This window comes from Haloparvum alkalitolerans (genome assembly GCF_055381565.1).
In genome coordinates this window covers 1,385,551-1,438,857 of sequence record NZ_AP043938.1, presented here as the reverse complement: position 1 = coordinate 1,438,857, position 53,307 = coordinate 1,385,551, and the positions used below count along the sequence as shown (strand labels likewise).

The following is a 53,307-nucleotide window of genomic DNA, read 5'->3' as shown; positions in this document are numbered from 1 at the left end:
CGGCCAGCCACGCGACGAGGTCGTCGTAGGCGCCGGTGTAGGTGAACGAGACCGGCGTCGGGGTCCCCTCGCCGACGCGCACGTCGTGGGTGCCGGCCAGTCGCTCGAGCGAGTCCTCAACGCGGCCCTCGGTCCGTTCCCCCGCCCGCGGACCTGCCCCCGAGACCGCCACGCGAACGCGCTTGCCGGCGCGCTCGAGCAGGTCGTCGACGCGTTCGACGGTCGCCAACCGTCCGTTCCTGACGATCCCCACGCGGTCACAGAGGGTCTGCACCTCGCTCAGGACGTGCGAGGAGAGGAACGCGGTCGCGCCGTCCGCGACCGCCTCCTCGACGAGCGCGTTGAACTCCTCCTGCAGGAGGGGGTCGAGCCCCGCGGTCGGCTCGTCGAGTACCAACAGCTCCGGGTCGTGCATGAACGCGGAGACGAGCGCGACCTTCTGTCGGTTGCCCCGGGAGAGGTCGCCGATGCGGCGCTCCGCCGGAAGGCCGAACCGGTCCACGAGCTCTCGCCGCCGCGTTTCCCCCTTCAGGTCCGCCTGCAAGTCGAGGTACGCGGCGCCGGTCCGGTCCGGATCGAGGCCCGGATCGCTCGGCAGGTAGCCGATCCGCCGACGCGCCTCCAGGAACTCCGCCTCGTCCGTCGGGTCGCGACCCAGCACGCGGACCGACCCGCCGGTCGGGGAGAGAAAGCCCATGCACGTCCGGATCGTCGTCGTCTTGCCGGCGCCGTTCGGGCCGAGGAACCCGAACACCTCCCCCTCCTCGACGGTGAGGGAGACGTTCTCTATCCCCCGCACGTCGCCGTAGTACTTCGTCAGCGCCTCCAGTTCGAGGGCGGCCATGGCTCGGACTCCGCGTGGGGAGGAGTAAAAGGTACTGCGGAGCGGGACGGAGCTGACCGACGGAAGGGGGTCCGCGCGGCGGCCGTCGGCTCAGTCGATGAAGCCCAGCGTGTCGTCGATGCGGCCGAGCTCCGGGCCGGTGGTGTCCTGCCCGACGACGTACCCGTCGTCGTTGGCGATCAGCCCCGATCCGACGAGCGGGCCGCCGTAGTTGATCGTACCGAGGTCGGCGTACACGTCGAGGTGCTCCTCGACCGTCTGCAGCTGGTCCTCGGTGGACTTTGGGTGACAGAGCACCCCTTCGTTGTTCGCGACCGCGGCGGTGCCGACGGTGTGGACGTCCGCCAGCGAGCCGCGCTCGACGGGGACGCCGAGCGCGTCGCGGACGGTCGTCACGGCCTCGCGGTCGAGGTCGGGGTGGACGTACGCGCCGTAGTCGTTGGCGAGCACCACGTTCCCCGCGGCGTTGATCTTGCCCGGGAGTTCGTGGACCTCGGCGTCGGCCGCGTCGGCGATGCGGTCGACCTCGCGAGCCGTCGCGCGCTCGGAGACCAGCACGCCGTTCTCGTTGCCGACCGCGAGCGCGCCGACGGTGTTGGAGCCGCCGACGGTCGTGGGGACGACAGTCGCGTCGAGCTCCTCGCCGAGGTCCGCCTGCAGCGACTCGTCGATGTCCGGGCGGACGAGCAGCGTGTCGTCCGCGACGCGCGCGAACACGCCGACGTACGCCGACCCGGCGAAGGACGCCCGTAACACGCTACTCCGCGGTCTCGGCTTCGACGACCGATTCGCCGTCCTCGACGAAGCGGGCCGCGCGGACGCGGAGCTTGCTCGGCGGGTTCGTGCGCCCGTTCGCCCAGACGGTCTCGTTGACCGAGGCGTCCAGCGTGACGGCGTCCTCCTCGACGGAGAAGTGCTGCGCGAGGTGTTCGCGCACGATCTTCATCGCGTAGTCGGCGCGCTCCTGCTTCGGCTTGTCGTTGGCGTCGCGGAGCGGGATCGTGACGACGCGCTCCTCGAAATCGTTCGTGCTCATTTACTCGTCCAGGTCGTTGCGTCGCCAGTTGCGCCGCTTGGGGTTACGGGTGACGTTCATGTCGGTCTTCATCATGACCCACGTGGGGACGCGCGTGTTCTGGCGTTCCTTCTTCGCCAGCCGCTTCTTCTTGGCCTTCGACTTCTTGCCCATAGTGGGGCAATCTTTCGACGGCGCACATAAAACCCCTTCCATACGAGCCGCGGCCGCGGGAGCGTGTCACCGCCTCTCGTGGCGGTTTTCGTCCGGTCGACCGCCTTCGTAAGCCTTCGTGACCGGCCACGATCGACGGTTGGGTTCGCTGCTGCAGGTGGCTGGTAGAGGTCGCTGTCGCGAGTGGCTGTAGCGGTGCTGTGCGGTCGGCGCGCGCGAGCAACGCGCGCGAGGGAGCCCGCAGCCGCGGTCGCGCTGCGGTGTGGTGCGGTCGCGCGACCGCGACTGCGGCGAGGTTGGGGAGGCGTGAGGCTGTGGTGCGGTCGCGGTGCAGAGCGGTGCGGGGCGGGACTGAAAGGGGCAGCCGGCTGGGGCTTTCTGAATGTTGCTGTCCAGATCAGCAGAATCTGCAGCAGAACCACATCAGCAACCGCGTATGGAGGGCCGGTTGGGACGTTCTGGACGCTCCTGTGTCTCGCTCGCGCACCCAGTGCGGCCGGTTCCACGCGAGTTATCCGGACGGACGCCAACGGGGAGGTGAGATGGACCTCGACATCGACCTGCGGTCGGACACGGTCACGAAGCCCTCGGACGCGATGCGGGAGGCCGCCGCGAACGCCGAGGTGGGCGACGACGTCTACCGCGACGACCCCGCCGTCAACGAGCTGGAGCGCCGCGCCGCGGAGGCGGTCGGCATGGAGGACGCGCTGTACGTCCCCTCGGGAACGATGGGCAACCAGATCGCCGTCCGCGTCCACACCGAGCGGGGGAACGAGCTCCTGCTGGACGCGGAGGCGCACATCTACCGGTGGGAGCTCGCGGGCGTCGCGCAGCTCTCCGAACTCCAGACCCGCACCGTCGAGACGGGCGAGCGCGGCGTCCCGACCGCGGAGCAGGTCCGGTCGGGGCTCGTGGACGAGGACCTCCACCGCCCCGGCACGGGCCTCCTCGCGCTGGAGAACACCCACAACTACCGCGGCGGCACGGCGATCCCGAAGGCCCGGATCGACGAGGCGGCCGAAGCGGCCCACGAGGCGGGCGTGCCGGTCCACGTCGACGGCGCGCGGCTGTTCAACGCCGCCGTCGCGCTCGACACCCCCGCGTCCGAACTTGTCGTGGACGTCGACTCCGTCATGTTCTGTCTCTCGAAGGGGCTCGGCGCGCCCGTCGGCTCGATCCTCGCGGGCTCGGAGGCGTTCGTCGAGGAGGCCCGCCGCGTCCGCAAACTGCTGGGCGGCGGGATGCGGCAGGCCGGCATGATCGCCGCGCCCGGACTGCTCGCGCTGGACAACGTCGACCGCCTCGCGGAGGACCACGCCAACGCCGCCCGCCTCGCCGCGGGCCTCGACGCGCTTCCGGGCCTCGCGGCCGACGACCCGGACACGAACATCGTCGTCGTGGACACCAGCGAGGCCGGCGTCCCCGCCGACGAGTTCGTCCCGGCCTGCAAGGAGCGCGGCGTCGGCGCGGTCGCGTTCGACGACTACGTCGTCCGGTTCACCACGAACCTCGGCGTCGACGCCGACGACGTGGACGAGGCGATCGACCGCGTCGCCGAGATCGTGGCGTAGGCCGCTACCCTACTCGTACAGCAGGCTCTCGGCCTGCTCGACGCGCCGCGATACGTCGAAGGCCGCCCGTTCCGGGTCGGCGCCCGCGGCCAGCCGGTCGAGCGCCAGCAGCACGTCGGCGCCGCGCCCCTCGGCGTGGTCGAGTAGCGCCTCGACGCTTCCCCGCTCCAGCGCCAGCGAGCCCAACTTTCCGACCGCGAGCGCGAACGCCGCCCCGGCCTCGCCCGTCGGGAAGCCGTCGGCGACGCGGTCGAACGCGGCGTCGTCCGGCGCCGGCGCGTCATCCGCGTCGACGGCGCGCACGCGGAGGCATCCGGGACAGAGCGCCGCCGCGTCGGCCCCCTCGGGCGCGTGCTCGCGGAGCGCGGGCGGGACGGCGAAGCGGACGCGGTCGGCACCGCAGTCGGGACAGGACATGGCCCGGTGTCGGGGCGGCCGGGAGAAAAACCGGACGGTGGTCGTCACAGAGGACAGAAAATTTGGAGTGACAGAAAACGCGGAGCGACAGAAAACGCGAGACGACGTGCGCGCGTCAGTCGGCCGCTTCGACGTCCGTCTCCGCGGCGGCCTCGGCCGCCTCGGCGGCTGCCTGCTCCTCTTCCTCCTTTTCGGCCTCCTCCTTTTTCGCCTTGATCTTCTTCATGCGGAAGATCTCCTCGCGCTCCTGCTCCTCGAGTTTCTGCTCGATGTACTCCTGGTTCTCGTAGAGGTTGGGCAGGAGGGTGAACTCCAGCGCGTTGACGCGGCGCTTGGTGGTCTCGATCTCCGTCAGCATCTTTTTCATCGCGGTCTCGACCTCGGCCGCGAGGATGATCGTCTCCAGCAGCTCCTCGTAGGCGTCGGCCGCCTCGTCGATGCGGGCCGAGGAGCCGAGCAGACCGTAGCCGCGCTCGTCGAGCGACTTCTTCACCTTCGAGGACTCGATCTGCGGGACCACGACGCCCATGATGTTCTTCGACTGGGTCGTGATCTCGGGGTGCTCCTTCAGCGCCGCGGCCGCGCCGCGGACAGCCACGTCGCCCTCCATCGCGCGGGCCATGTCGATCTTGCGCTGGGCGGTCTCGTAGTCGGACGAGAGGTCGGAGCGGACGTCCTGCGCCTGGTCGAGGATGTCCATGAACTCCATGATGAGGCCGTCGCGCTTCTGTTCGAGGGTGTCGTGCCCCCGCTCGGAGAGCTCGATGCGATCCTCGATCGCCATGAGGTTCTTCCGAGTGGGTTTGACGTCCTTGGCCATCTCTTGTCGAAGCGTTGCCCCCGTAGGAGGTTAATAGTTGTCTGTTCGGTCCGTCCGGCGGCGACCATGCGGGCGACGGTCAGTTACGGCGTCCGTCCTCCGCGACCGCCGATCGCGTCCGCGAGACCGCGGTCGCGACCGTCAGCGCGGCCGTCACGAGCAGACCGACCGCGATGGCGAGCACGAACGCCAGAAGCAGGAACCACCCCTCCGGGCCGAGCACCGGGTACTCGCGGGTCCCGCCGGCCGGTCCCCACAGTTCGAGCACGCGGAACAGGTAGGCCGTCACCGCCACCAGCACACCGACGCCGATGCCGACCGCCGCGTTGCGGCGCACGCGGAACTCCTCGAACAGGGCGATAAGCGGCGGGCGACCGGGTCGATCCTCGCTCACGCGCGACGGTACGGCCGGGGCGCTCAAAACGGCGTCGGGTCCGACCGGTCGCGGCGGCGAAGCGCGGCCGAGAGCGCCTCGGAGCTCGTCGCCGGCGGACGATCAGTAGCGACAGCGCTCAAGTGGAGGGCGGTCGAAGCCCGGGTATGACACGCGTCGTCCTCCCGGACTACCCGATGGTCGATCCGTCGATCCACCGCGAGGTGCTCCGCGACCGCCTCGACGAGCCGGTAACGGTGAGCGTCGCCGACCTCGGCTCCGCGGATCGGCTGGTCGAGGCCGCGGCCGGGAACGGGGACGAGGAGCCCGCGACCGTCGTCGTCACCGACGTGGGGACGCCGGTTCCCGAGAGGGCCCTGGCGGCGATGACCCCGTCGCTGCAGGGGGTCGTCCGTTCCGCGGTCGGCGTGAGCAACGTCGACGTGGCGGCGGCCGCCGAGCGCGGCGTCGCCGTCGCGAACGTCCCCGGCTACGCCGACGACGAGGTCGCGAGTCACGCGGTCTCGCTGCTTCTGTCGGGGGTTCGGAGCTTACAGCCGTACGACGAGGCGGTCGCGGCCGGCTCCTGGGACTGGCGCGACGGCGCCCCCATCGGCCGCCTGTCCGAGGCGACCGTCGGCCTCGTCTCGTTCGGCCCCATCGCGCGCCGGTTCGCAGCCCAGGTCGCCGGGTTCGACGCGGAGCTTTTGGCGTACGACCCGTACGTCGACGCCGAGGAGATGGCGGCTCACGGCGTCGAGAAGGTCGGCTTCGATGCGCTGTTCGACCGCGCCGACCACGTCTCGGTCCACACCCCCCTGACCGAGGAGACGCGGGGGCTCGTCGACGCCGACGCGCTCGCTCGCCTCCACGAGGGGTCGGTCCTCGTCAACACGGGCCGCGGCCCGGTCGTCGACGAGGGGGCCCTGCTGGCGGCGCTGGAGGAGGACGCGATCAAGGCGGCCGGGCTCGACGTGCTGGCCGAGGAACCGCCCGACGACGACCCGCTCGTTGGGCGGCCGGATACGGTCGTCACCCCGCACGCCGCGTGGTACAGCGAGGACGCCCGCGAGGAGGTGAATCGCCGCGCCGCGGCCGACGCGGCTGCGATGATCGCCGGCGGGGAGCCCGAGGGGCGCGTGGATCCGGAGGCCGCGTGGCTGTGAGCGACGACGCGGCGGTTCCGCGGGACGGTAAGGCGACCCGGGGCGGCAAGGCGATCCGAGACGGTGGCGGTCGGCTCGATCCCGACCGCGTCTACGGCGCGCTCGCCGACCGGCTGCGCGGGGACCCCCTCTCGGCGGACGTGGTGGCGTTCCCCGACGGCTCGATCGACTACCGGTGCCGCGCCGAGGTGGGCGCCGGCGGCCGTTCCCCCTCGCGCCGGGAGCTCGGAGAGGGGATCGCCTCGGGCGAGCGGAAGTCGCTCCGGCTCGTGCCCGAGCGGGGCGAGCCCGGGGGACAGGCGGTGAACCTCGCGCGAGGCGCGCACGCGCTCGGCGCGGACGTGGCGCTGTTCGGCCACCTCGACCACGAGGCCATGTCCGCGCTCCCCTTCCGGACGCACTCGATGGGCGAGCCCGCGTCGGTGCGGATCGTGGACTTCGACGACGGGGCGGTGATGCTCGCGGAGGAGTCGGCCGACATCAGGACGTGGGGGTTCGACGACCTGCTCGCGGCGGCCCCCTCCCGGGAGGCCGCGGTCGGCGCGCTGGCCGGCGCCGACGCCGTGGCGTGCTGTAACTGGGTGTCGTTCCCCGACATGCCGGCGGCGCTCCGGACGCTCGCCGAGCGCGTCGGGGAGCGGCGGGCGACCGGCCCGCCTGGCGGGGACGACGACCGGCCCGTCTTCGTTCTCGACCCGGGCGACGTGGTCGGGAGCGACGACGGCGCGATCGCCGAGTTGCTGTCGGTGCTCGGCGCGCTGAGCGACGCCTACGACGTGGTCCTGAACGCGAACCGCCGGGAGGTGCGGGCGGTCGCGGCGGCGGTCGGGATAAACGGCGCCGACGAGGGGGCGCCGCCGGACCCGGAGGCGCCGGCCGACCCCGCGGCCGACGACCGGCGGATCGCGGCGCTCCGGGAGGCGGCCGGGATCGCAGGCGTCGTGATGCACGCGCGGCCGCGAGCGGCGATGGCCACGCCGGATGGCGTGCTCGCGCTGCGGAACCTCGACGTGGGCGAGCCGCGGCGCTGGACGGGCGGCGGCGACCGCTTCGGCGCGGGGCTGGCGACCGCGCTCGGCGCCGGGTGGCGCCCGGAACTCGCGCTGGCGCTCGGCAACGCCGCCGCGTCCAGACACGTCGCGGAGACGGGGATCGGCGGCCCAGAGGCGCTCGCGGCGTTCGTCACGGACCCCGAGTATCGCTCCGATCGAACGCCGGGGGCGGACGGATGAACGACGGAACGGACTGATCGACCGTCGCGGCTCCCCCTTCGTGGTCACTGGTCACGGCACGCCAGTGCTGGTGCTGTCGGCGCGCGCGAGCAACGCGCGCGAGGGAGGCGGCAGCGCGGCCGCACTGCGGGGCGTTGCGGTTCGCGGCCGCGCCGCCGCCGAGGCTGGGGAGGTGCGAGGCTGCTGTGCGGTTGCGGAGCGGTGCGGTGGCGGTGCTGTGTGGGGTGGGACTGAAAGGGGCTGCCGGCTCGATCCGGCCCCGGCGCCTCAAGCACCGCAGCGAGCTGTGCGGAGAGCGAGGAGCGCAGAGCGTGTCGCGGTCGGTCGAGCCGGCTGGGGCTTTCTGGGTGGTACTGTCCAGCACAGCAGGATCGACAACAGACACAGAAAAACCGCCGTATAGAGAGCCGGCTGGGGCTCTCTGGGTGGTACTGTCCGGCACAGCAGGAGCAGCAACGGAACGATTGCTGTCCGAGGGACCCGGCTGGAACTTTCGCTCCGATTCACGTCCGCCCGATCGGTCCGTGCTCGTCGCCGACCACCGGGTACAGACGGCTTCGAAACGCCGCTGGAGCCAACCTCACTCCGCAGCGTGCTCGGCCAGCCACGTCTCGATGGCGTCCGCGTTCGCGCCGCGGCGGTGGACCGTCCCCGACCCGGGGTCGACCACCGTGCTCTCGGCGCCGCCGGTCTCGCCGCCGTCGAGCACGACCGCGGCCCCCTCGCGGATCCTGTCCGAGAGCGACGCGACGCGCCGGACGCTCCCCGTGCCGGAGACGTTCGCGCTGGTGGCGGTGACGGGCGAGTCGGCGCGCTCCAGCAGGCCGAGCGCGACCGGGTGGTCCGGGACGCGGACGCCGACGCGGTCGCGGCCCGCGGTGAGCGCGTCCGGCACCGCGGCGTCGCGCTCCACGACGACGGTGACCGGCCCGGGCAGGAACGCGCGCATAAATGCCTCCTCGCGCTCGGTGGGGCGCGTGTGGTCGAGCGCGGCGTCGACGCTCGGGACGCCCAGCGAGAGGGGGTTGTCGCGGTCCCGGCCCTTCAACTCGAAGACGCGCTCGACGGCCGCGGGATCGAGCGCGTTCGCTCCCAGTCCGTAGACGGTCTCCGTCGGATAAACGACCGCCTCGCCGTCGGCTATCGCCGCGGCGGCGCGGTCGAGGTCCTCGTCGGTGACGCTCATCGAACGAGGGTGAGCCGGCGGCGCGCAAAAGGGTGACGGGGTCGTTTCGCTCCCGGAGCGCACGAACGCCGCACCTACAGGTCGTCCAGCGCGTCCTCGACGGCGTCGTAGTCGGGGAAGTCGGGCTGGGTCTCGGCGACCCACGCGTACTGCACCTCGCGGTCGCCGTCGATCAGGAAGACGGCGGGCCGGGCGTCGACGATCCCGGTCATCCCGTCGAGGTCGTTCTCGATCCCGTACTCGGCGACCACGTCCGCGGCCGGGTCCGAGAACAGGCGGGCGTCGACGCCCCGCTCCGCGAGCAGCGTCTTGTGCTCGTACGGCGAGGAAATGGAGAGGCCGACGACCTGCACCGCGTCGGTCCAGCCGCGGTCGCGGACCTCGTTCCAGACGTACGTCGCCTGGAAGGCGCCGTCCATCGGGTAGGCGACCAGCAGGACCGGCCCCTCGTCGGTCAGCTCGGAGAGCGAACGGTCCTCCCAGAACTCCTCGCCGACGAGCGGGCGCGTGAAGTCCGGGGCCGTCTCGCCCGCGGCGACGTGGTCCGTCTCGGGCAGGTCGACCACCTCGAAGTCGACCATCAGGCACCCCCCTCCCCGTAGGTCGCCTCGAGGTACTCGACGATGTTCGCGCTCTCGGACATCGTGACGCCCGTTCGCTCGTCGACGATGGCGGGGACGCTCCGCTTCCCGGAGACCCGCTTGACGACGTTCCGCTCGGAGTGCATCGGCTCGATGAACCGGGAGTGGTAGTCGAGTCCCAGCTCGTCGAGCGTCCGCACCACGCGCTCGCAGTAGGGACACGCCTGTAGTCGGTACAGGGTGATGTCTGAATCGGCCATATCCCGCTTTGGAACGCCGCAAGGGTAACCGTGTCGGCGGTCGTCCGGGTTGCCGGTGTCGGAAGCCGAACCGACCGGATCGGCTCGCTGACACGCCCGGCCGGTCGTCACGGCGCGAGAGTCGATGCGGGCGTTCAGACCGGCGCGAGAGCCGGCGAAGTCGGGTCGGAGGGGAACCCTTTAATTGCCGCCCGACGCACCTCAAGTGAGAATGGGCTTGTCGCCGACCACGCTTACGTTCACCGTCCTCCAGCTACCGGCGGTCGATCGGACGACGAAGACGGTACTGGGAGCGGTCGCCATCCTCGTCCTGGTGGGGCTGTCCGCGTTCTTCTCCTCCTCGGAGATCGCGCTGTTCTCCCTTCAGAAGCACCGTGTGGAGTCGATGGTCGACGAGGGGATCCCGAACGCGGAGATCATCGACGACCTGAAGTCGAACCCCCACCGCCTGCTGGTGACGATCCTCGTCGGCAACAACATCGTCAACGTGGCGATGTCCTCCATCGCGACCGCGCTGTTCGCGCTGTACCTCTCGCAGGGACAGGCCGTCTTCGCGGCGACGTTCGGCATCACGACGCTCGTGCTGCTGTTCGGCGAGAGCGCGCCGAAGTCGTACGCGGTCGAGAACACCGAGTCGTGGTCGCTGCGCGTGTCGCGGCCGCTGAAGTACGCCGAGTACACGCTGATGCCGCTCGTCGTCCTCTTCGACTACCTCACCCGGCTCGTCAACCGAATCACCGGCGGCGGCACCGCCATCGAGTCCACCTACGTCACCCGCGAGGAGATCCAGAACATCATCGAGACGGGCGAGCAGGAAGGCGTCATCGAGGAGGACGAACGCGAGATGCTCGACCGCATCTTCCGGTTCAACAACACCATCGCCAAGGAGGTGATGACCCCCCGGCTCGACGTGACCGCGGTCCCCAAGACCGCCAGCGTCGAGGAGGCGATCCAGACCTGCGTCCAGTCCGACCACGAGCGCACGCCCGTCTACGACGGCAACCTCGACAACATCGTCGGCGTCGTCAACGTCCGCGACCTCGTGCGCGAACTGCGCTACTCGGAGGGCGAACCCTCGCTCGAACGCGTGGTCAAGCCCACCCTGCACGTCCCGGAGTCGAAGAACGCCGACGAACTGCTCCAGGAGATGCAGGACAACCGGCTCCAGATGGTGATCGTCATCGACGAGTTCGGCACCACCGAGGGGATCATCACGCTCGAGGACATGGTCGAGGAGATCGTCGGCGACATCCTGGAGGGCGACGAGCCCGAGCCGGTGGAGTTCCTCGACGACAACACCGCGGTCGTGCAGGGCGAGGTGAACATCGACGAGGTCAACGAGTTCCTGAACATCGACCTCCCGGAGGGACAGGAGTTCGAGACGCTCGCCGGCTTCGTGTTCAACCGCGCCGGCCGCCTCGTCGAGGAGGGCGAGGAGATCGAGTACGACGGCGTGAAGATCCGTATCGACCAAGTCGACAACACCCGGATCATGCGCGCTCGCGTCACCGTCACGGAGGAGTACGGACGCGAGGAGGAGACCGAGGAGCCCGACGAGGAGAACGAACCGCTCGACACCGAGGAGTGATCGGGACGCGTCGGCTCCGAATCCTCCCTTGACGGCCGATCCGGGAGTCCACCCTTGACGGCCGCCCCGAGGTCGCGGCCCGTCTCAGCCGATCAGCGCCGTCACGCCCCAGTAGACCGAGAAGCCGAGCGCCAGCGCCAGCACCAGCGACCCGATCCACGCGAGCACGGTGTAGAGCATCTTCTTCCGGCTGACGCCCGCGTCGCCCGCCGCGAAGCCGGAGCCGACGATGGCGGAGACGATGATCTCGTTGAACGAGACGGGGATGCCGAACGCGACCGCCGTCTGGGCGATGGCGAAGGAGGGGATCAGCGCGGCGATGGACCGGCGCGGCCCCATCGAGGCGTAGTCCTGCGAGATGGCCTTGATCATCCGGGGCGCGCCGGTCCACGACCCCGCGAGCAGGCCGACGCCGCCGCCGACCAGCACCGCCCACAGCGGGACGGCCGCCCCATCGAGCAGGGGGACGAGGGGGCCGATGGCGAGACCGACCTGCGAGCCGCCGGCCGAGAAGGCGACCAGGCCGCCGAGCGCCAGGAGGAAGCGCCGCTGAGCGCCCGCGCGGTCGCGACCGAGGTCGGCGAACACGGCCGCGGCGACCAGCGCGGCGACCGCCGCCGACACCGCGACCGCACCGACGGTGAACGCCCCGACTACGGGGAGGTCGACGGACCCCGGAGCGAGCCCGTCGCCCAGCGTCCCGGCCAGCGAGCCCGCCTCCCCGTCGGGACCCAGCGCCGCGAACCCGACGTTGGCGACGATGACGCCGACCGCACCGGCCAGCACCGCGGTGAGCTCGCGCTCCGGGAACCGGTCACCGATCAACGCGCGGGCGGTGAGGAACGCGACGCCGCCGCCGAGGAACGGCGTCAGCACCCACAGCGTGAGGATCTCGCCGTACTTCGCCCACGCCGGGTCGCCGCCCATCGCCATTCCGACGCCGACGACGGCGCCGGTGACGGTGAACGCGGTCGCGATCGGATAGCCGGCGAAGACGCCGACCGCGACGAGTGTGGCGGCCGTCACGAGCGCGACGATGGCCGCGCCCGCGGTGAGCGTGACGCCGCCGATGAGTTCGGTTCCGACCGCCTCGGTGACGTTGGCGCCCTGCAGCACCGCGCCGAAGAAGCCGAGGACGCCGACGACGAGGCCGGCCCGCATCACCGAGATGGCGTTGGCGCCGACCGCGGGCGCGAACGGGGTCGACCCCGAGGAGCCGGCGCCGATCGACCACGCCATGAAGAGGCTGGCCGCCCCCGCCACGAGGAAGGTGACCGCGGTTTCGAGCGCCATCTACCGTTTCCCGTCCTCGTAGCCTTCCCGGAGCCCCAGCACCGTCCGCCGGACGAGGAGGTATCCGAAGAGGAAGAATCCGACGAGCACGGCGATCAGGCCGAGGTAGATGGGGTCCTGCAACGGCATACGCCGCGGTAACCGGGGCACCGGGTTAGGCGTTTCGGCGAGCCGCGACGAACGGCGGCGCCGTCCGGTTGCTAAAACGGCCGTTTGTGCTTAGACCACCTATATACTGTCAACCGGTCTAGTGGAGGATGCGGCATCGGTGTCGGCTCGCCCACCGCCGACCCGACCGCGAGACCGTCCGGCCGCTGCCAGCACCGTCACCCACGTTGCGACGCCCCCCACGTCGCGTCCCCACCGCCGGACGGCCTGTTTCGCCCGCTTCGGCCCTCCACTCGCCGACGCCGTGGACAGTCCACCGGTGCCGGTGTCTTCTTCCGACCCCGCGTCAGTCGGAGCGTCGCGGCTCGACCCGGAATCGCTCGAACGTCTCGCCGCCCGGTGTCACGAGCCGCCCGTCGAGCCCGTCGCCGTCGGGGACGAGTTCGGCGTGTGCCGCCCTGTTCCCGCGCGGCTGTGCGTGGCTGCCGGGGTTGAGGAGCGTGACCGCGCCGGTCGCGTCGACGGTGGGTCTGTGGCTGTGCCCGAACACGACCGCGTCCGCGTCGCGCTCGCGCCCGAACAGCGCCAGCGCGGTCGCCCCGCCGCGGCGCGTGTGCGTCACCGCGAACCGGACGCCCGCGTACTCGACGACGCGCTCGGCCGGGAGGCGGTCGCGGACCGCGGCCGTCGCGTTGTTGCCGGTCACCGCACGGAGCGTGTCGGCCGCCTCGTAGAAGGCGTCGAGCGCCGATTCGGTGTAGAAGTCGCCGGCGTGGACCACGAGGTCGGCCTCGCGGACCGCCTCCAGCGTCCGCCCGGTCAGCCGATGGCCCTCCTCGCTGTGGGTGTCCGAGACGACCGTGAGCATGGCACGGGGTTCGCGGCCGCCGACAAAAAGCCCGTCCGTCGCGGGCGGCCTACGCCTCGACCGCCAGCGACGCCAGCAGCGACTCGAGTTGGACCTGCTCGTTGGCGCCCTCCGAGATCCGGTAGTCGGCCTCGCCGACGCGCTCCATCAGTCGCACCGCCTCGCGCTCCGAGAGGTCGAACTCCCAGACGGAGCGGTGGAGCTGGTCGATCACGTCGCCGCCCGCCATCCCCGTCTCGGTCAGGAGGGTGTCCAGCGTCGCGCGCGCCTTCGAGAAGTCGCCGTTCAGCGCGTCCCGCACCATCGACTCGATCTCCTCGGGCCGGGCGGTCGCGGTGATCGCGTACACCGCCTCCTCGTCGACGACCTCGCCCGTGGTCGCGGCCGCCTGCAGGGAGTTGATCGCCCGGCGCATGTCGCCGTTGGCGGCGTACACGAGGGCGTCGACGCCCTCCTCGGTCACCTCGATACCCTCGTTCGCGGCGATCTCGCGGACCTGCGCGGCGACCGCCTCGTCCGACAGCGGCGAGAAGCGGAAGACGGCACACCGCGACTGGATGGGGTCGATGATCTTCGAGGAGTAGTTACACGAGAGGATGAACCGCGTGTTGTCGGAGAACTGCTCCATCGTCCGGCGGAGCGCCGACTGGGCGTCATCGGTGAGAGAGTCGGCTTCATCAAGGAATATTATCCGGTGGTCGTGTCCCCCGAACGACGACCGCGCGAAGCTCTTGATCCGGTCGCGGACCACGTCGATCCCGCGCTGGTCCGAGGCGTTCAGCTCCAGGAAGTTGCCGCGCCAGTCGTCCTCGCCGTACACCTCGCGGGCGATGGCCGTGGCTGCGGTCGTGTTGTGCATCACGGTCGGGACGCGTCCGGCGACGTAGTTCCGGGTGCCGGGCATCGTCAAGTCGTACACGCGCTCGTCGGCTTCGACGCGCTCTACTGACTCGACGCAGTCGTAGTAGAGGTCGTTGTCCGCGAGGCGGTTCGCCTTATCGACCTGCTCGATGGCGTCGAGCGACAACCGTCGGTTCGCGAGCGAACGGAGACGCTCCGCAACGGAGACGAACCGCGTCAGCGACCGAACCTCGGAGTCGTCGGAGCGGAGGAGGTTCGTGAGGTCGGCGGTCGTCAACTCGAGGTCCTCGACGATCTCGGCATAGCTGACCCCGAGCAGGTCGATGGAATCCCGGAGACCCTCCTTGACACGGTCGAGCCGCGCCCCCTCGACCGGCCGTCCGATCCGGTCGAGGATGGTGAGCGCCCTGTCGGCCCGAGGAGTTCGTCGGCCGTCGCTGTACTCGAGGAGTCTGTCGGCTCGCGCGCCGACGGCTTCCGAGACCTCGTGGCGCGTCTCGATGGGCGCCAGTTCGGCGCGGCCGTCGACCCACGCCGCCGGAACGCTCGCGGTCGCTTCGATCTCCGGCTGGATCTCGTCGAGGCGTTCGAGCGCGCGTTGAGCGTCATCCATCCGCTCCAGCGCGGCGCCGACGGCGCTGTCGAGCGCGGCGCAGTACGCCTCTCGACCCGGCGAATCGGGATCGAGCGACTTCGGGAGATGCTCGGTGACCGGAACGTCGAACCGGTTACAGAGGTCACGGAGGACCGTCTGCGTCGGGATCGTGTCGAAGTTCGGGTTCGACTCCTTGGCGGCGTGGCGCGCCAGTTCGTCGGCCTTGTAGTCGACGGAGAACCCGATCTCCTCGCGGAACCTGCTGAGTGCGCTCGCGCCGGAGAGGTAGAGCACGCGGTACGTGCGTTCCGTTTCGCTCCCGTTGGTCGCGGACTTCGTGAGGTCCTTCTGTCGAGACGGAATGCCGAACGTGGAGAGCAGATACGCCAGCAGGGTCACGTGGTCCTCGTTCTTCTGGGTGAGTTCGACGGTTCCCTGTGCCCCGACGTGTGCCTCGGCGTCGAACATCGCGCGAACGAACGCCGCTCGCGACTCCGCGTCCGCTCGGAGGATGGCGGAGCCGATTCCCCCCTTGCGGCTCGCTCCTGCAAACACGTCGAACACGGACTCCAGATAGTGCGTCAGCGTGCGTGACCCGATCCGAACGAAGGGCACGTCCTGCTGAACGCCGCGCGTCGTCTCCACGTCGAAGCAGTCGTGTGCGGCGTCCTCGAACGCGTCGAGGAGCTTCTCGTCGGTGTTGTAGAACTTGATCCTTCCTCCCTCGATCCGAGCCTCGCTCACAGCCAGTCCCACGAAGCGAGCCACCTCCGGCGTGACCGCCGGCGGCGGCGTGATGCTCCGGGACCTGTGGCCGTGGACGTTCACGTACTCGATCCGGGCCACGTCCTCCGGGTCGATCGGTCGGTCGGCCACCGCGAGTCGGGCGAGCGTGACGGGAGCGTCGACCCCGAAGTCGGCGGCCGCGTCGTCGGTCAGCGTCACCTCCGTCCGCTCCGGATCCATCGCCTCCATCCACGGAAGTTCGGCGGGTCCGTCGGGTGTCGGGACGCGGCGGGGCCGCGCGATCCGCTCCCCGTTGGAGAGGTCACGCGCGGGGATCCAGTCGAACCCCTCGCCATCGACTACTCGGAGCTTATGCTCGGGCGTGACGCGGAAGCTCCCGCCGTCGCGCGTCTCGATCTCGACGAGTTCGTCGGCCTCCTTGCCGAAGACGTGCGAGGGGGACCCGTACTCGACGGAGCCGTCGTCGGCCAGCGTCGCGACCGATAGCTCCGGGTCAGCGTCGGCGAACCCCTCGGTCTCGCCGGCCACGTCCTCGATGCGTTCAAGCCCTGCATCGGTAAGAACCGGCGTATCTCCCGTTACACACTTCCCGACCCCGGCCGGCCCCGCGAAGAGCAGGTGCGGGATGTCCTCCTGGTCGATGTAGCTCTGCAGGCGCTCGACGATCTCCTCCTGTCCGTGGATGTCGTCGAGGGTCTGCGGGCGGTACTTCTCGATCCAGATCTCCCGGCCGGTCGCGGCCGCCGCGTCGTCCTCGTCGCCCTCGGCCTCGCTCATGGTCGGTTGAGGGAACGGTGGGGACATAAACGGTCCGAGACGGCGCCCGCGCGGTCGGGGGTGAGCGCGTCCGCGGGGTCCGTCGCGCGAGGACTGGGCCGGCTCACCAGGGTTCGTTCTTGACGCCGATCTTGAACGCGATCACGTTCGTCGTGATGTGGAGCAGCGGGGTGATCAGCAGGACGGCGGCGATCACGCGCGGCGTGAACGTCGCGAGGAACCACGCGGGGTCGGCGACGAGCGCGCAGGCCATCGCGCCGACGACGAAGTCGAGCTGGTCGAGGCCGGGGAACGCGGCGCCGCGCTCGCGGCCGGAGCGGCGCTTGAGGAACGAGGCGCCGATGTCGCCGAGCATGGCGCCGAACGCGAGCGCGAACCCCGCCGCGAGCGAGAACGTCGGGAGCGCTTCGATACCGGTCGCGGCGACGACGGGGTCGCGGACCGCGTTGAGCGCGAGCGCGAGCAGCGTGCCCGCGAGCGTCCCCACGGCGGTGCCGCGCCACGTCTTGCCGTCGCCGAGCAGGCGGGCGCCGTTCCACGTCCGGCCGGCGTCGATGGGACGACCCCCGCCCGCGAGGACGGCGACGTTGTTCGGCACGTAGGCTGGCAGCATCGCCCAGAAGGCGGTGGCGACGAGGGAGACGACCATACCGGGACCGCACGCCCGGCGGCCGTATATAGCGTGTGGAAGGACGGCTACGGGAGGGTGGAAGCGACGGCCGGCCGCGGGAGGGTGCGGACGCCGCTCCGCCGGCGCGGACGGCAACCCTGATTACGCGCCGGCAAAAATTTCGGACCATGATCCCGCCGATCGCGAGCCGGTTCGTCGCGGGCGAGACGCCGGCGGCCGCGCTCGACCACGCGCGCGAGCGCAACGACGAGGGCGTGAAGGTGATCTTGAACCTGCTCGGGGAACACTACGACGACCCGGAGCCGGCCCGCGAGGACGCGGCCGCCTACCGCCATCTGATCGACGACATCGCCGACACGGAGCTGGACGCCTGCGTCTCGGTGAAGCCCTCCCAGATCGGGCTGGACGTCTCCGCGGACCTGTTCGCGGAGCTGTTCCGGGATGTCGTCGGGTACGCCCACGAGCGCGACGTGTTCGTCTGGTGCGACATGGAGGACGCGGACACGACCGACGCGACGCTGGACGCGTTCGTGGACGTGGCGACGGACAACCCGTGGAGCGTCGGGCAGTGCCTCCAGTCGAACCTCAAGCGCACCCGCGAGGACCTCGAGCGCGTCGTCGAGGTGCCGGGGAAGGTTCGGATCGTGAAGGGGGCCTACGACGAGCCCTCGGAGATCGCCTACACGGAAAAGGCGCGCGTCAACGAGGCGTACCGGGGCGACATCGAGTACCTGTTCAAGCACCGCGACCGCGGCGTCGCGGTGGGGAGCCACGACCCGGAGATGGTCTCGCTGGCGCGGCGGCTCGGCGAGGAGCACGGCACCGACTACGAGATACAGATGCTGATGGGCGTCCGCGACGACGCCCAGCGCGACCTCGCGGCGCAGGGCGTCGAGGTGTGGCAGTACGCGCCCTACGGCGACAAGTGGCTCTCCTACTTCTACCGGCGCGTCCGCGAGCGGAAGGAGAACCTGCTGTTCGCGGCGCGGGCGGTGCTGGGGCGGTGAGGGTCGGCCCGTGCGGTCGGCGACGCGCGCAAGACACGTGTAGAAGCGCTGATAAGGGACCGTCGCGCATACCTACCACGTAGATGTCCACGTGGAAACGCGACTTCGCGAGCGGGCTCATCGTCCTCGTGCCGCTCATCGTCCTCCTGTTGCTGGTGCAGTGGATCTACCGGCACATCGTGGCGCTCCCGTTCATCGGTGAACTGGAGCCGGGGTGGCTCCCAACCGGGGTCGAACCCGTCTATCGCGTCGTCATCGCGATCGTGGTGTTCACGACGCTCGTGCTCGCGGTCGGCTACTTCATGCGGACGACCATGGGCCGCGTCGCGGAGACCAAACTCGACGACACGATCAACCGGCTCCCCGCGCTCCGCGTGGTGTACAACGCCTCCAAACTCGCCGTCGAGACCGCCCTCTCGGGCACCGACGAACTGCAGACGCCGGTCCACCTCGAGACGTGGAACGGCATCCGCATGACGGCGTTCAAAACGGGCAAGAAGACGACCGACGGCAAGCTCGTGCTGTTCATGCCGACCGCGCCGAACATCACCTCCGGCTACGTGATCGAGGTCGAACCGGAGCGCGTCACGGAGACCAACGAGAGCGTCGAGGAGGCGATGACCCGAATTCTCTCGGCCGGGTTCGCGGAGTCGGCCCACCAGATCCCCGTCGAGGAGGAAGGCAGAAACACCGCGGACCGGGACTGACGGGAGGCCGCGGAGCGGGTCGCGACGCTTCCGCTACCGGTCGATGCCGCCCTCGCCGCCGATGACGCGCTCGACCTCCGCGGGCGTGACGACGGCCAGGTCGCCGTCGACCGTCCGCTTGAGCGCGGCGGTCGCAGCAGCGTACTCCAGCGCGTCGGCCACGTCGCCGCCGTCGAGCCGGTGGGCGAGGAACCCGGCCACGAAGGCGTCGCCGGTGCCGATGGCGTCGAACGTGTCGGCCTCGAAGACGCCCTGCTCGCGGACCGACCCGTCCGCCAGCGCGAGCGCGCCCTCCGATCCGCGAGTGACGACGACGGTCTCGAAGCCGAAGTCCGTCGCCAGTCCGTGGGCGATGTCGACCGCGTCGCCCTCGCGGTCGAGCACGCGCCGCGCGTCGCGGACGGGGACGAACAGCGTGTCCACGTCGGGGAACAGGGACTCGTAGGCGTTCCGGGCCTCCTCGGGCGTCCAGAGCTTCGCCCGGTAGTTCAGGTCGAACGACCGCGTCACGTCGTGCTCGCCGGCGGCCTCCAGCAGCGACGCTGTCGTCTCGGCCGCCTCGGCCGAGAGCGCGGGCGTGATCCCCGTAGTGTGGAACCGGTCGGCCGACTCGAAGACGCCGGTCGGCAGTTCCGCGGCGGAGACGTCGGTGATCGCGGCGTCCGCGCGGTCGTAGATCACGTTCGTCCCACGCGGCTCGCCGCCGTGTTCGAGGTAGTAGGTCCCGACGCGGGTCCCCTCGGGGTCGGCCCACGAGACGCCCGTGCGGACGCCGTGGCTGCGGAGTTCGCTCACGATCCGGCGGCCGAGCGGCGAGTCGGGGAGCCGCGAGAGCCACGCGGCGTCCGCGCCGAGGCGCGCCGCGCCGACCGCGACGTTGCTCTCGGCGCCGCCCGCCTGCACGCCGAGCTCGCGGGTCGTCTCCAGCCGCTCACCGCGAGGGGGCGACAGCCGCAGCATCGTCTCGCCGAACGTTACGAGGTCGGTCACGCGTACCACTCCATACCGGGCGCTCGGCTGGGGGCTACATAAGCGGGGGCGATCCGAGCGACCGGTCGGGTCGGCTTGTCGACCCGCCACCCGTTCCGCGATGTCCTCTACTCCGCGCGGCGTCCGGCGTGGCCGGGGTAGTCGCGCTCGAAGCGGTCCTCGATGTCCGCGCGGTCGAACGCGATGACGACCGGGCGGCCGTGCGGGCAGGCGTAGGGGTTCTCGCAGCCGTCCAGCGCCGCGAGCAGGTCGACCACGGAGCCCTCGGTCAGCGAGGTGTTGCCCGTCACGGAGGGGTAGCAGGCGAGGTCCGCCAGCAGTTCGTCGACCACGTCCGCGACCGGTTCGTCGCCGTCGGCGGCGTCGCTCACCAGGGAGCCGAGCACGTCGCGCACGAGGCCGGGGTCCAGCGTCGCGTCGAACACCGCCGGGACCGCCGACACCGCCACGGCGCGCTCGCCGTCCCGTTCCGCCTCGAAGCCGATCTCGGCGAGGTCGTCGGCGAACTCCGCGAACAGCGCCGCCTCGCGGGCGGTAAGCTCCACTCGCACCGGCTCCGCGAGCGCCTGCGCGGCCGCGCCGTCCGCGAACTCGCGCTGGAGCCGTTCGTAGTTGACGCGCTCGTCGGCCGCGTGCTGGTCGATCAGCACCAGCCCGTCCGGCGCCTCCGCGACGACGTAGGTGTCGTGGAGTTGGCCGAGCACGCGCAGCGACGGGAGGCGCTCGTACTCGCGCTCCGCGGTCGCCTCGTCGCCCCCGAGCGTGCGCTGGCTCCCGGCGTCGGTCACGCGCCGCGACGGGGCGCCCCGAGAGCCGGACGAGCCGGCGGTTCCGGCGTCCGATCCGGGGCGAGAATCGCCGCCGACAGAAGGACTCCCCGCCTCGTCGCCGACAGAAGGACGCCCGGGGTCTGCGTCCGCCCCGGTGTCCGCCTCGGCGTTCGTCTCGGCGTCCGTCTCGGCGTTCGCCCCGGTGTCCGTCTCGGCGTTCGTCCCGGTGTCCGTCCCGGCATCCGCGTCCGACTGCCACGCCCGCGGCGAGGGCCTGTCGCGGTCCGTCCGGGTCGCGTTGTGATCCGGGAGTCCGCCGCCGCTCCCGTCGTCCGAGGCCGCGTCCTCCGCGGACCCCGCAGCCTCGGAGCCGTCGCCGAGCCCCTCGACGGTCCACGCGTCGGCATCCTCGGGGTCGAGCTCCGTCGCCGCGTCGGCGGTCTCGGCCCCGTTTCTGTCCGCGGTCGTGTCCGCGTTTCCGTCGGCGACCGCGTCCGCGGTCCCGCCCGCACTTCCGTCCTCTGTTCCGTCCGCATTTCCCTCTCCGGTCGCGTCGCCGCTCCGCTCCCCCACGCCGGCCGCGCGCTCGTGGTCGGTGCCGGCGCCGCCGACCGCCTCCGCGTCGGCGGACTCGGGGGAGACGCGCGCCTCGTCGGGGGCCGAGCGCCCGCGGGGCGCGGTCGAGCGGATCAGGCCGTGGTCCAGCAGGGCGTCCTCGACCGCCTCCTCGACCGCCGCGACGACGGCGGCCTCCTCGTCGAAGCGCACCTCCATCTTCCGCGGGTGGACGTTCACGTCGACCGCGTCGGTCGGCACCTCCACGAAGAGGACCGCGAAGGGATAGCGGTCGGGCGCGAGCTGGCCGCCGTAGGCCGCCACGACCGCGTTTCTGAGCCCCCCGGCGGTGACGTAGCGGTCGTTGACGAACGTCGCGAGGTACTCCCGACCCGCGCGGGTCGTCTCGGGATGGGAGACGAGGCCGTGGACGCGCTCGACGGGGGCGTCGGCCTCGTCCCGCTCTCCCTCGGCGTCGGCTCCCGCTCCGTCCCCCTCCCCCGGCGTCCACTCGACGTCGACCATCGCCTCCGCGACCTCGCGGCCGTAGACCGCGAGGACGGCCGAGCGGAGGTCGCCGTTCCCCTCGGTCGCGAACACCTCGCGGCCGTCGTGCTCCAGCGAGACCGCCACGTCGGGGTTCGCGAGCGCGTACTGCGTGACCACGGTGTTGACGTGGTCGAACTCGGTCGCGGTCGTCTTCAGGAACTTCCGGCGGGCGGGCGTGTTGTAGAAGGGGTCCGCGACCTCGACCGTCGTCCCCGTCGGACAGCCCGCCGGTTTGACCTCGCCCACGTCGCCGCCCTCGACGGTGATCTCCGCGCCCGCGCCGGCCGCGTCCCGGGGGCGCGAGCGGAGGGTAAGTCGGGAGACCGCGCCGACGGTGTACAGCGCCTCGCCGCGGAAGCCGAGGGTGCCGACGCCGGCGTCGAGGTCCGCGGCGCCGTCGATCTTCGAGGTGGCGTGCTCCGCGACCGCGGCCGCCAACTGGTCGCGGGGGATGCCGACGCCGTCGTCGCGCACGCGGATCGACTCCGTGCCGCCCGCCTCGACGGCGACCGAGACGCGGTCCGCGTCCGCGTCGAGGCTGTTCTCGACCAGCTCCTTCACCACCGAGGCGGGGCGCTCCACGACCTCGCCGGCCGCGATGCGCTGGACCGCCCGCTCGTCGAGGTGGCGGATCGTCGGGGTGGGGTCGGCGGTCGCGTCCGCCGCGCCGGCGTCCGCCGTCTCGCCGTCCCGCGTCGGGTCCCCGCCGTCCCCGTCCTCGCCCGTGTCGCTCATTACCCCGTGGTGGGCGCGTGCGGTACTTGAAGCCGTTGTCCGGGGCGGCCTCGCCGGCTCCCGCCGATTTATGTCCTCGCGCGTCCCACCGCCGGACGTGACGGAACTCGCCGACCTGACCGCCGAACTGGTGTCGATCCCCTCCCACGAGGACGAGACCGACGCGGGCGACGCCATCGAGGCGTGGCTCCGCGCGGAGACCGACGCCGCCGTGGAGCGCGACGAGACGGGCAACGTCGTCGCCCGCCGCGGCGCGACCGACGACCCCGACGCCACGACGCTCGCGCTCGTGGGGCACCACGACGTGGTCCCGCCCGCCCCCCGCCAGACGACCGACGACGGGGGGTACGTCGTCGAGGAGCGCGACGGACGGCTCTACGGCCGCGGGACGGCCGACATGAAGGGGGCGGTCGCGGCCTGCATGCTGGCGTTCCGCGACGCCGCGGTGCCCGCCGGCGTCGAACTCGTCGCCGCCTCCTTCGTGGGCGAGGAGGTCGGAGGGACGGGCGCCCGCGCCGCCATCGACGCCGGGTTCGCGCCGGACTACGCGCTCGTCGCAGAGGGGTCGACGAACTACTCGAAGGAGGGCGTGACGGACGTGGTCGTCGCGCACAAGGGCCGGCGGGGGTCGACGGTCCGCGCGACGGGCGCGGCCGCCCACGCCTCCGAACCGGAGTCGGGCGTCAACGCGGTGTACCGCGCCTGCGACGCGGTCGACGTGATCCGCGACATCCAGTTCCCCGAGGCCGAGGTCTTCGGCGAGACCCTATCGGGGTCGGTCGCGGTGACGAAGATGGACGGCGGGGACGCGTGGAACGTGATCCCGGACGCCTGCGAGGTGACCGTCGACGAGCGCACCGTGCCGGGCGAGCGCGCCGACCTCGGGCGCGTGGAGGCCCTGCCGGGCGTCGAGTGGGAGATCGATCAGGACCTCCCGCCGATGGCCTGTGGGGACGACGCCTTCGCCGAGGCGGCGCTCGCGGCCGCGGAGACCGCTCAGGCGGGCGACCCCGAACTCGTGACGAAGCCGCACGCCACCGACGCCGGATGGCTCGCCGAGGCCGGCGTCGAGTGCGTGGTCTGTGGCGCCTCCGAACCGGGCGAGGCCCACACCGAGACCGAGAGCGTCTCGCTGGACGTGCTGGACCGCTGTTACCGGATCTATCGCGAGCTGGCCGAGAACCCCCCGCGGAGCGACTGAGCGCTGCGGTCGCCCGGGTCGGGCGGGGAACCGCGCGCGTTATCAACAGCGATACGCGGACGGACGGGCTTTTCCCTCCCCTCGTGAAACGGGTGCGCGAGCGACGGCGACGCCGGGTCGTCTCGGTCGGTGGCAGATTATTTCTCTATTTCTACTAATAGATTATCGCCGACACCTGAGTAGGCATACATAATCATTTCCTTTCAAACCAGTATTTCTGAAAGCATGGAAGCCATCAGCGCTTACCTGTCCGACAACCCGAAGATGACCGGCGTCCTGTTCATGACCCTGCTCCTGCTTTCGCAGGCCGCCCCGGCCGCGGCCAACGTCGGGTCCTCAATGCCCGGTCCGTAACTCCGTTGGCCTACAAAGGCAGTAGTTCGTCGCTCCACTGCAGTTCCCCGTCAGCGAACACCGGAAAAACCTCCAACTCCAGCAGTCGTTCGACCTGATCAGCGGTCAGTTCGCGGACCGTGACCTTGCCGGGAACGAGACAGTGCTGTTCGAGTGCGTCCGTCGTCAGGGTGAATAGCGTTCCCGCCCCGAACCCGCCGATCGGATACGTTCTGACTCCGAGGTCGTACGTTCCCCCCGTCTCCGCGAGTTCGAAGACCGCTGCCGCACCGCTCCGGCTCTGACACAGCGTCACGTCCCCGTCGCCGAGCACGCTGTACTGGTGGCCGGTGATGAGGGCGCGCTGGGCGACGTGGAGCGCGGTGCGGAGGTTGAAGCCGCCGTTCATCAGCCGGGCGACGATCCGGCCGAGCTCGGTCGCCGGCGCGTTTGCCACGTCGGTCAGCGTCGCGATCCCGCCGCGGCTCCCGCCCTCGATGAGCGCCTGGCCCTGTCTGTAGGACTGACACGCGTTCAGGAGGAAGGAGTCGACGCCGATCTCCAGGCGGGCGTCCGTGAGGTCCAGGAACCCGTTCGCACACTGCATCCCGCGGTCGTCGACGTGGCCGATGTAGTGGAGGAAGTCCACGTCGGACGCGAGCAGTTCCCGCATCTCCGCCCGAGTCAGGTCGTGGATCACCTCGATATCGAACTGCAGCATGTCGCGGAGCCCGTACAGGTTCGCCACCTCCCCCTCCTCGCGCATGCGGTCGTCGTTGCAGACGACGCTCACCGAGATCGACCCCCGTTCCGGCGTGCCGCGGCCGATACGTCGTCGGTACGCCTCGATGGTCGCCTTGTTCGCGCCGATCGGGATCCCCTCACCGACCCAGGCGTGCTCGACGGTGTCGACCGGGTCGGGCTGGACGAACTGCCCGTCGTCCACGGTGAACCCCGTCCCCCGATCCGCGGCGCCCCGAACGACCGGCGCGTCCGTCGGGGACCGGAGGAACTCGGAGACGTGACTCGACTCCGGGTCGGCGTCCGACGGGTCGGCCTCCGGACAGCGGATCAGCGACAGGTCGTCCGCGAGGTACGGCAGGACCGAGACGTTCTCCGCGGCCGGACGCACGTCCGTGGTGAGCGACCACTGCGGGAGGAGCGGCTCCAGGTCCTCGAACGGCACGTCGAGATACGCGTCCAGCCGCTCGGAAAGCGGCAGGTCGTACAGCCTCGCGTACTCCAGGTCGAGAACGTCGTCCAGCCGGTCCAACTCGTACAGCTCGACCGGATAGAACCCCTCGGTCCGGACGAGACAGTCGAGATAGAAGGTCCGCCGCAGCACGCGGGAACACCGCGCCTCGAAGTCGGGGGCCAGCGAGTGGCTCCATCCGTCGCCTCGGAGCTCGGGCGTCGACCCCGGCACGACCGTGGCGTCGAGGTAGTGCGCGAGCGAGGCGCTCGCGAAGACGTAGCGATACTCGGGCGGCACGACGATCTCCACTCCGGAATCGGTCTCCTCGACCGCGTCCGGGACCGAAAAGGCGTCGCCGACCTCGATCAGCGGCGGGTGCCCCCGCAGGGTCGGAAAGGACCGCTCCGGGCTCGTCGTGGCGAGCGACGATCCCAGAAGCGAGACGGCCCGCATCATCGACTCCGGGTCGGACGGCGTGGTGATGGTCCCCGCTGGCTGGTCGTTGAGCGAGCGAAATCCCGCTGAGACGGCCGTCTCACCGTCGAACGCGATCCGGGAGCGTTCGTCGCCGGAGACGACCGTGAGCCCGGATCGGACGTGCAGGTACGTCTTCGTCGGCGTCGGCGACACTTGCACGAAGTACTCGCCCGCGGGCACTTCGACGTCGGTCCCCTCCGCGACCACCGCTCCCGTGGCGTCCCGAACGACCACGTTCGCGACGCGGGGCACCGCGATCGTCGACGCCGAAAACCGAACCGCGGCGTCGACCGGGAAGTAGTGGTTCTCCCCGTCGGTGGGAACGGGATCGACGGGCCGGTCGGTGTAGAGTTCGAACTGCGCGTTCTCGATGTGGTCCGTGACGCGCAGCCCCTCGCTCTCGACGAGCGGGTCGATGTCGATGCTCATTGGGTGACCTCGACGGCGGAGCGTCCACGACCGCAGCCCCACGCCGTCTGTGGATCGGTTGGCTCGCTATTCGCCAATTGCCCGCATAAAGGTTGTGTCGTCCGCGAGGTCACCGGGTCGGACCGAACCGATAAAGAGTCGCCCACTCCTCCGTCCGCTAATGACCACGCTGGGAACGGCGAGCGCGGCCCCTGGGGAGACGGACACGGGGCGGCTGGAGGTGGGCGAGACGCGGGACGGGAGTCCGGTTCGGCTCCCGGTCGCAGTGATAAACGGCGCCGCCGACGGGAAGACGCTGTACGTACAGGCGGTCAGCGACGGCGACGAGCTGAACGGGCTCGGCGTCGTCAACCGGGTCGTCCCGCGGATCGACCCCGCCGAACTGTCCGGGACGGTGCTCGTCGTCGGGATCGTCAACTACCACGCGTTCCAGGTGGCCGAACACCGCAACCCCATCGACGACACGAAGATGAACCGGGCGTATCCCGGCGACGAGAGCGGCACCACCTCCGAGCGCATCGCGGCCGCCACCTTCGAGGCGGCGACGCGCGCGGACCTCATCCTCGACCTCCATCAGGGCTCCACCAGCCGGATGATCGACGAGGTCCGGGTGCGGTGTGGCCCCCGACATCGCCTCCACGGCGACTGCCTCCGGCTCGCGAAGGTGTTCGGCTGCGGCTACGTCCTCGATCAGAAGGGCCCCGACGGCCAGCTCGCCCGCGCCGGCCCGGACGAGGGCGTCCCGACGATCGACCCCGAGCTCGGCGGCTGCGTGGGCTGGGACGAGGAGTCGATCCGAAAGGGCGTCGAAGGGACGTTCAACGTCCTCCGCTACTACGGGTTCCTCGACGGCGACGTCGAGGTGGAGACGCAGACCCGCTCCCGCGGCTTCGACCAGTACGCCTCCCCCGCCGGCGGGCTCGTGCGGTTCAAACGCGAGATCGGCGCGGAGGTGTCCCGCGGCGATGCCCTCTTCGAGGTGACCGACGTCTTCGGCACGGTGAAGGCGAACGTCACCGCGGACAGCGACGGGATCTTCTGGCGGTCGCGCCGGCTCCCGCAGGTGGCCTCCGGCGAGTACGTCTGTTCGGTCGCCGTCGACGTGGACAGCTACTGATGGCCCGCGACGGAGCTCCCACGGCCGGCCCCACCGCGCTCCGGTGTCCCGACTGCGGGGCGACCCATCGCGACCGCTGGCGCTGCACCTGCGGCTCCCCGCTGCGGTTCGCCGAGCGGCCGCGCCCGGAGCCGCCGGCGCCGGACCCGGAAGCGTTCGACGCCCGCGAAGGGCTCTGGAGCTTCGCCGACTTCCTCCCGGTCGGCGACGACCCGGCCGACCGCGTCACGCTCGGCGAGGGCGCGACGCCGCTCGTGGACGCGCCCGACTGGAACGCCTCGTTCAAACTGGAGTACGTCTTCCCGACCGGCTCGTTCAAGGACCGCGGCGCGACGACGACGCTCACCCGCGCCCGCGAGCTGGGCGTCGAGCGCGTCGTGGAGGACTCCTCGGGCAACGCGGGCGCCGCGGTCGCGACCTACGCCGCCCGCGCGGGGATCGACGCCGAGATCTACGTCCCGGCGGACGTGAAGGAGTCGAAGCTGACGGCCATCCGGCGCGCCGGCGCGGAGCCGGTCCGGGTCCCGGGGAGCCGAGAGGACGTGACCGACGCGTGTCTGGAGCGCGTCCGCGAGGGCGACGCGTGGTACGCCAGCCACGCGTGGAACCCGGCGTTCCTCGCGGGAACGGCCACCTTCGCGTACGAGGTTGCCCACCGGCGCGACTGGACCGTCCCGGACGCCGTGGTGACGCCGCTCGGACACGGCACCCTGTTCCTCGGCGCCTACCTCGGTTTCCGGGCGATGAAGGCCGCGGGGTGGACCGACCGCGTCCCCCGGCTGCTCGGCGCGCAAGCGGCGGGCGTCGCGCCGGTCGTCCGCGCGCTCCACGGGCCGGACGCCGCGGACCCCGCGGACTCGGTCAACGACGCCGCCGACGGCATCCAGATCGCGGAGCCGGTCCAGATCGACCGGATCCGCGAGGCCATCGCGGCGACCGACGGCGACGCGGTTGCCGTGACCCAGACCGACGCCGAGCGCGAGCTCGACCGGCTCCACGCGGACGGCTTCTACGTCGAGCCGACCTGCGCCGTCGCGCCCGCCGCCCTCCGCACGTTCCGCGAGCGCGGCGTGATCGGCCCCGACGAGGACGTGGTGGTTCCGCTCACCGGGAGCGGACTGAAGACGTAGCCGGCGCTCGCGCGCTGCGGGAGTTCTGAAAACAGAACGGTAGCGGCGCAGCCGACGCGTCCGGTGCGTCCGTCAGGCCGCGGGGTCCCAGCCGCAGACCCCGCAGGTCGCGGCCGACTCGTCGTGAAGCGCCCCGCAGTCCGGACACTGCTTCTTGTTATACGATCGCTCCCAGCGTACGATCTCCGTCTCGTGACCGTTGTCCGCGAGGAACTCGTCGAACAGCTCGTCGTCGTTCGTGCTGGGTGCAGACGACATACACGGCATGGTATGACGTACCACTATATATGTCTTTCCGCCGGATCGACGGGTCGCGAACGACGGTCGTTCCGACCCGTTTATGCCGCCCGCGGCCGCCTACGCGAGTGATGCCCGACGACGCACCCGACGACCTCATCGCGGCGTTGCGCGCGGCCGACGCCGTGCAGTACGGCGAGTTCGAGCTCTCCCACGGGGGCACGAGCGACTACTACGTCGACAAGTACCTCTTCGAGACGGACCCGCACTGTCTGGACCTCATCGCGGCGGCGTTCGCGAGCCGACTCCGCGACACGGACGCGACGCTCGCTGGCGTCGCGCTCGGGGCCGTCCCGCTGGTGGCGGTGACCGCGGTCGAACTCGACCGCCCCTACGTCATCGCGCGCAAGCAGGCGAAGGAGTACGGCACCGGCAACCGGATCGAGGGGACGCTCGCGGCGGGCGAGGAGGTCGTCGTGCTGGAGGACATCGCGACGACCGGCCAGTCGGCGGTCGACGCCGTCGAAGCCCTCCGGGAAGCCGGCGCCGTCGTGAACCGCGTGCTGGTCGTGGTCGACCGCGAGGAGGGCGCCCGCGAACTGCTCGCCGAGCACGACGTGGAACTGGACGCGCTGGTCACCGCCTCGCAACTGCTCGACGACCGGGAGTGACTCCATGGCCGCAACCGTCGTCCACGTCGACAGCCTCGCTATCGCCGTTTCCCTGCAGATCGGCGGCGAGACGGTCGCCATCGCCGCCATCGGCACCGCCGCTGCGCTGGCGCTGGTCTACTTCGGGGTGAAGTTCGCGGCCGGCGCCCGCGAGTACCTGCAGGTGCGGCGACGCGACGCGGCCGACGCCGATGAGGAGGCCGGCGGACAGGAACCCGTCGCCGATGAGGACGCCGGTAGCGGGCAGAAGACCGCGGCCGATGAGGAGGCCGGCGACGAACCGGAGTCCGCGGCCGACGGCCGCGAACCCGGCGACTCCCGGTAGGCGGCGACATCCTTTTGTGACGAGACGGGAGTCGTTGGAACATGGCCGTGCCCTCCGTGCTCCAGTTCGGCGTCCCGGGCGGTCCGGAACTGCTGATCGTCTTCCTGCTGTTCGTGCTCGCGTTCCCGGCCGCCTCGCTGGCGCTCGGCGTCGGGGTCGGCTGGTGGCTCCGCGGGCGCCGCGGCGGGAACGACCCCGAGACGGAAACCGAACCGACCGGCGGCGCAGTGACCGACGACGCAGCGACCGCGACGGACGCCCCGACCGAGGCCGACGACGCAGCGACCGCGACGGACGCCCCGACCGAGGCCGACGACGCCCCGACCGGCGACGGTTCGGACGCGGACGACCGAAGCGAGTTCTGAGTCCGCCGGCGGTTCCCCGCCCCATCCGCCGCGATCAGGCCGGCTCCGCGGTCGAGGCGATCCGCGACTCCACCACGGCGAACGTCAGCGTGCTCAACACGCCGAGCAGCGTCCCCGCGGTGAGCGCGAGCGCGAGGTCGCCGAGCGTGAGGCTCGTCACGCCGGGGACCCCGGCAGGGAGGAAGAACCCGGAGAGGGCGTACAGCACCACGGCGATGGCGACGACGTAAAAGGGTGCGTTGAGGTAGCGCCAGCGGAACCGGTCCGCGAGGTACTCGTCGGTCACCTGGCCCAGGCTGGAGGTGATCCCCGCCGCGGCGCCCCACTGAACGAACCCGTGGACGAAGGCGGCGGCCGCGGCGCCGACCGGGACGGTCCCCCCGCCGGCGACCGCGCGGACCCGATCGACCGTCTCGACCGCCTGCACGCCGCCGATGATCAGCAGCGCGAGCGCGACGACGTAGGTGATGAGCGTCACTCGGCCGGCGTACAGCACGTTCCGGACGCGGTCGGCGACGGTGTCCACGCTGGCCTCCAGCCCGAGTCCGCGGAACAGCGAGTAGAGCCCCAACAGCGCGGAGATGAGTCCGAGCACCGCAGCGCCGGCCACGTTGAACAGGTTCGCCACGACCACGAGCGGGTAGATCAGGAGCAGGATGCCCAGCGGCACGAGGACGGTGCCGCGGGTTTCGGGGTCCGCGAGCACCTGCTTCATCGTGTAGTACATCGACTCGAGGTTCTGCGCCTGCCGGACGACGACGCGCCGGACCCCGTCGATCGGCATCCGCGAGCGGATCACGGGGAGGACGGACTCGTCCTGCGCGCCGTCGGTGATGACGACCGCGCGCACCTCCTCGCCGGTCGCCAGCTCCGCGAGCACGCGGTCGACCTCGTTGCCCACCTTGCGGTTGGCCTGCACGTCGGAGCCGTCGACGCCGGTGACGGCCGCGACCTCCACCTCCTCGCCGGTCTCGGCGGCCAACTCGTCGTGGACGTTGACGCCCTGAAAGAGCACGTTCACGTCGGAGTCCTCCGGGTCGGCGGTCGCGAGCGCGACCGCGGCCTCGGTGACCTCGTCCGCGCCGATCACCGGGGTGGGGATCCCGGTCTTGCGGCCGAGGTCGTCGTCGAGGTCGACACAGAGGACCAACAGCATCGAGACGGGCTACGCGGTCGCTCGGCATATGCTTTCGGCCACGGCGACGGGAGACGGACAGGGACTGCCCCGGCGGGCCGCGTTCAGGCCTCGGGGTGCTCGATCCCGTTCAGCAGCGCCCGCACGGCGTCCCCGTCGCCGACGGCCTCCGGATAGGCACCGATCCCGACCACGAAGTCGCCGCCGACCGCGACGGGGTCCGCGACGTGGAGCACGAGGTCGACGGTCACCCCGCTCTCGGCCAGGTCCGCGCGGGCGTCGTACTGGACGACCCGCGACTGGCTCCCGGCGACGGTCGTCTCGTACTCCGAGCGCCGCTCGAGGCCCTGCACGCCGTCGTACCGGCTCTGGACCATCTCGGCGAGGTCCTCGCTGGACATGTCGCCGACGGGGTTGAACGTCCGGCCGAGCACCTCGATCTGGGGGGTCGAGAACGCGACGAAGACGGCCGCCTGGAAGCGCTCCCCGAGGATCTCCACCGCGCGGTCGTACTCCGCGAAGTGGCTCGTCACCTCGACCTCGCGAGTCTGGTCGGCCACCTCGAACGACTCCGTGCGCACGTCCTCGCTCACGTCGACGAGTTCGTACCCCGTCTCCGAGAGGGTCGCGTCCGCGACCGTCGCCGCCTCCGCGTCGAACTCCGCCGGCCCGGAACCGGTTATCAGGTCCGTATCGATGCCCGCACAGCCCGCCAGCCCGACGGCCGCCGCGGCGCCCCCGGCGGCGAGCAGACGGCGGCGCGTGGTGTCTGTCCCGGCGTCCGCGCGGTCGGTCGCCTCGCGTGCCTCGCGTTCCATGGCCGTCCGGAGGCGCTCGCGAGGCACAAACCTTCCGTCAGACACGGCGTCGCACGCGAACGCGGCGCACACGGGGCGGACGCTCCGGACGCTTTTTGAGTCCTCGGCCGGTAGGAGGGAACGAATGATCTCGAAGGGCTGTGAACAGTGCGCCAAGGGCGGGAAGATGGTCCTGTTCGTCTACGGCTACTGCGACCAGCGGGACTGCTTCTACTGCCCCCTCGGCGAGAACCGGAAGAACGTCACGGACGTCTACGCCAACGAGCGGAAGGTGGAGTCGGACGAGGACGTGCTCGCGGAGGCCGAACGCATGAGCGCGCTCGGGACCTCCATCACCGGCGGCGAGCCGCAGGAGGCCCTCGAGAAGACGTGCCACTACCTGGAACTGCTGAAGGAGGAGTACGGCGAGGACCACCACACCCACCTCTACACGGGGATCACCGGCGGCCGCGAGAACATGCGCCGGCTCTCGGAGGCGGGCCTCGACGAGATCCGCTTCCACCCGCCGCTGGAGCTGTGGGGCGACATGCACGGCACCGAGTGGGAGGAGATCCTCCACATCGCCCGCGAGGAGGGACTCACGCCCGCGTTCGAGATCCCGGGCATCCGCGCCGAGCCGGAGTTCCTGGAGTTCCTCGACGAGGGCGCCGCCGAGTTCTGCAACATCAACGAGTTCGAGATGTCCGACGGCAACTACCGCCGGATGCAGGAGGAGGGCTTCGAGCTCCAGGAGGGCCACATGTCCGCGGTCGAGGGGTCGAAGGACGACGCCATCCTCGAGGAGATGGCCTCCCACGAGAAGGTGTACTTCTGTACCTCCGTCTTCAAGGACGCCGCCCAGCACCGCAACCGGCTGAAGCGCATGGCGAAGAACCTCCGGCGCGAGTTCGACGAGGTGACCGACGACGGCACGCTCGTCTACGGGAAGACGTACGCGCCGGCCGAGCGCTTCGAGGAACTCGGCGTCCCCGAGGAGTTCTACACGGTCAAGTCGAACCACGTCGAGGTGGCGTGGTGGCTCTTAGAGGAGATGGTCGAGGACGGCGACCTCGACGAGGGCGAAATCATCGAGCAGTACCCGACCGTCGACGGCACGGTCGTCGAGCGGACGCCGGTCGCGTAGCCCGGCCGTTTTCTGCGCCCGGCCGTTTTCTGCGCCCGGCCGCGGCGCAAGCGCACGCGTTTCGACCGCTTACTTTTCGACCGCCTACTTTTCGACCGCCTACTTTTCGACCGGATCGGACCCCGGCTCCGCCTCGTCGGCGTCGCTCCGGAACCGAGCGGGCAACAGCCCGGCCAGCAGCCCGCGGGCGATCCGCGCGGGGTCGAAGAAGAACTGCGGCAGCACCACCATCGCCACGGCGACGACGACCATCGCCGCGCCCAGCGCGGTCTCCCCCTCGAGCAGCCGCATCAGGCCGTAGTTGCCGACCGGGAGCGCGAACGCCATCGTCGCCGCCAGCCCGATCATGTCCAGCAGGCCGAACTTCATCGGGCCACCGTAGCCGGGCGACTCCTAAAAGGGTCGCGGCGGCGGGCCGGAGGGCGGAGACGGTCCTCGCGGAGGCGGTCGCTCGCGGAGGCGGCCGCGGTTCCGTCTCCCGTCCCGCCACCGTTCCATATCTGCACACGACAACGGTTTTGTGGCGGCCGCCGAACCCTCGGACATGTTCACCGGCATCGTCGAGACGACGGGCGAGATCGTGGGGCGGGAGGCGACCGACGACGGCGTTCGGCTGGCTGTCGCCGCGCCCGGTCTCGACGACCTCCACCACGGCCAGTCGATCAGCGTCTCCGGCGTCTGTCTGACGGTCGAGGCGTTCGGCGCGGATGTCGACGGTTCGGACACCGCGACCGACGACCGCGACCGCTTCGAGGTGTTCCTCGCGGCCGAGACGGTCGCGAAGACCTACCTCGGCGACCTCCGCGCGGGCGACCGCGTCAACGTCGAGCGCGCGATGCCTGCCGACGGCCGGTTCGACGGCCACCTCGTGCAGGGGCACGTCGACGCGGTCGCGACCGTCGAGGCGGTCGAGTCGGTCGGCGAGGACTGGCGACTCACGGTCTCGATCCCGGAGGGGCTCGGGCAGTACCTGGTCCAGAAGGGGTCGGTGACGCTCGACGGCATCTCGCTGACCGTGGCGGAGCGGCGCGCGGACGCCGTCGAGGTGGCGATCATCCCCACGACCTACGAGGTGACGACGCTCTCCGAGAAGGAGGCGGGCGACCCCCTGCACCTGGAGGTCGACGTGATCGCGAAGTACGTCGAGAACATGGTCGAGGGATACGCGGCCGACTGATCCGAGGGGAACGCGGCCTTAGACGCCCGTCGAGTAGCGCAGGATGCCCGCGATGCCGCCGAAGGCGTCGAGCAGCTGTTCGCCCTTCTCGAAGTCCGTCGAGATGAACGTCGTCTCGGTGCCGCGCTGGTCCGCGATGTTCATCAGGTGCTCGATGACGTCCTCGCGCTCCTGCACCTCGGCGTCCTCGCGGCACTCCGAACACTCGTGGTCCGGCGTGGAGTGGCGGGCGTCGACCACCTCGTACTCCTCGTGACCGTTGGGACACTCGTAGATCACCACGTCGGAGCGGAGGTCCTCGGAGATCAGGAGGGTGTCGACCGAGCCCATGATCAGGTTCCGACGGGTCTGCTCGAAGCCGTAGGTGGCCTCCTCGCCCGTGTGGAGGTTCTCGAAGAACGTCTCCATCAGGCGCTTGTCCTGCATGATCTCCTGGTCGGCCAGCGCCTCCTGCCCCGCGTCGACCAGGTCCTTCAGCCCGGACTCGTCGGTGTAGGCCACGTCGAACTTGCCGATGACCTTGTCCTGCAGTTCGTGGTGGAGGTAGTCGCCGTCGAGGAACTCGTCTTTCGTCGGCGAGGGACCGCCCACGAGGATGCCGTCGAGCTCGTGGCGCTCGGCGACGAACAGGTCGTTTGCCATCCCCGCGACCTCCTGGTAGAAGTTGTCGATGGCCTCCAGCCGCAGGCGGGCGAACCGCTGGGCGGACTGACCGCCCTTCCGCTGCTTGCCGGGGACCAGCGAGGAGGCGGACTTGACGGGTTCGATGCGCTTGCCCTTCAGCCAGCCGACGTTGGCCTCGCGGCGGTCGAGCACGATGAGCCCGAACAGCCCCTGGTCGGTGAGCATGTGCTCTAACGGCTCGGTCAGGAAGTGCGAGTCGCAGTGGTAGCGGAACGACTCGATGGGCTGGGGCGGCGACTCCAGGGTCTTGGTCACCATCTCCGTCTGCCCGCCGCCGGCGTCGATGGCGCCGGAGAAGATGACCATCCCGTTGTCCGGCGGGAAGGTGTCGTAGTAGCGGAGCCGGTCTTTGATCGACGTGAGCGCGTCCTGGACGTTGGTCCGCGTCTGCTTGGACTTGATGTTGGCCGCCTCGCTGTGCTCCTGGGTGACGTGAGCGACGACGTCGGAGACCTGCTTGTCCTCGGGGATGTAGATGCTGACGAGCTGGGTCCCGGAGCCCTCGTACTCCGTGAGCTCCTCGATGACCTTGCGGAACTCGTACTTCCGCCGGTCTTCGTTCGCCTGCTCTGCTTGCTCGCTCATTACCGGTAACTCGCCGCGCTGGGGGTAAGTATGCTTTGACCCGCCTGCTTGCCCGCGTCGTGGCGTGTGACGGGTTCTCCGGCCCCGCGGCATCGGCGCCCGCTCGCCGCTCGCCCCGCCGGTTCGGCCACAGCGTTCACGTCGATCCGCATGGTAGCGAAGCGCATGGATCACGAGGCGGCCCGCGAGTCGCTCGCGGAACGAGTCGCGACCGGGAGGGACCTCGACGAGCGCGTCGTCGACGCGATAGCGACCGTCCCGCGCCACGAGTTCGTCCCCGAGCGCGACCGCGACCGCGCCTACACCGACCGCCCCGTGCCGATCGGTCACGGACAGACCGCCAGCGCGCCGAGCGTCGTCGCCCTGATGACCGACCTGCTCGACCTCTCGCCCGACGACCGCGTGCTGGAGATCGGCACCGGCTGCGGCTACCACGCCGCCGTCATCGCCGCTGTCCTCGGCGACGACGGCGCGGTGTACAGCGTCGAGGTGGTCGAGGAACTCGCGGCCGACGCCCGCGACCGGCTCGACCGCCTCGGCTACGACGTGCACGTCAGACACGGCGACGGTCACGAGGGGTGGCCCGAACACGCCCCCTACGACGCCGCCTCGCTCACCTGTGCACCGGAGACGATCCCCGACGCCGTCATCGACCAGACCGCCGTCGGGGGACGGGTCGTCGCCCCGGTCGGCGGCCGCGGCGCCCAGCGTCTCGTCGTCGCGGCCGTCACCGAGGAGGGGGTCGACCGCGAGCGCCACGGCGGCGTACGGTTCGTTCCGATGGTCGAGGAGTGATGCCGGTGCGTCCGTCGTGACCGGCGCCGCCGTGGCGACCCCAGTTTCCGAAACGGTCGCTGCGACCGACGACGACGGTGGGCGGGGCTTTTGCCCCCGCGTCCCCACCGTCCGCTCATGCCGACACGCGACGACGCCGGCCTCCCGACGGAGGCGCTGTTCCTGCTGTGGGCCGCCCGCGAGACCGGCGCCCTCGACGCGCTCGCCGAGTCCGCGGGGACCCCGGCCGCGCTGGCGGCGGAGACGGACCTCACCGGTGACGCCGCGGAGACCGTCGTCCGTTCGCTCGCGGAGTTGGGCTTCCTCGAACGCGTCGGCGGGGAGTACGAGCCGACGAACCGCATGCTCGGATTTCTCGCCAAGCGCGACCCGCACTCGACCGGCCGCGTCCCCCACGCACTCGACCGGATCGACGCGCTGACCGCGCTCCCCGCGGTGCTGACCGGCGACGACGAGTCGCGGTCGGGCGAGCACCGGACCGCGAACCGCCTCGGTGCCGCGGCCGCGGCGGACGAAGCGAGCGTTCGCGCCCGCGTGACCGCCGCCCTCCGGGAGGTCCCGAACGCGGAGACCGTGCTCGCGGTCGACCTCCCCGACCCCGAGGCCGGCGTTGCCCCGGGGCCGGGCGTCGCCGCCGACGCCCGGGAGTTCGCCGCCCGCGATCGGGCGGTCACCTACCTCGCGGACGCCGCCGCGGTCGACGCGACGGGGCCGATGCTGTCGGCCGCGGGCGTGGAGCCGGTTTCGGGCGTGGAACCGGTCGCGGAGACGGTCGCCGATGCGGCCGAGCGCTATGACCTCGTGTACGCGGTCGACCGATTCGGAGCCGTTTCTTCCGACGCGGCGAGGGCCTTCGTCGCGGACGCGGCCGACCTGATCGGTCCCGGCGGTGCGGTCGTCCTCCTCGAACGCATCCGCGACCGACTCTCGCCCGAGGACGCGGTCATCGCGGACGTGCGCGCACTGGCGAGCAGGGTCGGAAGCGGGGCCGGTTCGGGGGGTGAGGCCGCCGGCGCCCACGCGAGCGACGACTACCGCGCGTGGGGCGAGTCCGCCGGGCTGACGACGGAACTCGTCGCCGTCCCCGGGTCCGACCGCACCGCGGTCGTCTATCGGCGCCCCGAGCGCACGGTTCAAGAGGACTGAGTCCCGAGGGCGAGTATGGACGAGGCGGCGCTCCGGGTCGACATGATCGAGCGACTCGAGCACGACATCGGCGAGTCGCTCGGCGAGCGCGTCCTGAGCGCGCTCGGCGCGGTTCCCCGCGAGACGTTCGTCTCCTCGTCGCCGTACGGCGCCGACGCCTCCCAGGAGGAGGGGACGCGCGCGCTGGCCCCCGCGACGGTCGCCCGGATGTTGACCGCCCTCGACGCGCGGCAGGGCGACGAGACGCTGATCGTCGGCGCCGGGGTGGGATACACCGCGGCCGCGCTGGCGGAGATCGTCGGCGCCCGACACGTCCACGCGGTCGACGTGGACCGCGACGCCGTCCACCTCGCGCGCTCGAACCTCGCGGACGCCGGCTACGACGCCGTGCTGGTGGATCGCCGGAACGGCGTCGAGGGGCTCCCCGAGTACGCGCCCTTCGACCGAGTGCTCCTGGAGGCCGCCGTCGTCCGCCCCCCGCGGGCGCTGATCGACCAGCTCTCCGCCGACGGGCGGATCGTCTACCCGAAGGGGACCGGCGTGCAGACCGTCGTCGCGGCGGAACCGACCGTCGCCGACCGCGAGGAGCGGGGCCCGGACGACTTCGCGGTCGTCGAGGAGGCCGGCCCCGCTCGGCTCCGCGCGATGCTCGCGGAGGGCGAACGCGGCGGAGTCGAGCGCAACCGAACCCGTCGCGAAGACGCCGAGCGCGCCGAGCAGGGGCACTTCGCCCGCGCCGGCTGGGAGCAGGACTGGATCGACTGGGACCGGCAGGGTTAGTCCTCGACCACCAGCACCGCGGTGTTCTCTCGGTCGTCCGCGTAGTCGCTTCCGGCGGGCGGTTTGATCGTGATCCGAAGCGTCCCGTCCGGCTGGTTCGGACCGAGCGAAGGGTCGACGGAGAGCGTCGCCACTCCATTCGCGTCCGTCGTCGCGGTCGCCACCCCGTCGAGCCGCGCGCTCCCGGCTCGGAGGATCACGGTCGCGTCCGCGACGCGGGAACCGTCGGGGTCGACGACCGTCACCTCGAGGTCCTGCTCCCCCGGCGTCGTCACCTCCGGTTCCGGCTGAGCGTCCAGTTCGGTCACGGCCAACCCCTGGATCCCGCTCACCATCGAGAGCATGACGCTCAGGCTGGCGACGCCGACGACGAGCGCGATGACCAGTCTGACGGGAAGTCCCTCAATGGCGCGCTCGTCGCGGCGGAGCTCACAGAAGGGGTGACAGACGCAGATACCCCGCTCGCAGGCGCCGCGGTCGTGGCGGGTGCGGCCGATGGCGGACTCCTCGGCGGCGTCGTTCTCGCTCGGCGGAGACGGATCGTCGGCGCGCTCGTCGTCGCCGGAGGACGTGTCGGGCATGGCCCCGAATCGCCCCGGTCTCCCATTTGAACCCTCGCGCCGACCCTTATGAACGATGCCGCGTGAATCCACCGCGATGCACGTGCTCGGACGCGACGCGCCGGCGGACGCGGGACCGGTCGCCGAGGTCGGGCGGTTCCTCGCACGGGACGGGAGCGAGGGTGCGCGGGTCGGGTTCGATATCGACCGCCCGCACGCGGGCGTGGTGGTCGGCAAACGCGGAACGGGGAAGTCCTACACGCTGGGTGTGCTCGTGGAGGAGCTCGCGGCCGCCGACGGCGTCGCGCCGGTCGTCGTGGACCCGATGGGCGTCTTCGACGGGCTTAGCGACGCCGGCGGCCGCGTCGTCGAACCGCGCGTGCGTCCCGACGCGCTCCCGCCGTCCGCCTGGCCGGAGCTGCTCGGGCTCGACCCGGAGTCCCCGGCCGGGAGCCTGCTCTGGCGAAGCGTCGCCGAGGCCGACGAAGGGGAAGGGGACGCGACCGCGCTCGCGGACGTCCGGGACCAGCTCGGGGCGGCCGATGCGCCCGCGAGCGCGCGTCGCGCGGCCGATAACGCGCTTCGACTGGCCGAGTCGTGGGGCGTGTTCGCGGCGGACGCGCCGCACCCGGCCGCGTTCGCCGACGGCGCCCCCGCCGTGCTCGACTGCACGGGGCTCCCGACGGCCGCACGCGGGGCAGTGGTCCGGGCAGTCGCCCGCGGCCTCTACGAGGCCCGCGTCTCCGACGCCGGCGGGGGCTGTCGGCGGCTTCCGTGGCTGCTCGTCGACGAGGCGCACGCGCTGTTCGGCGGCGTCGCCGACCCCGCCCTGCGGACGCTTCTGACCCGAGGGCGAGCGCCCGGCGTCTCGCTGGTCTGCGCCACGCAGCGGCCGGACGCGCTCCCCGACGTCGCCGTCTCACAGGCCGACCTGCTGGTCGCGCATCGACTGACCGACGAACGTGACGTGGCGGCGCTGCGGGCGGCACAGCCCTCGTACCTCGGCGCGGACCTCGCGGCCGCGCTCCCGACGGGCACCGGCGACGCGCTGGTCGTCGACGACGCGACGGAGGTGAGCCACACGATCCGAATCCGCGAGCGTGAGACGCCACACGGCGGCGGAAGTCCGCGGGCGAGCGCGGTCGGGGACAGTCCCCAGGGCGAATCCCGCCACCACACCGGACCAGAAAAGTAGGCGACCGCCGGATCGGGAGCATGGACCGGAGCGCGGGCGATGTCGGGCTGGTCGCGCTCGGCGGATTCCTCGGCGCGACTGGCCGATACAGCGTCGACCTCGCGCTCGGCGGCGTCGCGGGGACGTTCGCGGTGAACGTCGCCGGCGCGTTCCTGCTCGGCCTGCTCGTGGCGACCGTCACCGACCGCCGCGCCCGCCTGCTGTTCGGGACCGGAGTGCTGTCGTCGTTCACCACCTACAGCGCCTTCGCACACGACGCGGTGACGCTCGGGACCGTCGCGGGCGCCGGCTACGTCGCGGCGACGTACGCGGTCGGGTTCGCGGCGGCGGGCGCGGGGCTCGCGCTCGGGGGGCGGCGATGACCGCCGTCGACCTGCTGCTGGTCGGCATCGGGGGCGCCTGCGGCGCCGTCGGGAGACACGCCGTCGGGCGGGCGCTGTCCGGTCGGCGCTCGCTGGTCGCGGTCAACGTCGCCGGGAGCCTGCTGCTCGGTGCGGTGTTGGCCGCGCCGCTGTCGCCCTCGGCGATGCGGTTCGCGGGCGTCGGGTTCTGCGGCGCGTTCACGACCTTCTCCTCGGTGGCGGTGGAGGTCGCGACGCTGACGGACGAGGGTCGTTCCGGGGCGGCCGCGGCGCTGGCCGGCGGAACGCTCATCGCGGCGCTCTCGGCGGTTCTCCTCGGTGCGGCCGCCGTCGAGGCGGCGTGGTGACCGGGGGCGGCCCGGGTCGCGCCGCAACCGGTGCGGTCCGACCGCAACCGGGCGAACCGAGCGACAGGTACACGTTGCGGCCGCCCGAAGGACGGCCGTGACCGACGCTTCAGACACGCCGGTCGGCGCCGAGCCGGGGGACGGCGGATCGGCCGACGGACCGAACCTGGAGGGAGATGACGCCGAGGCGCGTCCGACCGAGCCGGTCGAGCGCGAGGAGCTCTCGCTCGACGACCTGACGCTTCCCCAGCGCGTGTTCGTCGCCGCGGTGCAGAACCCGACGCGGGGCGTGTTCGTCGCGTTCCTGCTGGCGTTCGCGTTCTCCTTCTACATCGCGCTCTGGCTCGCGTTCCCCCGGTTCGCGGCGCTCGGGTCCGCGGCGGCCGCGGTCGCCGCCGTCGTCATCGGCGGCGTGCTCTACCTGCTGCGATGAGCGGGGTCAGAAACGGGGCGGAGTCGGCAGACGGCCGCGAAACGGTTCTTTCCGGTGAGTGTGTCGCCTACTCGGTCCGGGAGAGCGCCCGCGCTTCGCGGCCGCGGATCGACGTGCGACCGGCCGGCGTGACGGTCGTGGTTCCGGAAACCGACCGCAGCCGGGTCGACCCCGACGCAGTGTTGGCCGGCCACGCCGAGTGGGTGCTCGAAAAGCGGGCGGCGATGGCGGCGCGCCGCGAGCGAGCGCCCGACCGCGCGTACGGGCCCGGCGCGACGTGGCCGGTCCTCGGCGCCGAGCGCGAGATCGTCGTGGAGCGACGGCGCTCCTCGACGGTCGACCGCGACGCGGACCTGATCCGGCTCGCGCGAAGCCACGTCGACCGGACCGCCCACAAGCGCGCGCTGGAGTACTGCTTCCGCGAGACCGCTCGCGCGGAGTTCGAGCGCCGGGTCGACGCCCTCGCGCCCGAGATGGGGGTCGCCGACGCGGTCGGCGGCGTGGAGGTGCGCAACCAGCGAACGCGGTGGGGAAGCTGTTCGAGCAACGGAACGCTCAGCCTCAACTGGCGGCTGCTGCTGGCGCCGCCCGCGGTGCTCCGGTACGTCGTCGTCCACGAGCTCGCGCACCTGCGGAAACGGGACCACTCGGACGCATTCTGGCGGATCGTCGCGGCACACGACACGGAGTGGGAGCGCCACCGGGACTGGCTCCGCGAGCACGCCGACGAGCTGATCTTCGACGAGAGCGACCTCTGATCGAGCTTCGCGAACGCCCCGGAACCGGCCTTCAGGGGCGGCGGGAGACGCGGACGGTCCGATCGCGTGGGCCCCAGATGGAAGGCCGCTGCCGGCTCTCCCTGCTACGCCCGTCTCTTGTCGTCACAGAGCCTGCTGCTTCGTGACCGCGACATCCAGAACGCCCCGCCCCGCGACCGCACAGCAGCCTCACACCTCCCCCTGGCTGAACGAACAGCCGCGGCCGGTCCCTCAGCATGTCGGTGGAGGACTGCGGGAGCGCGGTCGGTGGCCGCGTGCGATCCTCCCGCCGCCCGTGCGGTGTCTCGGGCGGATTTAAGTGGATCCAGGCCGACTATTCGGATATGAGTAAATCCTCTCTCGACGCCGGCGACGACGTTCCCGAGGCGGACGTCGTCCGTGTCGGGCTCAACGGGTTCGGCCGCATCGGTCGGAACGTGTTCCGCGCCGTGCTGGAGAACCCCCGGGTCGAGCTGGCGGGCATCAACGACGTGATGGACTTCGAGGACATGGAGTACCTCGGCAAGTACGACACCGTCATGGGCCGGCTCGACGGGCTGGAGCGCGACGGCGACGAGCTCGTCGTCGGCGACACGTCGGTCCCGCTGTTCAACGTGCAGGACCCCGCGGACCTGCCGTGGGACGACCTCGACGTGGACGTTGCCCTGGAGTGTACCGGCGTCTTCCGCACGAAGGCGGACGCGAGCGCGCACCTCGACGGCGGCGCCGACACCGTCATCATCTCCGCGCCGCCGAAGGGCGAGGAGCCGGTCAAGCAGTTGGTCTACGGCGTCAACCACGACGAGTACGACGGGGAGACGGTCATCTCCAACGCCTCCTGTACGACCAACTCCATCACGCCGGTCGCGAAGGTGCTCGACGAGGAGTTCGGCATCGAGTCCGGGACGCTCACCACGGTCCACGCCTACACCGGCTCACAGAGCCTCGTCGACGGGCCGATGGCCAAGACGCGCCGCGGTCGCGCGGCCGCCGAGAACATCGTCCCCACCTCCACGGGCGCCGCGAACGCGGCCACCGAGATCCTCCCGCAGTTGGACGGGAAGATCGACGGGATGGCGATCCGCGTCCCGGTCCCGAACGGTTCCCTGACGGAGTTCGTCGTCAGCCTCGACCAGGCGGAGATCACCGCCGAGGAGATCAACGACGCGTTCCGCGACGCCGCCGACTCGGGACCGCTGGCGGGCGTCCTCGGCTACACCGACGACGAGGTCGTCTCGCGGGACATCCTCGGGCTCCCGTTCTCCTCGTACGTCGACCTGAACTCCACGAACGTCGTCGCCGGCGGCGACCTCGTGAAGATCCTCACCTGGTACGACAACGAGTTCGGCTTCTCGAACCGGATGCTCGACATGGCGGCGTACGTTCACGACGCCTGATCCGGGACCCGTTCCGGCCCGGTCGCGGACCGCCGGCCGCACCGCTTGTGCGTATCGCCCACCGCTAAGTAACCGCCCCTCGATTCTCGACACATGACCGACGCCACCTTCAGAACCCTCGACGACCTGCCCGACGACTCGCGCGTGCTCGTCCGCCTCGACCTCAACTCCCCCATCGAGGACGGCGAGCCGCAGGACAACCGCCGCTTCGAGCGCCACGCCGAGACCGTCCGCGAACTCGCGGCCGCCGGCCACCGCGTCGTCTGTCTGGCCCATCAGGGCCGCCCCGGCCGCGACGACTTCGTCTCGCTGGCGGGACACGCCGACATCCTCGCGAAACACGTCGGCCGCGACGTGGCGTTCGTCGCCGACACCCACGGCCCCGCCGCGCGGGAGGCCATCGAGGCCCTCGACGCCGGGGAGGTCCTCCTGCTCGAGAACACCCGGATGTGCGAGGACGAACTGCCGGAGGCCGACCCCGAGGAGAAGGCAGCGACCGAGTACGTCGAGACGCTCGCGCCGCTGTTCGACGCCTACGTCAACGACGCCTACTCGGCGGCCCACCGGAAGCACGCCTCCCTCGTGGGGTTCCCACTCGCGCTGCCGGCCTACGCCGGTCGCGTGATGGCGGCGGAGTACGAGGCCAACACCGCCATCGCGCGCAGGTCCTTCGACGGCCCCGTCACGATGGTCGTCGGCGGGACGAAGGCGACGGACGTGATCGGCGTAATGGACGCGCTCGGCGACACGGTCGACCGCTTCCTGCTGGGCGGCGTCGCGGGCGAGCTGTTCCTCCGCGCGGCCGGCCACCCGGTCGGCTCGGACCTGTCGGGGATGGACCTGTTCGACGAGCAGTGGGAGCGCAACCGCGAGACCATCGAGCGCGTGCTCGACGAGCGGGGCGAGGCGATCCACCTCGCGACGGACCTCGCGTACGAGGGCGCGGACGGCGACCGCGCCGAGGTCATGGTCGACGACATCGAGGAGAAGGAGACGGCGTACCTCGACGTCGGAAGCGCCACGGTCGAGGCGTACGCCCCCCTGATCCGCGAGTCCGACGCCGTCTTCGTGAAGGGCGCGCTCGGCGTCTTCGAGGACGAACGCTTCGCGACGGGAACGGTCGGCGTCTTGGAGGCCATCGCCGAGACGGACTGCTTCTCGGTCGTCGGCGGCGGCGACACATCCCGCGCCATCGAGCTGTACGGGCTCGACGAGGACGACTTCTCGCACGTCTCCATCGCCGGCGGCGCGTACATCCGCGCGCTCACCGGCGAGTCGCTGCCCGCGGTCGAACTGCTGCAGGAGCAGGCGGACGCGTAACCTGAGACCCGGCCGATCAGGCGGTCGGCGCGCGCGAGGAACGCGCGCGAGGTCGCCAGCGCGCTACTGCACGCTGGCTGCTCGAAAATCTCCGATTTTCGGTGGAGTCGCGGGCCCGGCGCGCTGCGGTGTCTCCAGCGTCGCCGTGAGCGCGGTGCGGAGAGAACGGCGGCTCGAAAATCTCCGATTTTCGGCGCGCTACTGCACGCTGGAGGCCAGCGGGACGCCGTTTGTCCCGTGCTGCGGTTCCGCGCCCGGCCCGCGGCCGAGGCTGGGGAGGTGTGAGGCTGCGGGGCGGTTGCGGTACGGTTCGGAGCGGGGCGGTTCCGGTGCTGTGCGGGGTGGAACTGTTCAGAGCAGGCGGATCGGCGACGGAACACGTTCTGTCTGAGGGAGCGTTCGAACCGGGCGATGCTCGCGCGATCGGCCGTCGCCGTCACCAGACCTCAGAAATACCGAGACCGTCCGCGGAGCACTACGAGCCGTCCGTGAGCGGCAGCCGCATCCAGAGGTCGCCGCGCTCTCCCTCGACGGTCTCGAAGCCGAGCCCGCGGTACACCGAGAGCGCGGCCCGGTTACGGCGCTCGACGGTGAGCACGACCGCGGCGCGGTCGGTGGCGGCGGCGCGGGCGACGATGTGGCGGCACAGCTCCGTCCCGAGCCCGCGGTCCTGATACGTCGGGTGGACGAACACCGCGAGCTCCGGCTCGTCGGCGTCGGTCGGCGTCAGCGTGGCGTGACCGACGACCCCGGCCTCACCCTCGGCGACGACGTTCCAGCCGCGCTCGAAGAGGTCGTCGAGCCAGCGCTCCGTCCGCGACTCGGTGACCGGCGGGAGTCCCTGCGCGCGGTCGGCGGTCCCGAAGTCGCCGTACATGGCGGTGAGCGCGTCGCGGTCGTCGCCGTCCGCGGCCCGGATCCGCCACCGGACGCCGAACTTGTCGACGAACCGTGGACCGCGCGGCGAGGGGGCGGGAGCGGGCGACCGCTCCGCCGTGGGGTCTGCCGACCGGTCCGCCGTGGAGGTGGGCGTCGTGGTCATGGCTCGTCTCCACCTACGCCGAGACGGCGCTTAAACCGGGGCGCGGGCTCCCAGCGAACGGGAACGCGGCGCGGAGCGCGGGGCGCGCACGCCGGACGCCGGACGCCGGCCTCCCGCCGACACTTTTGTCGGCCGCCCGCGAACCGCCGTGCATGAAGCTCGGCATCGTCTCCGACACGCACGACGACCTGGACGCGGTCGCGGCCGCGGTCGAACTGTTCGAGCGCGAGGCGGTCGACGCCGTCGTCCACTGCGGCGACTTCGTGGCGCCCTTCTCGGTCGCCCCGTTCGAGGGCGACTGGGCGTTCCACGCCGTCCGCGGCAACAACGACGGCGAGTGGGCCGTCGAGTCGACCGTCGAGGCGTTCGGCGAGTACCACGGCGAAGCCGCCGCCCTCCCGTTCGACGGGCGCTCCGTCGCGGTCTACCACGGCACGAGCGCGACGCTCGTCGACGCGCTGGTCGACTGCGGCGACCACGACTTCGTCTGTCACGGACACACCCACGCGCACGGCGTCGAGGAGCGCGGCGGGACGGTCCGCGTCAACCCCGGCGGGCTCCCCATCCCGGTCGCGGGCGCGGACGACGCCTTCCGGGTCGCGACGATCGACACCGACCGCGAGGGCGTCGACGCGGTGACCCACCACGTGCTGGACGGCTGAATCGGTACGCGGGACGACGAACCGGGCCGTCGACGCGGCGCGGCCGCTGGACAGCCCGCCGAGTCCCGCAAAAAGAACCGAAAAGTTCCGGCGGCCTCAGTCGGCCGCTTCGACGACTTCCCGCTCGGAGTCGTCCTCGCGGTAGTAGGTCTCGATGAACTCCTCGTCGATCCGGTTGAGCTCCTCCTTCGGCAGCATCGAGAGGAGGTCCCAGCCGATCGCGAGCGTCTCCTCGAGGTCGCGGTTCGTGTCGAAGCCCTGGTCGACGAACTCCGTCTCGAACTGGTCCGCGAAGTCGAGGTACTTGTTGTCGCGCTCGGAGAGCGCCTCGCGACCGACGATGTTCACGAGGTCGCGCAGGTCTTCACCCTCCGCGTACGCCGCGTACATCTGGTCGGAGACGTCGCCGTGGTCCTCGCGGGTGAGCCCCTCGCCGATGCCGTCGTCCATCAGCCGCGAGAGGGACGGCAGCACGTTGATCGGGGGCTGGATGCCCTGACTGTTGAGGTCGGGGTCGACGTAGATCTGCCCCTCCGTGATGTACCCGGTCAGGTCCGGGATCGGGTGGGTGTCGTCGTCGCCCGGCATCGTGAGGATCGGGATCTGGGTGACCGACCCCTCGCGACCCTCGATGCGGCCCGCGCGCTCGTACAGCTGCGCGAGGTCCGTGTACATGTACCCGGGGTAGCCACGCCGGCCCGGAACCTCCTCGCGGGCCGCGCCGATCTCGCGCAGCGCCTCACAGTAGTTGGTCATGTCCGTGAGGATGACGAGGACGTGGTAGTCCTTCTCGAACGCGAGGTACTCGGCGGTGGTCAGCGCCATCCGCGGGGTGACCGTCCGCTCGACTGCGGGGTCGTCCGCGAGGTTCATGAAGACGACCGAGCGCTCCAGCGCGCCCGTCCGCTCGAAGTCCTCCATGAACTCGTTGGCCTCCTCCTGGGTGATGCCCATCGCGCCGAAGATGACCGCGAACTCGGAGCCCTCCTCGTCGCCGGACTCCTCCTCCTCGGGCACGGACGCCTGTCGGGCGATCTGCATCGCCAGCTCGTTGTGCGGCTGGCCCGAGCTCGAGAAGATCGGGAGCTTCTGGCCGCGGACGAGCGTGTTCATGCCGTCGATACCGGAGACGCCGGTCTCGATGAATTCCTCGGGGTACTCCCGGGAGTACGGGTTGATCGCCGCGCCGACGATGTCCTGTCGCTCCTCGGGAACGATCTCCGGGCCGTCGTCGATCGGCCGGCCGGAGCCGTCGAGCACGCGGCCGAGGAGGTCCTCGGTCACGGGCATCTTCATCGTCTCGCCAAGGAAGCGGACGGAGGCGTTGCGGTCGATACCGGAGGTGCCCTCGAAGACCTGGATGGCGACGACGCCGTCCGAGGACTCCAGCACCTGGCCGCGCAGGGTCTCGCCCTGCGGGGTCTCGATCTCGACGATCTCGTCGTAGCCGATGTCCTCGTCGACCTCGGCGTACACGAGCGGGCCGCTGATCTCGGTGATTGTCTGGTACTCTTTCATTGTCAGTAGAGCGCGCGGAGCTCCTCGGTGATCTCTGCTTTGAGCTCGTCGGTGTACTCCTCGTAGTCCTCCTGGACGCCGATCCGGTTGATCCGCGGCGCGGAGTCGATGTCGATGATCTCCTCGACGGGGACGCCCGCGTCGAGGGCCTCGAAGGCCTCCTCGGAGAGCGTCTGGATCGTCGTGAGGATCATGTACGTCTTCTCCGGGGGACAGAACGTGTCCACCGGGTGGAAGGCGTTCTGCTGGAGGTACGCCTCACGCAGGTACCGGGCGATCTCCAGCGTGAGCTGCTGGTCCTCCGGCAGCGCGTCCTTCCCCACGAGCTGAACGATCTCCTGGAGCTCGGTCTCCTCGTCGAGCACGTCGACGGCCCACTGGCGCTTCTCGGGCCAGTCGTCCGCGACGTTCTCGACGAACCAGGGGTCGAGCTGCTCCCGGTAGAGCGAGTAGGACTCGTTCCAGTTGATCGACGGGAAGTGGCGGCGCTCAGCCAGGTCCGCGTCGAGCGCCCAGAACGTCTTCACGATACGGAGCGTGTTCTGCGTGACCGGCTCGGAGAAGTCGCCGCCGGGCGGCGACACCGCGCCGATCGCGGAGACGGATCCCTCCGTCCCGTTGACGTTCTCGAAGTAGCCGGCGCGCTCGTAGAACTGCGCGAGCCGGGCGGCGAGGTACGCGGGGTACCCCTCCTCGCCGGGCATCTCCTCCAGCCGGGAGGAGATCTCGCGCATGGCCTCCGCCCACCGCGAGGTGGAGTCGGCCATCAGCGCCACGTCGTAGCCCATGTCGCGGTAGTACTCCGCGATGGTGATGCCCGTGTAGATACAGGACTCGCGGGCCGCGACCGGCATGTTCGAGGTGTTGGCGATGAGCGAGGTGCGGGCCATCAGCGGGTTGCCCGTCTTCGGGTCCTCCAGCTCGGGGAAGTCCTCGATCACCTCGGTCATCTCGTTGCCGCGCTCGCCGCAGCCGACGTAGACGACGATGTCCGCGTCGGCCCACTTGGCGAGCTGGTGCTGGGTGACCGTCTTCCCGGAGCCGAACGGCCCCGGAATGGCGGCCGTCCCGCCCTTCGCGATGGGGAAGAGGCCGTCGAGGATGCGCTGGCCGGAGACCAGCGGCGTCCGCGGCGTCTTCTTCGAGGCGCTCGGTCGCGCCTCGCGGACGGGCCACTCCTGATGCATGGTGATCTCCGTGCCGTCGTCGAGCTCCGCCACCGCGTCAGTGACGGTGAAGGAGCCGGATTCGACGGAGGCGACCTCGGCGGTCTCGTCCTCCTCGAGCGCGTCCGGCGGCACCATGACCTTGTGGTCGATGGAGACCGTCTCCTCGACGATCCCGACCACGTCGCCGCGGCCGACCTCGTCGCCGGCTTCGACGGTGGGCTCGAACTCCCACTCCTCCTCGAAGTCGATACCGGGCGCGTCGACGCCGCGGTCGAGGTAGGGGCTGTTCATCTTGTCCTCGAGCACGTCCAGCGGGCGCTGGACGCCGTCGTAGATGGCGTCCAGCACGCCGGGACCGAGGTCGACCGACAGCGGCTCCCCCGTGTTCTCGACGGGTTCGCCGGGGGCGACGCCCGAGGTTTCCTCGTACACCTGCACCGTCGTGACGTTGCCCTCGATCTCGATCACTTCGCCCATGAGGCCTTCGTCGCCCACGTAGACGACGTCGTTCATGCGCGCGTCGAGATCGCGGGCGGTCACGACGGGACCGCTCACGCTCTGGATGACACCGGTTCCGGTGGTGTCCGTCCCTGTTGCTTGACTCATATGTGTTAGTCTTCCTCCATCAGGTCGATACCGATGGCTCGTTTGATCTGGTCGCGCAGCCCGCCGCTCCCGGCGCCCTCCGCGCCGAGCGTCACGAGGACCGGCTCGATGCTCCCCTCGACGCTCTCGCGGGTGTCCCGCGAGAGGTGGTCGAGGTCGTCGTCGTGCATCACGATGATGCCGACCTCCTCGTCGGAGAGCGTCTCCTCGACGGCGTCGTCGAGGGCCGCGTCCTTCTCGTCGTCCGGTACGTTGCGGAACTTCCGGACGCCGGCGAGCCGGAATCCGGTCGTGAAGTCGGGGCTGCCGATCACGGCGATCTCCTGGCTCATTGTATCACCAGTTCCGATTCGATCTCGTCGCTCCCGAGCCCGGCCTCCTTCCCGCGTGCGATGGCCCGGATGTTCTCGACCTCGCGCTCCTTGGCGAGGATGTACGAGATGATCGGGGTGACCGAGACGGGGTGGACGGTGCCGAGCCGGTCGCCGTACGTCAGAAGCGCCGCGTCGGTCGCGTGCTCGAACGCGATGAGGCTGTCCGCCTCCTCGAGTTCGCGCAGCGCGTCGCCGAGGTCGTCGCCGTACGTGCTGTCGGCGATGTACGTGACGAGTTCGTCGAGGTTCGCGGCCAGCTGCGACAGCGTCGCGCGGTCGAACAGCTCGCCACCCTCGATGAAGTAGTCCGCCGGGTCGATGTCCGCGCCCGAGCGGGCGAGCCGGAGCGCGTTGCGCGCGTTCCGGAAGTCGACCTCGGCCTTCAGGAACCGCTCGTACTGCCGGGTCGGCTCGTCGCCGCCGAGGCTCCCGAGCAGATGGTCGTAGAAGGCGCGGTCGACCGCGTTCTCGAGCGGCACCAGCACGTCCGTCTCCTGGAAGTCGGCGTAGGCCGCCTCGAGCGGCTCACCGTAGATGGTGTCCTCGAGGATCTCGACGACCGCCTCGACCGAGTCCGCCTCGAGCAGGCGCTGGATCCGCCGGTCGTCGAACGACCCGGCGCGGATGAGGTCGACCTCCACGTCCTCCGTGTCGGCGTCCGTGTAGACGCCGCGGATGACGGTCTTGATGTTCCAGGCGTCGAACTTCCGGAGGTAGCGCACGACCAGGTCGTAGACGCGCCCCTCGCTCCAGTCGAGGATGGCCTCGAACTGGTCGGCGAGGTTGGCGTTGAGCGCGTACTCGATCAGGTCGACGCCGCCGTGGCGGCTCCCCAGCGCGTTGATCTCCGCCTCGTAGGTGGACTCCTCCATGAAGCGGGCGATCTCGGCGGGGCTCATCCGGACCAGCTTGCGGTACTCCTCGTCGCCGTACAGCGAGCCGCGGCGGGCGCGAACCCGCGCGACGACGTACTCCGGGTTCGAGCTGCCGGCGGCGCTCATTGGTCGAACAGTCGCTCCGAGAGCTGCTTCAACTCGTCGTCCCAGACCTCTTCCAGGACGGAGTCGAAGGTGTTGTTCACGCGAACGCGGGAGGTGTCGCTCTCCACGACGACGCCGCCGAGGCAGTCGATCTCGCCGGCGACGGTCGCGTCGCGGTCCGCACACAGGTCCGCGAGCAGCTCCTGGTCGTCGGCGCTGCCGTACACCTCGACGGACTCGTCCTCGAAGTCGGCGAGCGCGCCCTCCAGCAGCGTCTCCGTGAGCTCGCGCCGACGGTCGCCGTCGAGGTCGGCGAGTTCCTCCTCGACGCGGTCGCGGACGTCCGAGAGGACGTCGCGCCGGGCGGCGAGCCGCTCCTGCTTGGCCTCGAGCTTCGCGGAGGAGAGCTCCTGCTCCCGCTCCTGCTCGATGGTGCGCTCGGCCTCGTCGAGGCGCTCCTCGCGGATGCGCTCCGCGTCGGCCTCGGCCGCCTCGATGATCTCGTCGGCCTCCGCCTCGGCGTCTTCGCGGATGTCCTCCGCACGCGCGCGGGCTTCGTCTCGAATGTCCTCAACGACAGTGTCCAAGGTCATTGGTTTGAAAAGGGGGGTGCCGCTCAGACGATGAAGACGACGACGAGCGCGAGGATAACGATCGTCTCGGGGAGGACCGTCAGGATGAGCCCGTTGACGAAGAGGCTCTCGTCCTCCGCCATCGCGCCGACGGCGGCCGAACCGATACCGCGCTCCGCGTACCCGGCCCCGAGCGCCGCGAGGCCGACGGCGAGCGCTGCGGCGGCGCTGGGGTCGGTCAGTGTTCCGCCGGTCGACGACTGTGCGACGTTCCCGAATTCGCTGATAGCTTCAAGCATTGGTAGTAGTTGCAGTTGCTCGTCTCCGAACAGTTGCTATTTGCCGCCACTACGGTCATAAAGCTTCCCAAAAAGATCGGCGAGAACCGCGGTACTGAGCCGCAAACCCGGGGTTGACGGAAGTTCGTCGGTCCCGACAACAGGGAGCGGGACCGGAGCGGTCGCGCGAAACGGCGGCCGACGAGCGAGCGCGGCGTGCTCAGTCGTCGGCGGTGTACTGCCGGTCGTACCCGAACGGGAGGTACGCCTTGCCGCCGCCCTCGTAGAACTTGCCGAAGAACTCGACGTACTCGAGACGCACCGCCTGAATGCCCGCGGACGTGACGCCCAGCAGGAGGACGACGAGGTGGCCGATGAACGCCACGACGATCCCGCCCACGAGGGCGAGGACGCCGACGAGGCTCGGCTCGAACGCGGTCGTCAGGCCCGCGAAGACGAGCTCGTACTCCCCGCCGTTCGCGACGGAGTGCTCCTGCACGTACGAGAGGTACTCCGGCGTGAAGATGAAGTGGAAGCTCCCGTCGCCGCCGCCGTCGATGTACGCGCCGAACGCGAGCAGGTTGACCGCCAGCGCCATGCCGCCCTTCGCGAGCAGCACCGCCATGATCCGGGCGTACGAGATGACGTTGACGATGGGCGAGAGCACCTCGGCCAGCTCAGCCGGCTCGCCGATCGCGAGCAGGACGAACCCGACCGCCGCGGCCGCGAGGCCGAGGTACCCGATGACGACCGGGAACCCGGCGAAGGAGACGGCGCCGAGGGTGAGGATCGACACCGAGTCGAACAGGAAGTCGGGCTTCGGGCCGGGCACGTGCTGGCTGAAGATCCAGATCCACGCGCCGTTGAGCAGGAGCAGCCACGAGGCGCTCTCGTACATCGCGTGCTTGAGGTCGTGCTGCTCGTAGTTGTTGACGAACGAGAGCGCGTACCCCACGTTCAGGTGGACCAGTCCGAACAGCACGCTGACGACGAGGAACGACAGCGCCCAGTCGAGGTCGGCCGGGGAGAGCCCCTTCCCGGCGACCGGCCAGTGGAGGCCGAGCAGCTGGTACGCGTGGTACCCGAACACGTCGATCCCGAAGTAGACGCCGAACAGGACGGTGAACCCGCCGGCCCACATCGCGATGGCGCCCAGTTCGCGGAAGGCACCCTCGTAGTTCGCGTAGATGAAGTAGCCGATGGCGGCGTACAACAGGCCGTACCCGACGTCGCCGATCATGAACCCGAACATCGCCGGGAACGTGAGGAAGACGAGCAGCGTCGGGTCGAACTCGCGGTACTTCGGTCGCCCGAAGCCCTGCACGAGCAGTTCGAAGGGACCGGCCGCGCCGCCGTTGTCCTGCACGACCGGCGGCTCGTCCTGCGAGCCGGCCGCGTGGCCGCCGTCCGTGGCGGCCTCGCGCTCGGCGTCGCCCTCGTCGGCGACCGGCTCCGAGTAGTGGTCGCCGTCCGGCGTGAACGAGGCGCGTTCGAGCTCCTCGACCTCCGCGCGGTCGCCGACCGCGTCGGTGAGCGCCGCCGCGAAGTCGTCGAACATCTCCGTCGGGATCCACCCTTCGGCGACGAACGC

General features: G+C 70.9%; 58 protein-coding genes (2 of these 58 cut by a window edge). 26 read left to right on the top strand and 32 right to left on the bottom strand.

What is annotated here, in order from left to right:
- The 4 genes from ACZ432_RS09565 to ACZ432_RS09550 form a co-directional block, all read right to left on the bottom strand.
- Positions 1-844, bottom strand: the 5' portion of a protein-coding gene (locus tag ACZ432_RS09565; protein WP_426962522.1) for an ABC transporter ATP-binding protein. It extends 140 nt beyond the left edge of the window; 844 of the gene's 984 nt are visible here — the first part of the coding sequence; it begins with the start codon at positions 842-844; the stop codon falls past the left edge of the window.
- Positions 845-934: 90 nt separating this feature from the next.
- Positions 935-1,600 carry a translation initiation factor IF-6 gene (locus tag ACZ432_RS09560; protein ID WP_426962523.1) on the bottom strand — a complete coding sequence of 222 codons (666 nt, stop codon included), beginning with the start codon at positions 1,598-1,600 and terminating at the stop codon, positions 935-937.
- Between the two features lies 1 nt (position 1,601).
- Positions 1,602-1,880, bottom strand: coding sequence for a 50S ribosomal protein L31e (locus ACZ432_RS09555; protein ID WP_426962524.1), 279 nt, complete (start codon positions 1,878-1,880; stop codon positions 1,602-1,604).
- Positions 1,881-2,033 carry a 50S ribosomal protein L39e gene (locus ACZ432_RS09550; RefSeq protein WP_058367121.1) on the bottom strand — a complete coding sequence of 51 codons (153 nt, stop codon included), beginning with the start codon at positions 2,031-2,033 and terminating at the stop codon, positions 1,881-1,883.
- Positions 2,034-2,575: 542 nt separating this feature from the next.
- Here ACZ432_RS09550 and ACZ432_RS09545 point away from each other — a divergent pair.
- Positions 2,576-3,604: a threonine aldolase family protein gene (locus tag ACZ432_RS09545; RefSeq protein WP_426962525.1), complete on the top strand. Its 1,029-nt coding sequence runs from the start codon at positions 2,576-2,578 to the stop codon at positions 3,602-3,604.
- Positions 3,605-3,613: 9 nt separating this feature from the next.
- Here ACZ432_RS09545 and ACZ432_RS09540 read toward each other — a convergent pair whose 3' ends face one another.
- From ACZ432_RS09540 to ACZ432_RS09530, 3 genes are all read right to left on the bottom strand, one after another.
- Complete coding sequence (locus tag ACZ432_RS09540; protein WP_426962526.1) at positions 3,614-4,021, bottom strand: DUF6276 family protein; 408 nt, start codon at positions 4,019-4,021, stop codon at positions 3,614-3,616.
- Between the two features lie 115 nt (positions 4,022-4,136).
- Positions 4,137-4,841, bottom strand: coding sequence for a V-type ATP synthase subunit D (locus ACZ432_RS09535; RefSeq protein ID WP_426962527.1), 705 nt, complete (start codon positions 4,839-4,841; stop codon positions 4,137-4,139).
- A 79-nt stretch (positions 4,842-4,920) separates the two neighbouring features.
- Positions 4,921-5,235: a DUF7536 family protein gene (locus ACZ432_RS09530; RefSeq protein ID WP_426962528.1), complete on the bottom strand. Its 315-nt coding sequence runs from the start codon at positions 5,233-5,235 to the stop codon at positions 4,921-4,923.
- 146 nt (positions 5,236-5,381) lie between these two features.
- On the opposite strand from ACZ432_RS09530, the gene ACZ432_RS09525 reads away from it, so the two are divergent.
- Entirely contained in the window at positions 5,382-6,380 is a 999-nt protein-coding gene (locus ACZ432_RS09525; RefSeq protein ID WP_426962529.1) for a C-terminal binding protein, read from the top strand.
- On the top strand, positions 6,377-7,612 hold the full coding sequence (locus ACZ432_RS09520) for a hypothetical protein (protein ID WP_426962530.1): 1,236 nt from the start codon (positions 6,377-6,379) through the stop codon (positions 7,610-7,612). Before ACZ432_RS09525 ends, ACZ432_RS09520 begins: the two co-directional genes overlap by 4 nt.
- 580 nt (positions 7,613-8,192) lie before the next feature.
- Here ACZ432_RS09520 and ACZ432_RS09515 read toward each other — a convergent pair.
- The 3 genes from ACZ432_RS09515 to ACZ432_RS09505 form a co-directional block, all read right to left on the bottom strand.
- Positions 8,193-8,798 carry an L-threonylcarbamoyladenylate synthase gene (locus ACZ432_RS09515; RefSeq protein WP_426962531.1) on the bottom strand — a complete coding sequence of 202 codons (606 nt, stop codon included), beginning with the start codon at positions 8,796-8,798 and terminating at the stop codon, positions 8,193-8,195.
- A gap of 74 nt (positions 8,799-8,872) precedes the next feature.
- Positions 8,873-9,379, bottom strand: coding sequence for a redoxin domain-containing protein (locus ACZ432_RS09510; RefSeq protein WP_426962532.1), 507 nt, complete (start codon positions 9,377-9,379; stop codon positions 8,873-8,875).
- Positions 9,379-9,639, bottom strand: coding sequence for a glutathione S-transferase N-terminal domain-containing protein (locus ACZ432_RS09505; protein WP_426962533.1), 261 nt, complete (start codon positions 9,637-9,639; stop codon positions 9,379-9,381). The genes ACZ432_RS09510 and ACZ432_RS09505 overlap by 1 nt, the downstream gene beginning before the upstream one ends.
- Positions 9,640-9,850: 211 nt before the next feature.
- Between ACZ432_RS09505 and ACZ432_RS09500 the strand changes: the two genes are divergently transcribed.
- Positions 9,851-11,227, top strand: coding sequence for a hemolysin family protein (locus tag ACZ432_RS09500; protein WP_426962534.1), 1,377 nt, complete (start codon positions 9,851-9,853; stop codon positions 11,225-11,227).
- 84 nt (positions 11,228-11,311) lie between these two features.
- Here ACZ432_RS09500 and ACZ432_RS09495 read toward each other — a convergent pair whose 3' ends face one another.
- The 5 genes from ACZ432_RS09495 to ACZ432_RS09475 form a co-directional block, all read right to left on the bottom strand.
- Positions 11,312-12,520, bottom strand: coding sequence for an inorganic phosphate transporter (locus ACZ432_RS09495; protein ID WP_426962535.1), 1,209 nt, complete (start codon positions 12,518-12,520; stop codon positions 11,312-11,314).
- Complete coding sequence (locus ACZ432_RS09490) at positions 12,521-12,649, bottom strand: DUF7859 family protein (RefSeq protein WP_281176564.1); 129 nt, start codon at positions 12,647-12,649, stop codon at positions 12,521-12,523.
- A gap of 325 nt (positions 12,650-12,974) precedes the next feature.
- Positions 12,975-13,496, bottom strand: a complete 522-nt coding sequence (locus tag ACZ432_RS09485) for a metallophosphoesterase (RefSeq protein ID WP_426962536.1) — start codon at positions 13,494-13,496, stop codon at positions 12,975-12,977.
- A gap of 49 nt (positions 13,497-13,545) precedes the next feature.
- Positions 13,546-16,476 carry a replication factor C small subunit gene (locus ACZ432_RS09480; RefSeq protein WP_426962537.1) on the bottom strand — a complete coding sequence of 977 codons (2,931 nt, stop codon included), beginning with the start codon at positions 16,474-16,476 and terminating at the stop codon, positions 13,546-13,548.
- A 103-nt stretch (positions 16,477-16,579) separates the two neighbouring features.
- On the bottom strand, positions 16,580-17,125 hold the full coding sequence (locus ACZ432_RS09475; RefSeq protein WP_426962538.1) for a CDP-2,3-bis-(O-geranylgeranyl)-sn-glycerol synthase: 546 nt from the start codon (positions 17,123-17,125) through the stop codon (positions 16,580-16,582).
- Between the two features lie 149 nt (positions 17,126-17,274).
- Between ACZ432_RS09475 and ACZ432_RS09470 the strand changes: the two genes are divergently transcribed.
- Entirely contained in the window at positions 17,275-18,114 is an 840-nt protein-coding gene (locus ACZ432_RS09470; RefSeq protein ID WP_426962539.1) for a proline dehydrogenase family protein, read from the top strand.
- Positions 18,115-18,197: 83 nt separating this feature from the next.
- The gene (locus ACZ432_RS09465) at positions 18,198-18,821 is read left to right on the top strand and encodes a DUF502 domain-containing protein (RefSeq protein ID WP_426962540.1); all 624 of its coding nucleotides are present in this window, start codon (positions 18,198-18,200) and stop codon (positions 18,819-18,821) included.
- A gap of 33 nt (positions 18,822-18,854) precedes the next feature.
- Here ACZ432_RS09465 and kdgK1 read toward each other — a convergent pair whose 3' ends face one another.
- Positions 18,855-19,820 carry a bifunctional 2-dehydro-3-deoxygluconokinase/2-dehydro-3-deoxygalactonokinase gene (kdgK1, locus tag ACZ432_RS09460; RefSeq protein WP_426962541.1) on the bottom strand — a complete coding sequence of 322 codons (966 nt, stop codon included), beginning with the start codon at positions 19,818-19,820 and terminating at the stop codon, positions 18,855-18,857.
- Between the two features lie 98 nt (positions 19,821-19,918).
- Positions 19,919-22,420, bottom strand: coding sequence for a DNA mismatch repair endonuclease MutL (gene mutL / locus ACZ432_RS09455; RefSeq protein ID WP_426962542.1), 2,502 nt, complete (start codon positions 22,418-22,420; stop codon positions 19,919-19,921).
- Between the two features lie 97 nt (positions 22,421-22,517).
- Here mutL and ACZ432_RS09450 point away from each other — a divergent pair, with 97 nt between their 5' ends.
- Complete coding sequence (locus ACZ432_RS09450) at positions 22,518-23,621, top strand: M20 family metallopeptidase (protein WP_426962543.1); 1,104 nt, start codon at positions 22,518-22,520, stop codon at positions 23,619-23,621.
- 225 nt (positions 23,622-23,846) lie between these two features.
- Positions 23,847-23,975: a DUF7503 family protein gene (locus ACZ432_RS09445; protein ID WP_426962544.1), complete on the top strand. Its 129-nt coding sequence runs from the start codon at positions 23,847-23,849 to the stop codon at positions 23,973-23,975.
- Between the two features lie 10 nt (positions 23,976-23,985).
- Here the strand turns inward: ACZ432_RS09445 and ACZ432_RS09440 are convergent, their stop codons facing one another.
- On the bottom strand, positions 23,986-26,055 hold the full coding sequence (locus tag ACZ432_RS09440; protein WP_426962545.1) for a CHAT domain-containing protein: 2,070 nt from the start codon (positions 26,053-26,055) through the stop codon (positions 23,986-23,988).
- Positions 26,056-26,215: 160 nt separating this feature from the next.
- Between ACZ432_RS09440 and ACZ432_RS09435 the strand changes: the two genes are divergently transcribed.
- Both ACZ432_RS09435 and ACZ432_RS09430 read left to right on the top strand, forming a co-directional pair.
- Complete coding sequence (locus ACZ432_RS09435; protein ID WP_426962546.1) at positions 26,216-27,172, top strand: succinylglutamate desuccinylase/aspartoacylase family protein; 957 nt, start codon at positions 26,216-26,218, stop codon at positions 27,170-27,172.
- On the top strand, positions 27,172-28,302 hold the full coding sequence (locus ACZ432_RS09430; protein ID WP_426962547.1) for a threonine synthase: 1,131 nt from the start codon (positions 27,172-27,174) through the stop codon (positions 28,300-28,302). The genes ACZ432_RS09435 and ACZ432_RS09430 overlap by 1 nt, the downstream gene beginning before the upstream one ends.
- A 72-nt stretch (positions 28,303-28,374) precedes the next feature.
- On the opposite strand, the gene ACZ432_RS09425 is transcribed toward ACZ432_RS09430, so the two are convergent.
- A complete protein-coding gene (locus ACZ432_RS09425) occupies positions 28,375-28,560 on the bottom strand; it encodes an HVO_0416 family zinc finger protein (RefSeq protein WP_058367100.1) in 186 nt (61 codons plus the stop codon).
- Positions 28,561-28,670: 110 nt separating this feature from the next.
- Here ACZ432_RS09425 and pyrE point away from each other — a divergent pair, with 110 nt between their 5' ends.
- The 3 genes from pyrE to ACZ432_RS09410 are packed head-to-tail and all read left to right on the top strand — an operon-like array spanning position 28,671 to position 29,900.
- Entirely contained in the window at positions 28,671-29,210 is a 540-nt protein-coding gene (gene pyrE / locus ACZ432_RS09420) for an orotate phosphoribosyltransferase (protein WP_426962548.1), read from the top strand.
- 4 nt (positions 29,211-29,214) lie between these two features.
- Entirely contained in the window at positions 29,215-29,535 is a 321-nt protein-coding gene (locus ACZ432_RS09415) for a hypothetical protein (protein WP_426962549.1), read from the top strand.
- A 41-nt stretch (positions 29,536-29,576) separates the two neighbouring features.
- Positions 29,577-29,900: a hypothetical protein gene (locus ACZ432_RS09410; protein ID WP_426962550.1), complete on the top strand. Its 324-nt coding sequence runs from the start codon at positions 29,577-29,579 to the stop codon at positions 29,898-29,900.
- Positions 29,901-29,934: 34 nt separating this feature from the next.
- On the opposite strand, the gene ACZ432_RS09405 is transcribed toward ACZ432_RS09410, so the two are convergent.
- Positions 29,935-31,056 carry a DUF373 family protein gene (locus tag ACZ432_RS09405; protein ID WP_426962551.1) on the bottom strand — a complete coding sequence of 374 codons (1,122 nt, stop codon included), beginning with the start codon at positions 31,054-31,056 and terminating at the stop codon, positions 29,935-29,937.
- Between the two features lie 83 nt (positions 31,057-31,139).
- Positions 31,140-31,853 (bottom strand): DUF6517 family protein, encoded by a 714-nt coding sequence (locus tag ACZ432_RS09400; protein ID WP_426962552.1) that lies wholly within the window; start codon positions 31,851-31,853, stop codon positions 31,140-31,142.
- A gap of 124 nt (positions 31,854-31,977) precedes the next feature.
- Between ACZ432_RS09400 and ACZ432_RS09395 the strand changes: the two genes are divergently transcribed.
- On the top strand, positions 31,978-32,976 hold the full coding sequence (locus tag ACZ432_RS09395; RefSeq protein ID WP_426962553.1) for a radical SAM protein: 999 nt from the start codon (positions 31,978-31,980) through the stop codon (positions 32,974-32,976).
- A 99-nt stretch (positions 32,977-33,075) separates the two neighbouring features.
- On the opposite strand, the gene ACZ432_RS09390 is transcribed toward ACZ432_RS09395, so the two are convergent.
- Positions 33,076-33,345: a DUF7533 family protein gene (locus ACZ432_RS09390; RefSeq protein ID WP_426962554.1), complete on the bottom strand. Its 270-nt coding sequence runs from the start codon at positions 33,343-33,345 to the stop codon at positions 33,076-33,078.
- A gap of 175 nt (positions 33,346-33,520) precedes the next feature.
- On the opposite strand from ACZ432_RS09390, the gene ACZ432_RS09385 reads away from it, so the two are divergent.
- Positions 33,521-34,153, top strand: coding sequence for a riboflavin synthase (locus tag ACZ432_RS09385; protein WP_426962555.1), 633 nt, complete (start codon positions 33,521-33,523; stop codon positions 34,151-34,153).
- 18 nt (positions 34,154-34,171) lie between these two features.
- On the opposite strand, the gene prf1 is transcribed toward ACZ432_RS09385, so the two are convergent.
- Positions 34,172-35,422, bottom strand: coding sequence for a peptide chain release factor aRF-1 (gene prf1, locus ACZ432_RS09380; protein WP_426962556.1), 1,251 nt, complete (start codon positions 35,420-35,422; stop codon positions 34,172-34,174).
- A gap of 165 nt (positions 35,423-35,587) precedes the next feature.
- Between prf1 and ACZ432_RS09375 the strand changes: the two genes are divergently transcribed.
- The 3 genes from ACZ432_RS09375 (at position 35,588) to ACZ432_RS09365 (ending at position 38,143) form a co-directional block, all read left to right on the top strand.
- Entirely contained in the window at positions 35,588-36,217 is a 630-nt protein-coding gene (locus ACZ432_RS09375; protein ID WP_426962557.1) for a protein-L-isoaspartate(D-aspartate) O-methyltransferase, read from the top strand.
- A gap of 117 nt (positions 36,218-36,334) precedes the next feature.
- Positions 36,335-37,363, top strand: coding sequence for a class I SAM-dependent methyltransferase (locus ACZ432_RS09370; protein WP_426962558.1), 1,029 nt, complete (start codon positions 36,335-36,337; stop codon positions 37,361-37,363).
- Positions 37,364-37,378: 15 nt separating this feature from the next.
- On the top strand, positions 37,379-38,143 hold the full coding sequence (locus ACZ432_RS09365; protein WP_426962559.1) for a protein-L-isoaspartate O-methyltransferase family protein: 765 nt from the start codon (positions 37,379-37,381) through the stop codon (positions 38,141-38,143).
- Here the strand turns inward: ACZ432_RS09365 and ACZ432_RS09360 are convergent.
- Positions 38,140-38,598 carry a DUF7382 domain-containing protein gene (locus ACZ432_RS09360; protein WP_426962785.1) on the bottom strand — a complete coding sequence of 153 codons (459 nt, stop codon included), beginning with the start codon at positions 38,596-38,598 and terminating at the stop codon, positions 38,140-38,142. The genes ACZ432_RS09365 and ACZ432_RS09360 overlap by 4 nt on opposite strands.
- Positions 38,599-38,800: 202 nt before the next feature.
- Here ACZ432_RS09360 and ACZ432_RS09355 point away from each other — a divergent pair, with 202 nt between their 5' ends.
- The 7 genes from ACZ432_RS09355 (at position 38,801) to ACZ432_RS09325 (ending at position 44,515) form a co-directional block, all read left to right on the top strand.
- The gene (locus ACZ432_RS09355; protein ID WP_426962560.1) at positions 38,801-39,898 is read left to right on the top strand and encodes an ATP-binding protein; all 1,098 of its coding nucleotides are present in this window, start codon (positions 38,801-38,803) and stop codon (positions 39,896-39,898) included.
- 20 nt (positions 39,899-39,918) lie between these two features.
- The gene (locus ACZ432_RS09350) at positions 39,919-40,260 is read left to right on the top strand and encodes a fluoride efflux transporter FluC (RefSeq protein ID WP_426962561.1); all 342 of its coding nucleotides are present in this window, start codon (positions 39,919-39,921) and stop codon (positions 40,258-40,260) included.
- Positions 40,257-40,607: a fluoride efflux transporter FluC gene (locus tag ACZ432_RS09345; protein WP_426962562.1), complete on the top strand. Its 351-nt coding sequence runs from the start codon at positions 40,257-40,259 to the stop codon at positions 40,605-40,607. Before ACZ432_RS09350 ends, ACZ432_RS09345 begins: the two co-directional genes overlap by 4 nt.
- Positions 40,608-40,704: 97 nt before the next feature.
- Positions 40,705-41,040: a hypothetical protein gene (locus ACZ432_RS09340; protein WP_426962563.1), complete on the top strand. Its 336-nt coding sequence runs from the start codon at positions 40,705-40,707 to the stop codon at positions 41,038-41,040.
- Positions 41,037-41,798 (top strand): M48 family metallopeptidase, encoded by a 762-nt coding sequence (locus ACZ432_RS09335; protein WP_426962564.1) that lies wholly within the window; start codon positions 41,037-41,039, stop codon positions 41,796-41,798. The genes ACZ432_RS09340 and ACZ432_RS09335 overlap by 4 nt, the downstream gene beginning before the upstream one ends.
- Positions 41,799-42,142: 344 nt before the next feature.
- Positions 42,143-43,195 (top strand): type I glyceraldehyde-3-phosphate dehydrogenase, encoded by a 1,053-nt coding sequence (gene gap / locus ACZ432_RS09330; RefSeq protein WP_426962565.1) that lies wholly within the window; start codon positions 42,143-42,145, stop codon positions 43,193-43,195.
- 93 nt (positions 43,196-43,288) lie between these two features.
- Positions 43,289-44,515 (top strand): phosphoglycerate kinase, encoded by a 1,227-nt coding sequence (locus ACZ432_RS09325; protein ID WP_426962566.1) that lies wholly within the window; start codon positions 43,289-43,291, stop codon positions 44,513-44,515.
- A 475-nt stretch (positions 44,516-44,990) separates the two neighbouring features.
- Here ACZ432_RS09325 and ACZ432_RS09320 read toward each other — a convergent pair whose 3' ends face one another.
- Entirely contained in the window at positions 44,991-45,557 is a 567-nt protein-coding gene (locus ACZ432_RS09320) for a GNAT family N-acetyltransferase (protein WP_426962567.1), read from the bottom strand.
- 152 nt (positions 45,558-45,709) lie between these two features.
- On the opposite strand from ACZ432_RS09320, the gene ACZ432_RS09315 reads away from it, so the two are divergent.
- Entirely contained in the window at positions 45,710-46,219 is a 510-nt protein-coding gene (locus tag ACZ432_RS09315; RefSeq protein ID WP_426962568.1) for a metallophosphoesterase, read from the top strand.
- 96 nt (positions 46,220-46,315) lie between these two features.
- Here ACZ432_RS09315 and ACZ432_RS09310 read toward each other — a convergent pair whose 3' ends face one another.
- The 7 genes from ACZ432_RS09310 to ACZ432_RS09280 form a co-directional block, all read right to left on the bottom strand.
- On the bottom strand, positions 46,316-47,737 hold the full coding sequence (locus tag ACZ432_RS09310) for an ATP synthase subunit B (protein WP_426962569.1): 1,422 nt from the start codon (positions 47,735-47,737) through the stop codon (positions 46,316-46,318).
- A gap of 2 nt (positions 47,738-47,739) precedes the next feature.
- Entirely contained in the window at positions 47,740-49,512 is a 1,773-nt protein-coding gene (locus tag ACZ432_RS09305; RefSeq protein WP_426962570.1) for an ATP synthase subunit A, read from the bottom strand.
- 5 nt (positions 49,513-49,517) lie between these two features.
- Positions 49,518-49,844, bottom strand: a complete 327-nt coding sequence (locus ACZ432_RS09300) for a V-type ATP synthase subunit F (RefSeq protein WP_426962571.1) — start codon at positions 49,842-49,844, stop codon at positions 49,518-49,520.
- Entirely contained in the window at positions 49,841-50,887 is a 1,047-nt protein-coding gene (locus ACZ432_RS09295) for a V-type ATP synthase subunit C (protein ID WP_426962572.1), read from the bottom strand. Before ACZ432_RS09295 ends, ACZ432_RS09300 begins: the two co-directional genes overlap by 4 nt.
- A complete protein-coding gene (locus tag ACZ432_RS09290) occupies positions 50,884-51,459 on the bottom strand; it encodes a V-type ATP synthase subunit E (RefSeq protein WP_426962573.1) in 576 nt (191 codons plus the stop codon). Before ACZ432_RS09290 ends, ACZ432_RS09295 begins: the two co-directional genes overlap by 4 nt.
- A 23-nt stretch (positions 51,460-51,482) precedes the next feature.
- Complete coding sequence (locus ACZ432_RS09285) at positions 51,483-51,737, bottom strand: ATP synthase subunit K (RefSeq protein WP_058367073.1); 255 nt, start codon at positions 51,735-51,737, stop codon at positions 51,483-51,485.
- Positions 51,738-51,936: 199 nt separating this feature from the next.
- Positions 51,937-53,307 carry the 3' portion of a V-type ATP synthase subunit I gene (locus ACZ432_RS09280; RefSeq protein WP_426962574.1) on the bottom strand. 819 nt of this gene lie beyond the right edge of the window, so 1,371 of the gene's 2,190 nt are visible here — the last part of the coding sequence; its start codon lies beyond the right edge, outside the window; it ends in the stop codon at positions 51,937-51,939.

What these genes read in the sequence shown, in the direction of transcription:
- ACZ432_RS09555 (WP_426962524.1), bottom strand. Translation starts at nt 1,880, where the DNA reads ATGAGCACGAACGATTTCGAGGAGCGCGTCGTCACGATCCCGCTCCGC.
- ACZ432_RS09550 (WP_058367121.1), bottom strand. Translation starts at nt 2,033, where the DNA reads ATGGGCAAGAAGTCGAAGGCCAAGAAGAAGCGGCTGGCGAAGAAGGAA.
- ACZ432_RS09545 (WP_426962525.1), top strand. Translation starts at nt 2,576, where the DNA reads ATGGACCTCGACATCGACCTGCGGTCGGACACGGTCACGAAGCCCTCG.
- ACZ432_RS09540 (WP_426962526.1), bottom strand. Translation starts at nt 4,021, where the DNA reads ATGTCCTGTCCCGACTGCGGTGCCGACCGCGTCCGCTTCGCCGTCCCG.
- ACZ432_RS09535 (WP_426962527.1), bottom strand. Translation starts at nt 4,841, where the DNA reads ATGGCCAAGGACGTCAAACCCACTCGGAAGAACCTCATGGCGATCGAG.
- ACZ432_RS09525 (WP_426962529.1), top strand. Translation starts at nt 5,382, where the DNA reads ATGACACGCGTCGTCCTCCCGGACTACCCGATGGTCGATCCGTCGATC.
- ACZ432_RS09515 (WP_426962531.1), bottom strand. Translation starts at nt 8,798, where the DNA reads ATGAGCGTCACCGACGAGGACCTCGACCGCGCCGCCGCGGCGATAGCC.
- ACZ432_RS09510 (WP_426962532.1), bottom strand. Translation starts at nt 9,379, where the DNA reads ATGGTCGACTTCGAGGTGGTCGACCTGCCCGAGACGGACCACGTCGCC.
- ACZ432_RS09505 (WP_426962533.1), bottom strand. Translation starts at nt 9,639, where the DNA reads ATGGCCGATTCAGACATCACCCTGTACCGACTACAGGCGTGTCCCTAC.
- ACZ432_RS09500 (WP_426962534.1), top strand. Translation starts at nt 9,851, where the DNA reads ATGGGCTTGTCGCCGACCACGCTTACGTTCACCGTCCTCCAGCTACCG.
- ACZ432_RS09495 (WP_426962535.1), bottom strand. Translation starts at nt 12,520, where the DNA reads ATGGCGCTCGAAACCGCGGTCACCTTCCTCGTGGCGGGGGCGGCCAGC.
- ACZ432_RS09490 (WP_281176564.1), bottom strand. Translation starts at nt 12,649, where the DNA reads ATGCCGTTGCAGGACCCCATCTACCTCGGCCTGATCGCCGTGCTCGTC.
- ACZ432_RS09485 (WP_426962536.1), bottom strand. Translation starts at nt 13,496, where the DNA reads ATGCTCACGGTCGTCTCGGACACCCACAGCGAGGAGGGCCATCGGCTG.
- ACZ432_RS09480 (WP_426962537.1), bottom strand. Translation starts at nt 16,476, where the DNA reads ATGAGCGAGGCCGAGGGCGACGAGGACGACGCGGCGGCCGCGACCGGC.
- ACZ432_RS09475 (WP_426962538.1), bottom strand. Translation starts at nt 17,125, where the DNA reads ATGGTCGTCTCCCTCGTCGCCACCGCCTTCTGGGCGATGCTGCCAGCC.
- ACZ432_RS09470 (WP_426962539.1), top strand. Translation starts at nt 17,275, where the DNA reads ATGATCCCGCCGATCGCGAGCCGGTTCGTCGCGGGCGAGACGCCGGCG.
- ACZ432_RS09465 (WP_426962540.1), top strand. Translation starts at nt 18,198, where the DNA reads ATGTCCACGTGGAAACGCGACTTCGCGAGCGGGCTCATCGTCCTCGTG.
- mutL (WP_426962542.1), bottom strand. Translation starts at nt 22,420, where the DNA reads ATGAGCGACACGGGCGAGGACGGGGACGGCGGGGACCCGACGCGGGAC.
- ACZ432_RS09445 (WP_426962544.1), top strand. Translation starts at nt 23,847, where the DNA reads ATGGAAGCCATCAGCGCTTACCTGTCCGACAACCCGAAGATGACCGGC.
- ACZ432_RS09440 (WP_426962545.1), bottom strand. Translation starts at nt 26,055, where the DNA reads ATGAGCATCGACATCGACCCGCTCGTCGAGAGCGAGGGGCTGCGCGTC.
- ACZ432_RS09435 (WP_426962546.1), top strand. Translation starts at nt 26,216, where the DNA reads ATGACCACGCTGGGAACGGCGAGCGCGGCCCCTGGGGAGACGGACACG.
- ACZ432_RS09430 (WP_426962547.1), top strand. Translation starts at nt 27,172, where the DNA reads ATGGCCCGCGACGGAGCTCCCACGGCCGGCCCCACCGCGCTCCGGTGT.
- ACZ432_RS09425 (WP_058367100.1), bottom strand. Translation starts at nt 28,560, where the DNA reads ATGTCGTCTGCACCCAGCACGAACGACGACGAGCTGTTCGACGAGTTC.
- pyrE (WP_426962548.1), top strand. Translation starts at nt 28,671, where the DNA reads ATGCCCGACGACGCACCCGACGACCTCATCGCGGCGTTGCGCGCGGCC.
- ACZ432_RS09415 (WP_426962549.1), top strand. Translation starts at nt 29,215, where the DNA reads ATGGCCGCAACCGTCGTCCACGTCGACAGCCTCGCTATCGCCGTTTCC.
- ACZ432_RS09410 (WP_426962550.1), top strand. Translation starts at nt 29,577, where the DNA reads ATGGCCGTGCCCTCCGTGCTCCAGTTCGGCGTCCCGGGCGGTCCGGAA.
- ACZ432_RS09405 (WP_426962551.1), bottom strand. Translation starts at nt 31,056, where the DNA reads ATGCTGTTGGTCCTCTGTGTCGACCTCGACGACGACCTCGGCCGCAAG.
- ACZ432_RS09400 (WP_426962552.1), bottom strand. Translation starts at nt 31,853, where the DNA reads ATGGAACGCGAGGCACGCGAGGCGACCGACCGCGCGGACGCCGGGACA.
- ACZ432_RS09395 (WP_426962553.1), top strand. Translation starts at nt 31,978, where the DNA reads ATGATCTCGAAGGGCTGTGAACAGTGCGCCAAGGGCGGGAAGATGGTC.
- ACZ432_RS09390 (WP_426962554.1), bottom strand. Translation starts at nt 33,345, where the DNA reads ATGAAGTTCGGCCTGCTGGACATGATCGGGCTGGCGGCGACGATGGCG.
- ACZ432_RS09385 (WP_426962555.1), top strand. Translation starts at nt 33,521, where the DNA reads ATGTTCACCGGCATCGTCGAGACGACGGGCGAGATCGTGGGGCGGGAG.
- prf1 (WP_426962556.1), bottom strand. Translation starts at nt 35,422, where the DNA reads ATGAGCGAGCAAGCAGAGCAGGCGAACGAAGACCGGCGGAAGTACGAG.
- ACZ432_RS09375 (WP_426962557.1), top strand. Translation starts at nt 35,588, where the DNA reads ATGGATCACGAGGCGGCCCGCGAGTCGCTCGCGGAACGAGTCGCGACC.
- ACZ432_RS09370 (WP_426962558.1), top strand. Translation starts at nt 36,335, where the DNA reads ATGCCGACACGCGACGACGCCGGCCTCCCGACGGAGGCGCTGTTCCTG.
- ACZ432_RS09365 (WP_426962559.1), top strand. Translation starts at nt 37,379, where the DNA reads ATGGACGAGGCGGCGCTCCGGGTCGACATGATCGAGCGACTCGAGCAC.
- ACZ432_RS09355 (WP_426962560.1), top strand. Translation starts at nt 38,801, where the DNA reads ATGCACGTGCTCGGACGCGACGCGCCGGCGGACGCGGGACCGGTCGCC.
- ACZ432_RS09350 (WP_426962561.1), top strand. Translation starts at nt 39,919, where the DNA reads ATGGACCGGAGCGCGGGCGATGTCGGGCTGGTCGCGCTCGGCGGATTC.
- ACZ432_RS09345 (WP_426962562.1), top strand. Translation starts at nt 40,257, where the DNA reads ATGACCGCCGTCGACCTGCTGCTGGTCGGCATCGGGGGCGCCTGCGGC.
- ACZ432_RS09335 (WP_426962564.1), top strand. Translation starts at nt 41,037, where the DNA reads ATGAGCGGGGTCAGAAACGGGGCGGAGTCGGCAGACGGCCGCGAAACG.
- gap (WP_426962565.1), top strand. Translation starts at nt 42,143, where the DNA reads ATGAGTAAATCCTCTCTCGACGCCGGCGACGACGTTCCCGAGGCGGAC.
- ACZ432_RS09325 (WP_426962566.1), top strand. Translation starts at nt 43,289, where the DNA reads ATGACCGACGCCACCTTCAGAACCCTCGACGACCTGCCCGACGACTCG.
- ACZ432_RS09320 (WP_426962567.1), bottom strand. Translation starts at nt 45,557, where the DNA reads ATGACCACGACGCCCACCTCCACGGCGGACCGGTCGGCAGACCCCACG.
- ACZ432_RS09315 (WP_426962568.1), top strand. Translation starts at nt 45,710, where the DNA reads ATGAAGCTCGGCATCGTCTCCGACACGCACGACGACCTGGACGCGGTC.
- ACZ432_RS09310 (WP_426962569.1), bottom strand. Translation starts at nt 47,737, where the DNA reads ATGAAAGAGTACCAGACAATCACCGAGATCAGCGGCCCGCTCGTGTAC.
- ACZ432_RS09305 (WP_426962570.1), bottom strand. Translation starts at nt 49,512, where the DNA reads ATGAGTCAAGCAACAGGGACGGACACCACCGGAACCGGTGTCATCCAG.
- ACZ432_RS09300 (WP_426962571.1), bottom strand. Translation starts at nt 49,844, where the DNA reads ATGAGCCAGGAGATCGCCGTGATCGGCAGCCCCGACTTCACGACCGGA.
- ACZ432_RS09295 (WP_426962572.1), bottom strand. Translation starts at nt 50,887, where the DNA reads ATGAGCGCCGCCGGCAGCTCGAACCCGGAGTACGTCGTCGCGCGGGTT.
- ACZ432_RS09290 (WP_426962573.1), bottom strand. Translation starts at nt 51,459, where the DNA reads ATGACCTTGGACACTGTCGTTGAGGACATTCGAGACGAAGCCCGCGCG.
- ACZ432_RS09285 (WP_058367073.1), bottom strand. Translation starts at nt 51,737, where the DNA reads ATGCTTGAAGCTATCAGCGAATTCGGGAACGTCGCACAGTCGTCGACC.